The organism is Pantanalinema rosaneae CENA516, from assembly GCF_050753385.1.
GTDB classification, from domain to species: domain Bacteria; phylum Cyanobacteriota; class Cyanobacteriia; order Leptolyngbyales; family Leptolyngbyaceae; genus Pantanalinema; species Pantanalinema rosaneae.
This window is the reverse complement of record NZ_JBLZFZ010000037.1, coordinates 1-57,671: the sequence shown is the minus strand read 5'-3', so window position 1 is coordinate 57,671 and position 57,671 is coordinate 1. Positions and strand designations below refer to the sequence as shown.

Here is a 57,671-nt window from a genome sequence, read left to right as displayed (position 1 = left end):
TGATCTTCGGTCGCTTCAAAGCGAATTTTTTCGCCCGATCGCAGGAACAGTAAGCTGAGATATTTCAAACTTTGTTGATAGGTTTGTTTTAGCGCTAGATAATATAGTCCAATTTGCAGGTTGATTTCGCTGGAATCAGGTAGTTTAACGTCACGGCTGGATTTGTAATCAATTAACTCCAAACCATCCGGTAGAAAATCAATGCGATCGTAGCGTCCGACCAAGGAGAATTCTAAATTTTCTACTTGTAAATAACCTTGAATTTTGCCTTCTACAGCCAGGGGTTGGGTTAAGGCAACCGCATTGGCAATAAAGCGATGGTAGTAATTTTCTAAAATGGCGATTCCTTCCATGACTTGATTGGCACTTAGTCCCGAGGAATGTTGGTTCCAACAATGATGTAACCATGGCAAATCGGGTAACGCATTTTGATAGTGCCAATCTCGATGGAATTGGGCTAATGCCTGATGTAAAGCCGTTCCCAGTGTGGCTGCACCAAAGAAGCTACTTGGGGTTAAGCGATGTTCATAGCGTAGGTAATAGGCATAGGGACAGCGCTTATAGGTCTGTAGTTTTGTTGCTGAAATCTGATAAGCCATGTTACTTCAACCAACTACATGATTTAAACAACGGGCAACCAAAAATTAGTCATTAGCTTGAGCTTTTCCACCTCCTAACCTTGCCAACTTTGAAGCATCTAATCCTCCAGAATTGGGGGCTAGGAGGGCAAAATTTATCCCGTGAACTGACTTAATTTTGACCGATCGGTCGTCTGAATAGGGCATCTAAATAAATCCGAGATGCCTGACGGTGGAAGAGTTTTTCCGGGGCAGATTCCATTTGATTCTGTAATAGGAATAGTGATAACGCTGCCGCAAAAACGCGGTCTTGATCCCAATCGGGACGCAATTCTAAATAGTTTTTGATCGATTCATGTAGCACTTCAGGAATTTCGACTAACAGGCTAACGGTAGAGTTCATACAGTGCTTTGCTCCAAGGTTGGTGAATGGTTCAAACGAATGAATTCGTTACAAGCCGTGAGAGATCTGCTGCTCAGCTATTAAGGTTCCGACCCATTTTCTGGTATTCATACCGCCGTTTCTCAATAGTTGACCAGCCATTAAACAACCCAAAATTGCGCTAACCGACCTGGTGAGTGTCCTTACTCAACCTTCTGGGACTGAGAGCAAGCTGATTCAAAGCATGGACTGGAGGCAGGAAGATTGAAATGCCGTTCTCGCAGTTCATCTGATTTAGTGGGCTTACCTCAGATTCCAGAACGCTGTCCACTCAGGTCAGTACGCTCTTTACTTAAGTCGCTTCATTGTGCGGTGCAATACGGCTAGTTGTCAATGTTGAGAAATATTGCGATCGCGTTTAGATCAAAAAAAGGTTTACGAAAGAATCGGGGTTTGAGGTAATTTTTTGTTGCAGAACTTCACATAAAGGCGGGTGGTTAGACGAGTCAGGCGGAGAATATTGCCACGGACGATCGAGGCGGCAAAGTCCGATGTTATCGTGTCGCCTGTGGAAAACTTTCCATAACCTGTGGAAAACGTGTGGAGAGGTTGTGGAAAACAGTGGACGTGCTTGTGGAAAGGTTGTGGAAAGCGTGGGGAAAAGTTGGCTAAATAATAAGAAATGTAAAATTTTGGTCTTTGTGACTAAACTTGACCTAAGCCAACTCTTCTGCAAAAATTCGGCGGATAATTTCGGTAACAGCCCCTGCCATGGTGGTGTCACGCTCTGCATCGGTGCCATTGGGTGCCCAGAGTGCCATTGTCAGGGTGCGCCATTTAGCCGTGTTTTGACGGCGATCGATCAATTGTGCTAGGGCAACATAGGTCAGGGCACTATTGCCTAAGCCCATTTTGGAGATCAGCACTGGTTCAGTTGCTACGTTCACCAGTCCCAGGGTTTCTAGGGCGACATCCAGGTAGCGGGCAGTGTCCCAGCCCAACGATCGCACCAAACTTTCTAGGCTCCGCCACTGGGCAGCCGGGAGGCGACGATCGGTAGCCAAATGGTGATGCCAGCCCAACATGGACATTAATCGCACCAGGTCGTAGGCAGAAACATAGTTATTGCCAGTCCCTACCTCGGGCGCGGCGGTTAATAACGGTTCCGTCGTGGCTACCGTAGTGTCAAATAATTCGGGATTAGCCAGGAAGGGAGCTTCGCCGTAGTAGCCTTTGAATTCGATTTCAGGGGTATTGGTAATTGCCTTGAGCCAATCTTCGAGTTCCTGCCGTTGGGTAAATCGTTTAAACATGGCAGACAGCGAATTCGAGGAGGCAATCCGGGCATCATAACTAACCACATCCGTGGTCATTTCATGAAATCGATAACGTTTACCCTGGCTATCGGTACCGATCATGCAGTTATCCACATCGCATTGGGGAGATAGTGCATTTACCTGACAGATCACATTCAGAATCGGAATAAATTTAGTGGCACTGAGAAACTGAAGCGGTTTCGTGGCTGATCTTCCTAACCAATGGGTTCTAATCACGGATTCACCAGGGACAAAACTGCCGATACAGAGACAAGCCGATTCAATATTGCGATCGAGAAAATCTAACCCTTGGGGATCAATCGGGGGCAGCACTCCTTTAGCTGGATAAGCTGTAAAGGTAACGGCTTGTTTGGCGTTAATCGGCAGAAAGGAATTGCCATAGGACGATACCGTTTTCCCGTCGGGTCGTTGGCTCAACCGCACAGGATAGTGATTGATTTGGGAAGCAAACGGTGAGTTTTTAATGGTGCGGTCTAGAAACGCCACATGGTCATCGATCGCGGGGGTATCTGTCTGAATCGCCGCTAATTTATTCAACACATGCTGGTAATCTTTGGCAGCCTCAAAAACATAGGGGAGTTGCACCGTATCCAGTAGCTTTTGTGCCAGGGTGGGATCAAGCGTTTGGCGAGTCACATGATCTAAAGAAAAGGCACTACAAAACTCGGCTAATCCCGCTTCAAAATAAGGTCCCCACAACCCATCAATCCACTGTCCTCCCGGATATAACCCTAAATTTGCTAGTTTCCTTTGGATTTCGCTAACGAGTTGTTTATCAGCTTTCAGTTGTCCAAAAGAGCGGGTGAGTGGCGCTTGAATGATCTGTTGTAGGGTGGTCATACCGTTAATCAGTGATGCAGCATAGTAGATGCCCTCAAGCTAATTTTTCTAGCTTTAGACAATATGTTTCTCCCTTTTACTCTATTTCTGAGCTTTGAGAAGATAAGTCATCACTTCCCCCCGACCTTTCACGGCAATCAGTCCCCGTTTTTCTAATAAAAATTGATGTTGGAGGCGATCGTGGGTGGCTTCTGACACTTGAATTTCCCCAATAATCCCATGCGACTCCATCCGACTGGCGAGGTTGACGGCATCCCCCCAAAGGTCATAGCTGAATTTTTTTAGACCAATCACACCGGCAACCACTGTTCCGGTATGAATGCCAATCCGTAGTTGAAAGCGGGTGCCTAGACGAGTCTGAAATCGCGTAATTTCCCGTTGCATATCTAATGCCATTTGCCCGATCGCTTCCACATGATCGGGGCGAGGAGTGGGTAAACCACCGACCACCATATAGGCATCACCAATGGTTTTGATTTTTTCTAAGTTATGGTGTTCGGCTAGTTGATCAAAGGCAGAAAAAATTTCGTTCAGGCAACTGACTAATTCAACCGGGGAAATTTGGGTGGATAGCTCGGTAAAGTTAACAATATCGGCAAATAAAATCGTGACTTCCTCAAACCGATCGGCGATCGCACTTTGATCTCGCTTTAGCTTTTCGGCGATCTCAGCGGGCAAAATATTGAGCAGCAAGCGATCGGCTTTTGCCTGCTCTGTTCGTAAGTTGGCTTCGGCTTGTCGGCGATCGCAAATCTCTTGCCGCACTCGGTGGAACAGATCATGAAACGCCGTGAGCACTTCCCCCAGTTCATCCTGGCGCTGTACAGTCATTGCCGCAAATTTAGGATCAGACAGATCGTTGCTAATGGCTTCCCCGGCTGCCAACAAATCATCCCGTAATTGCAGAATCGGATTAATCACAGTAAAGCCCAGGGTTAGCATTGTTGCTAAGGTGACAAATACCGCAATGATTAGAATCAGGGCAGCAATACGTTGAATAAACCCGTTCAGTTCTTGTTGAACAGAGGTGGCATCATGCCGCACGACTAAAACATACTGCTGATTCAAGACGCTAGGTGACCAAACGACATCGTAGCGATCGCCTTGATACTGCCGTGCCTGCACCATGCCATTCCCACAACAACTTTTGTAAGTCAGTTCAGGTCGTTCACCAAAACTTTCCAGCAGTTTGCCATCGCGGGTATAGAGTGTGCCGCCTAAAATGACTGAACCGGACTTCAAGTTTTGATTAATCGTTCGCAGCAATCCGGCGGGAGTTTGACCGGATTGGGTGGCTCGTACCAAAGTGGGGGAGAACACTTCATAGGAGATGCGTTCTAATCTGCTCAGTTGCTCTTGTTTCTGACGATAGTAAGACGGGACTAAAATCACCAGTTCAATCCCGACAATGCTGGCGAATACCCATGCCGCAATGTAGCGAGACAGCTTCGCTTTAAATAGCTCAAGGGAGGCTTGGAGTTGCTGAACCATCGTCAATGTTGTAATAGGTCATGTGCATGATTGGTTCGGCTACACCCTAAGAACTGAGCTATCAGTAGCTCCAAAACTGAATCTGACTGTTTGTTTATCCGCGATCGTGATTGGTCTAAGGATGAGCAACAGAATGGATTTCATGCCTCGGCAAGGGCAGGTTGAGCCGAACGCCTAGCAACAAGCCAGGGCATGATGGACAGAACCCGCTACCAGGTTAAACTTTGACGAATACTTGATTACTGTCTATTTTGGTTTGATAGGTGGGTAATGGTTGTGATGCCGGACCCGCTAACACTTGCCCATCGGAACTAAATTCAGCGTTGTGGCAGGGGCAGACAAACTTCTTACTACTGCCATTCCAGCTCACCACACAGCCTTTATGGGTGCAAGTGGGATTGACTCCCAAAACAGCCGTTTGCTTAATCGGATCTCGTACCACCAGTACGGGTTTGCCAGCCACTTGGACTGCCAGGACTCCAGCTTCGTCGAGCGTTGCAATGTCACCCACGGGGGCAAAGCCGTCCGCCCCAGGAGTAGCGGCGGGTAAGTTGGAGCTTGGTGATGATTCATTGGTTTGGGAACAGGCAACGATCGCTACTGGCAAATAGCTGGCTAAACCACCAATCCCGACCCATTTCAAAAAATCGCGTCGTTGCATAGAGTTTCCTCTTCAGCCTATAAATTTTCCTTACCCAATTCTGCCAGCCAGGTCAGGATAATGTCATTCACAGCCGTGGGATTTTCATCATGGGGACAATGTCCGGTATGGGGAATGCCAACAAATTTTACGGAATCGGTTTGAGCTAACTCCTGATAAATCTTGGCTCCAGCGATCGGTGTCCAGGGATCTGCCTCGCCCCAAATGACTAAGAGTGGTGCAGTCACTCGCGGCAATAGTTCGGTTGGGGTTGGTCCCGGAGGAGCCGTTAGGACAGAGGCAAATACTTTGGCGGCACCCGCATCGCAGGATGGAGCATAGAGGAGATCCACCAGTTCTTCTGTAACCGCAGTGTGATCGCGGTAAACCTGAAATAATGTGCGGCGAATTCGGGGCTTTTGCCGGATCTGGTTAAACATAAATACCCCTAACGGCGATCGCACCAAATTGGTGAAGGTGCCCATGATCAGGCGTAGGGGTAAATTTAGTTCATCGGGACGGTGATTCAGCCCACCAGCAGAATTGAGCAAAATGCCTCCGGCTGCCATTTCCGGGTGATCCGCCAGTACCATTAAGCACAATAATCCCCCGATCGAGTTGCCGACAAACACCGTGGGGCGCTGAATATGAGCTTGCCAGAAGTCTCGTAGTAACTCTTGCCAAAGTTCAACGGTGTAATCAATGCTGGGCTTATCGGAACTACCAAAGCCAAGTAAATCGATCGCATAAACCTGATACCCCGCCTCTGCCAGGACTGGAATATTTTTGCGCCAATGCCCAATCGAGGCTCCAAAGCCATGTACCAGTAATAACGGTTGTCCGGTTCCCATGACCGTGTACTGGATCCGATAATCGCGCCAAACCCAGGTAAACTTTTCAAGGACAGTTGTGGTCTTCAGTTGTTGTGCAGTCACGGTTCACAATACTCAATGAAGAATCTTAAATGTCCTCATGATAGCGTTATCTTCTAGTTCTCCTCATGTCTGTAAGCGATCGACCTGACTCTTCAACTCAATTTCCCTGGCAAGATCCAGTCGTGATCCAGCATAGCCAACGGTTGTTACACAGCTTTCAGCATTGGACAGGTCGCCCTTTATTAGACATAAGTAGTTCACCCATTGCGATCGCTGAGGCGTTATTCTCCGCTCCGTTTGTTCTGGTTTCGCATGGCACAGAAGCCGATCCCATTTTCAATTATGGTAATCACACTGCTTTACAACTTTGGGAATTGACTTGGGAGCAATTTACCCAAACTCCTTCACGCCGGACGATTGAAGCCGGTAAAGAAGCGGGACGTGCCCAACTATTAGCTGAAGCTAGAGCCAAAGGCTATATCAGTAACTATGAAGGCATTCGGATTTCCAGCACTGGACGGCGCTTTCGTATTAGTAATGTGATTGTTTGGGATGTCTTAGACGAAACCACCGATCGCTGTGGTCAAGCCGCTACCTTCGATCGGTGGAAATTTATTGAGTAAGCCCTCTGCGCTGATGACATTTAGCTCACCAGGCTGACCACACCCGTATTCAGGTCATAGTATCCGCCGACTACCTTTAACTTACCTTTATTGATTAAATCAGCGACTACGGGAGACAGTTTGATCCGTCTAACCTGAAGCTTGATATTCTCCTGAATGGCATTATCAAGGCGATCGCCGGATTTTCCAGCAGAACTCTCAACAGCCGCATTGATCGCATAGATAAAACTATCGATCATGCCAGGGTATTCACCCCCTTTAACGGCAGCATCAACGGCACCACAACGTCGGTGACCTAAAACCATAATTAAAGGCGAGCCCAAAACACCGGCGGCATACTCCAGGCTCGCGATCGCTTCTGTGATCGCAATATTTCCGGCAACTCGCACCACAAATAAATCGCCAATGCCTTGATCAAAGGCAATCTCCGAAACGACCCGTGAATCGGCACAGCCGAGAATAGCCGCAAATGGAGCCTGTCCCGATGCAACCTGTTCCACTCGAACTAAGGTTTGGTGGGGATTGGTGCGTTTATTCGTGGCAAACCGTTGATTGCCAGTCATCAATTCTTGCAAGGCTTGATCCGGGGTAAGGGTACTGTGAGAAGATCCTGGTTCAGCCGCCATTAAATCAGGTGACGATGGACTGGCTTGGGAGTCTGGCGTTCTAGCGAATGCCCCTGTTCCTAGCCAACCCGTGAGTGAACCTGCTCCGATCGCTCCTATTCCCAGTTGTAACAACCGTCTTCTAGAAGGACTTCCAAGCTTTGGCGGCAACTCCATGACACGCTCCCTCGGCTCTAGTTCAGCCTTTGACTACTGCAAAAAGAGCTTACTTCAGTTTTTTTAAGTCTGTTACCGACTTAAGAATACTTAAGTATCTATTGGAAAACCTCTATCCAAGCCATTGATTGACCCTATCCGTTTGCTGACAAAACCTGCTTCCACCAAAACTCGAACTGATTTAATCCCCATCCCTTAGGAACTGGCGAAAACCACCCCTCCAACTAACATCTCCCCATCTCCCTATCTCCCTAAAGCTGCTGTTTCAATTGCTGGACTAACTCTGGACTCAATTTCACCTTGACCTCCAGCCGTTGTAAATCATCCCGTACCGTTAACGTCTGGGTAGCGGTGGCATACTCACTTTGGTTAGCCTGTACCATGACCGTTTGATACACCAAATCTGGGCGTTCAATCCGGATCACCAATTCCTTCTGCGATCGCGGGAAGATATAAAGCTGTTGCCGTACATGATCCAGTTCCAGGCGATCGGGGGTAGTACTTTTCTCTTGCATCGAATCGGGCTTTTTCCAGTACAGGGTAATGCCGCGCAATTCTGGATCGGTGACGACAAAGGTTTCATCAAACCGTTGAGGATCCCAGTTGAGCGTATTGGCGGCGACTGTTCCGGGAAGCACACGTTGTCGCCAGTTAATCCGCTGACCATTTAACCCTGCCCACCACTGGCGAATTGTCGCTAAATTGTCGGTATTATCAGGAGCACTGCTGCCAAATTGCCAAATGGTTGTCATGGCGGACATAAACCCTCCTCTGGTTGTTTACCCCAACTCTAACACTGCCAGATTTGTGTCAAAGGACAGCGATCGCCCGAAGATACTAGAGGGCTGTTGGCATTTCTGGATTGTCGAACTGCATGGAACTACCGTTGATTTATCATCCCGATTACGTGGCTCCCCTGCCGGAGGGCCATCGCTTTCCCATGCCTAAATTTCGTCAACTGTATGAATTGTTGCTCCGCGATCGGGTGGCTGAACCGAGTCAATTTCATGCGCCCGAAGCACCGCCCCAAGACTGGATCGAACTGGTGCATACTCCAGACTATGTGCAGGCCTATTATCAAGGCACATTAGATGCGAAGGCGCAACGACGGATTGGGTTGCCCTGGAGTCCTGCCTTAGTCAACCGCACCTGTGTGGCAGTGGGGGGAACGATTCTGGCGGCAAAACTGGCATTGCAATGTGGACTCGCCTGTAATACAGCCGGAGGTACCCATCATGCCTTTCCCAGTTATGGATCGGGATTTTGTATCTTTAATGATTTGGCGATCGCGGCGCGGTTACTCTGCCACCTGGGAATGGTACAAAAAGTGCTGATCGTTGATTTAGATGTGCATCAGGGCGACGGGACGGCGTTGATCTTCCGAGATGATCCCGCCGTGTTTACCTTTTCCATGCACTGTGAGGTCAACTTTCCGGGCACGAAACAACAGAGCGATTTAGATGTGTCGTTACCCGTAGGGATGGAGGATGACGAATATCTGCAAACCCTGGCAGACTACCTACCGGATTTATTGACTCAGGTGCAGCCAGATTTAGTATTGTATGATGCCGGAGTTGACCCCCATGTGGGCGATCGCTTGGGTAAACTCGCGTTGACCAATACAGGCTTATTTCGGCGCGAGATGCAAGTGTTGACGACCTGTTTAGCTCAAAGCTATCCCGTCGCCTGTGTGATTGGGGGTGGGTATGCCGATGATCTAACGGCATTGGTCTATCGGCATTCGCTATTACATCGGGCGGCGACCGAAGTGTATTACCACTATCGGCTCTAATAAAATAGGGCAGACTAATTAAGCTGCCCTGTCTAACATTCAATTGCTTGGGAATCAGACCAAGTAAGGTGGTTAGATCATGCCACCCGCTGCCTGAAAGCGTGCCCGGGCTCGACGGTAGGCTTGGGTTGCCTGGATCTGCTCCTGCCGATCGCCACTTTGCTGGGCTTTGGTATAGCGGGCTTCTGCCTCTTGATAGCTAACACGTGCTTCTTCGCGATCGATCTTGTCGCCACGTTCTGCCGCATTGACCAGAATGGTGACTTCATTCGTTTCCACTTCTGCAAATCCGCCCATTAAGGCAATCGGTGTCCAGGTTTTGTCGGAGCGGACTCGCATGACTCCAATCTCCAATGCCGTGAGCAACGGAGCGTGACCACTGAGCACACCTAGTTGTCCAGTGGTACTGGGTAGGATGACTTCTTCAGCCTCGGAGTCCCAGACCGTTTTGTCTGGTGCAATCACACGAACGGTTAGAGCCATAAGTCTTATGTAGAAATATTAGGAATGTAGGATCAGAGGCTGGTAAGGAACGCTAGGGACAATCACAGTTATCGGCCTGACCCTAGCGCTAAACTCCTTGCGTCTGATTAGTTGCCAGCCTTCATCTTTTCGCCTTTCGCGATCGCTTCGTCGATGCTGCCAACCATGTAGAAGGCTTGCTCAGGATACTCATCCAGATCACCGGAGAGAATCATTCTGAAGCCCTTAATGGTGTCGGCCAGGGTGACGTATTTGCCAGGAGAACCGGTGAACACTTCTGCCACGAAGAACGGCTGGGATAGGAAGCGCTCAATCTTGCGGGCGCGAGCCACGGTGAGACGATCGTCTTCAGACAGTTCATCCAGACCCAGGATGGCGATGATGTCTTGCAGTTCTTTGTACCGTTGCAGAGTGGATTGGACTTCCCGAGCGGTTTGATAGTGTTCGCTACCCACAACACCGGGTTGCAACATGGTGGAAGTAGAACCGAGGGGATCCACGGCGGGGTAAATCCCTTTAGAGGCTAGACCCCGAGACAACACGGTGGTTCCGTCTAAGTGAGCAAAGGTGGTAGCCGGAGCAGGGTCAGTCAAGTCGTCCGCTGGCACATAGACTGCTTGGATAGAGGTAATGGAACCTTCGGTGGTGGACGTAATCCGTTCTTGCAGGTCGCCCACGTCCGTACCTAGAGTGGGCTGGTATCCTACCGCAGACGGCATCCGTCCCAAGAGTGCGGATACTTCAGAACCCGCTTGCACGAACCGGAAGATGTTATCGATGAACAGTAGTACGTCTTGCTTGTTGACATCCCGGAAGTATTCCGCCATGGTCAGTGCCGACAGTCCCACCCGCATTCTGGCTCCAGGGGGTTCGTTCATCTGACCGTAGACTAGCGCAATCTTGGACTCGCCCAGATTGTCCTTATTAATTACGCCGGATTCCATCATTTCGTTGTAGAGGTCATTGCCCTCACGGGTGCGCTCACCCACACCGCCGAAGACCGATACCCCACCGTGTTTGGTGGCGATGTTGTTGATCAATTCCATCATGATCACGGTCTTGCCCACTCCGGCTCCACCGAATAAACCGATCTTGCCACCCCGACGATAGGGAGTTAGCAGGTCAATCACCTTAATGCCGGTTTCAAATACGGAAGGGGTGGTTTCCAGGTCAGTCAGTTTGGGCGCAGAACGGTGGATCGGAGAAAAGTCGTTGGCGCTGACGGGACCCCGTTCATCTACGGGTTCGCCCAACACATTAAAAATCCGTCCCAGGGTGGCTGCACCAACGGGCACACTAATCGGGGCTCCCGTATCCTTCACTTCCATCCCACGAACCAGACCGTCGGTGGTACTCATCGAAACTGCCCGCACCTGCTCATCGCCAAGCAGTTGTTGAACTTCGCAGGTGACATCCACTTCTTGTCCAGCCGTGTTGGTTCCCTTGATGGTCAAGGCATTGTAGATATCTGGCAACTTCCCGCCAGGGAACTTGATGTCCACAACGGGACCGATAATTTGCGTGATGTAACCAATATTTTCTGTGGTGGTAACCATGCTCGCGCCCTACTCTGTGACTTCAGCTATCCTAAATATTTCGGACTTAGTTGCAGACTGGAAACGTATCGTAACGTTCAAATCGCCATTCATCAGCTTATCACTAGACCCTTTGCAAAAGTTATTTTTTCCTAAAGCGAGGCAAGAAAGTTTCTGCGATCGCCAATTTCCACAACTCCTGACCAATCGTGTTATGCTGATATGTGGCTCGGATCTATGCGATTACAACGCCCAAACCTTGTCAGGACCGGAAGGTAGCAGCAATACGGGATGCTTGTGATAGGCGTAGACTCCGGGTCGCCTTTGTTTTAAAGCCTGGGCAGCCGGGGTAGCCCGATAGGCTGGTTCGTCAACGCCAGATTCGCTACAGGTTTGGCTGTATTTGTTCTCATTCATTCCACCCTTGCGGTAATTTGCCATTTCTCAGTACGGCAATCCTGCGTTTTAGCCAGTAGCAGGATATCGGCTTTATTCCGTATGCTGGAAACATCCAGGGCATAACGAGGATTGACCATTATGGGATTAGGAGATCTGGTACAAAAAGCGGTTTATCTCGGCATTGGTATGGCATCCTACGCTGGAGAAAAAGCTGGGGTGAAGCTGGGTGAATTGCGGGTGCAGGTGCAAAAGCTGGCGGATGAAATGGTGGCGCGGGGCGAAATGACGACTGAGGAAGCGCGGCGCTTTGTGGATGATATGGTGAATAAAGCCCAGCAACCCGTCGTTTCGGAGCCTACCTCTACGGCATCTACCCCAGCGGAGCCACGGCAAATCGAGATTTTAGATGATGACGAATCAACTACGGTGACATCTACTGCCTCAGTGGCAGAACCCCCCAGGGATGATGTGGATGAAATGCGGCGACGGGTGGCGGAATTGCAAGAAGAACTGCGACGGTTGAAACACGATTAGGCGCTTGGCGATCGGCTAAATTAGATTGAATAGGAATGAGGAATAGACCCCTTGCCTAACAAGCGACCTGTATGCGTGAGTCTGCTGATTCCAGATAGTGTCTGCGAGAGGTCTATGTATTCAAGGGTTGCGGGACACCTAAACTTGAGTCCCGATCGATATCCTTCGTAGGCGGGCAGGCGGCGTATGGAAAGCGGATCAAATCCTTTCTTGGAGGGCATCTACCAGATTGCCAGTGAGGTAGAGCAATTATTTACGGAGTTTATGGAAGATCTGGCAGAGGCGGTGGATGCTGTTGTAGAGACATCGGAAGAACTGGCAGACTTGCTCAAAGATGCAATCGTGAATGAGGTCGAACAACAATTTAACGAGTTCTTTGAGCCACTGTTTGAAGAGTTTTTAGGGGTCAGTCCGGTGTTTGACGATCGAGAATCAGACGATAGTTGGGCGATCGATCCGTTGTTTGATCCGTTACCTGAGACTCCGGCGGTGTGTGTCGGTTGCCGCCACTATCATGGGCAGGCCTATAACGGCAATCTCCTGGTCTGTGGAATGCATCCCTACGGCTGGGAAGGAGATAGCTGTCCCGATAAGGAACTGATCTCATTTCGTTAACAGCATCGCGAATTAGGGGTAGCGGTTGGATCAGGTTTAACCAATATCCTGAGAGGGTTTGGCACCGGATTCGGGCAAGGCTTTTTGGCTCACCGGAATCTCGATCCAGAATTCGGCGCCCTGTCCCGGTTCAGAGGTGCATTTCAGCTTACCGTGATGTTTCTCAACCACAATTTGGTAACTGATCGATAGCCCTAGCCCAGTGCCTTTGCCCACGGGTTTCGTGGTGAAAAAGGGATCAAATAGTTTGGATTGATTGGCGACGGGAATGCCAGAACCGTTGTCGCGAATCCGCACCACGATCGCCGTTGGCGATACCAAGGTTGAGCTAGTTCCGTTCGGTTCACCTGTGATCACTTCGGTCTGGATAGTAATCGTAGCTGGGGTGGCGGCAATTTCTTCGGCTGTTCGCTTTTGGTTGTAGCTGTCCAAAGCATCGATCGCGTTACTGAGGATGTTCATAAACACCTGATTCAGTTGTCCGGGATAACACTCGACCAGGGGCAAAGTGCCATATTGCTTGACAATCTCGATCGCGGGATGTCCGGGGTTTGCCTTCAGTCGATTTTGCAAAATCAATAGGGTGCTATCAATCCCATCATGAATATTTACCCGCTTCATTTCGGCTTCGTCTAGGCGGGAGAAGTTGCGGAGCGATAAAACAATTTCCCGAATCCGATCGGCACCAATGCTCATGGAGTGCAGCATTTTTTGCAGATCGGCAACGAGAAAATCGAGATCAATATCGTCCCGGTACTCGGCAATTTCGGGATCGGGATTGGGATATTTTTCGTCATATAGCCGAATTAAATTCAGCAGATCCTGGGTGTAGGTGCTGGCATGGGGTAGGTTGCCATAAATAAAGTTAATTGGATTATTGATTTCATGGGCAACTCCGGCAACGAGTTGTCCTAAACTCGACATTTTTTCGGTTTGGATCAGTTGTGCCTGTGCTTGTTGTAAGGCTTGCAGCGCTTGAGATGACTTTGCCATCTCCTGGCGTAGGCGGCGTTCATTCACCGTCACCTGTCCCAATAGGGCATAGAACGAGATGGTCAGCCGTCCCAGTTCATCTTCTCGGCTCATCAAGGCTTCGCTCTTAGCATTGGTTTCTGCTAGCCGATTACACTCATCCATAATCGGTTGCAGGCGTTGGTTCAGGCGTTTGACAAACAATGCCACAACGATGCCGAGGACGATCGAGACACCTAAGATTGACCCCAGAGCCGCGATCGCGGTAAACCGCACGACTGGTCCTAATACTACTGACTCTGGCACCACTGCCATTAATACCCAATTATTGTTGGGAATGCGTTGATATGCCCAAAATTCAGCTTTGCCATTGGTATCGCGCCAATGGGTGATGCCAGTTTTGCTGCCTGTTTGCAGGTCGTCCTGAATTTTTTGCCAGAGTTCGGAGTAGTTATTCAGTTCTGGAAACAAGTTGAGATCCAGCGCCTTTTGGGGATCGGTGGGATAGGCAACTAATTTACCGCCAGCACTGACGAGAATAAAATGTCCGGCTTCCCGCATCACCTGCACATCGAGCTTATTGCTGAGAAAGCCCAGTTCTAGATCTTGGCTCAGTACGCCTAAGAGTTGCTTGTTTGGGGTGTAGATGGGTAGGGAATAGCTGGTACTGGTAAAGATGCGCGGTGGGCTGACGGTATCTTCTTCGTAGCGAACGGGCTCTAGCCAAATTGGTTTACCCGCTTTAATCGGATCTTTGAAGTAACTTTCGTCAAAGTTTTCCGGTTTAGATTCGCCCCCTTCTGCCACTACTTTGCCATCCTGATCCCGCACGGCATAGGGATAGGCATAGCGCCGCGCCGGAATAATTAAGCGCTGGTTAGGGGGTTGTCCAAATCCTAATCCTGTTCCTAAGGGGGAGGTTGCCAGCGATCGCTGGATCAGATCAACGTAGACCTGTTCCCGCCGTTCGCCAGCGTTATAGAGCGTTTTGACGGCATCAGCCACCAATCGGGTAGAGTATTCAAAGGTACTGAAGTCACCCTGTAAGTTCTCGGCTTTCACTTGCAGGCTAGAGCGTAATTCTGCTTCAGACTGTCTGGCTAGCTCCCAATAGGTTAAATAGGAAGTGCCGATTAAGCCCACCAGGGAACCGCCAACGACTGAGAAGAACAATCGCGGTCCAATGGAGCGAAGGAGCGAAAGTCTTGGCTTGCGGCTCGATGGCCCAGAGTCCGAAGCGGTAGACTGCATGTGTATTCTCCAGGAACGAATGGTCGGGAAGCCCTCTCAGTAAAATACCCGTTTCTGCCCAAAGTAATTCAACTAGCTGCCTTTAACTTACCAGAGCGATCGTAATAGCACGATAAAATGGAATCCATGGTTTCGCTACCCTGGGCGATCGCTCCCACTTTATCCACATAGTCGGGATGAATAAAGGTCTGAAGCGGCTGTTCCACCTGATTAAAATACCGCATCGCTTCTGCGGCTTTGCGATCCCATTCTGGGTAGTAGTTCAGGATATCATCGGGCATAACTTTGGTACGAGTAGTGCCCGGTTCTGGAAAGCAGTAAAACGGTTTATCGAGATTGAAGTAGCCATAATCATCGGTGATTTGATCACCGGGGTAAATATCCCTGGCGGCTAGCTCAAACTTATACGGAGTGGCAATTAAGCTGGGATCAAAACTATGGTTAACGTACCGAGCAATATCCCAACATAAGATGTAGATCCCCTGTTCGTCGCGGAAGCAATATTTAATCAAATGCTCACGCAATAGGGGATCAAGTGACATCACATAGGCTTCGTCAAACTTCTGATCTAAGTCATCCAGAATCCAGGTGATGGTACCTTGAGGAATGAATTTTGTGGCAAACACACCATATCCGATCGCATCATTGATAAATCGGAGTTCAGTGTGTGGGTGCATCATGTTTAGTAGCCTTCCTCTTCGTACTCTGGAGCTTTAGTTTTTTCGGGAATATTCACCCGCCGAGCTTGATAAGTCCTCGGTTCCTGGTCTGCCCAGGCATCTTCCTCTAGCTCATCGTACTCGTCATCGTAGCGATCGTCGTAATCGTCCGTATAGTCATCGGGGCCATACGGTTGATTGCCTGAACCGTAACGGTAGTCATCCCGACCGCTAGTTTCGTCCCAGTTATCTCGATCGCCTTTATCGGTGTCATCGTAATACAGGGGGGCTGCCTGTCGTTGCTGGAGTTGCCGGGGTTCGGGTTCGCCCCAGTTATCCTCATCCCAGGTTTCCTGAACTACGCGTTCGGTTTTGCGGACGGGGGTCGCGACCGGGGTACGCAATCCAGTCGGGAGTTGATTCTCTGGACGTGCCGGAATCACGTAATCATCTTCCTCATCCCGTTCCCAGGGGGCTCTGCCGATGCCCAATCGCTCCAGAACTCCGACACTGAGTTGGACTAAACGTTCTTCCGAGCCTTCAAACACAATCAAGCGATCGGGCCCACTACTGACCACCTGATCGATCGACAGTTCATACGTGCTAACGACCTGATCGGGGATCAAAGGTACGCCTAAAGACGCAACAATCAGCGAAGTCAGCTTGCCGGTATCGACATCAAACTTAAAGCCTCTCACCTTACCGAGGAGATCTCCGGTTTCAGTAATCACCTCACAGTTGATCAGACTCGTATATGTCTCAACATCAATATCCTCAATCACATCCTCATCATCGACGAGAATTACATCCCCAATTTGACGAATACTACTCAGTAGCATAGGTTGGGGAGTGCCATAAAGCAGATTGGGGCGGAGGCTCAGGGCAACAACTTCCTGTTGATCAATATCGACCCATAACTGGCTGACGACACCCAGTTTTTTGCCCGTGTTGCGGGTGACGACTAAAGTGCCTAAAAAGTCAGAGCGTTGGCGGATTTCTTCAGATGCCATTATGTCCCGAATCCTGCTTTATGAATTCTGAATCACTATATCAAATGTCGGCTGTTTGCTGTCGTCGGTTTATCGTTAGCCAGTGGCGATCGCCGATCACCCTGTCTGTTTTGCAACCGATACCTGATGGAACTAATAATCAATGATAGGGATACTTCTACTTCCAGCCTATACACGAATTAAAGTCAGGGGCAATGGGCGAAATACGGATGACCGAACTCTGCCACAACTATTTTTAAAGTGAGGCGCTTTGGGGGGTTAAGTCAATCCCCAAGACCTGCGTATACGCTCCCCGAGCCTGAGTCACCCCGATCGTCCGTTCAGCCGATTCGATCATGGGTCGGCGCAGACTGACCACAAGAAATTGAGCTTGCCGAGATTGCTGTTTGATCATTCTAGCTAATCGCTCCACATTTGCCCCATCCAAAAACATATCCACTTCGTCAAAGGCATAGAACGGCGAGGGGCGGTAGCGCTGCAAGGCAAAGATAAAGCTGAGAGCAGTGAGGGACTTTTCGCCTCCCGACATAGATGCCAAACGTTGCACCGGCTTGCCTTTAGGATGGGCAATCAGATTCAACCCCCCATTAAAGGGATTCTGGGGATCATCCAGTTGCAACCGTCCATCCCCTTCCGACAGGGTAGCGAAAATTGCCTGGAAGTTTTCATCCACGGCATCAAAGGCTTCCTTAAAGGCGCGTTGCCGTAGCGTCGTGAAGTTTTCGATCCGCAGCAATAGCTCTGTCCGTTCTTCCTCCAGAGTCTTTAGCTTGTCACTCAGTTCTTGTAAGCGGGTTTGGGTGCGATCATATTCCTCCAGCGCCAACATATTCACAGGTTCCATTGCCTGTAAACGCTTTTGTAACGATCGTAGCTCGTGTTGCAGGGCGGCTAAATCTTTTGCCTCGGCTTCCGGCGGAATCGTGGGCAGGGGATCCGGCAGTTCGGAGCGTTGGGCTGCTAGTTGTTCCTGCAATTCCACCAGAGTTTGTCGGCGTTCTGCCTGGGTTTCCTGCAACTTTTGCTGTTGCCATTGTTGCTGTTGCTGCTGGGTTTGTTGTTCTCGCAATTGCCGCTCGGTGCGATCGCGTTGTTGTTTTTCCGTCCCTAGCCGTTGTTCAAGTTCTGCGAGTTGAGCCTGAGTGGCTTGAATTTGGTGCTGAAGCGTTGCCTGTTGTTCAGTCAGGGCAGATTGTTGATGTAAGACTGCCGTTTGCTGAGTGCGGTATTCTTGCAAGCGATCGTGAGCCTGCTGGATGCGCTCCTGAATCCGTTGCTGCTGATTGGTTAAATCTTGCAGGCGTTGTTCGGCGGTTCGTAAGGCTAACTCGCGCTGATTTAACTCGGCTTCCTGAGTCCGAAGTTGGGCTTGAATTTGTTGCCATTCACTATGGGTTTGGGATTGCTCCAAATCCTCCAGAGTTTGCCGCAGGTGTTGCAGTTGTGTCGTTTGCGTGGGGATCGTGGCTTCCAACGTCCGGAGGCGATCGTGGGCAGTGCTGAGTTCTTGAGTATGCTGTTGAAGTTGGGTTTGAACTTGAGTCAATTCGGTTTGTAACCGTTGAATATCCTTGTGAAGCTGATCGGCTTGCAGTTGGGCTTCGCGGTGGTGTTGCCGTACTTCCAGCAGTTCTTGGGTGCGCTGTTTGACCAGTTGACTGGCGCGGGCAATGCTGTTTTCACACCGGGTGAGGATGCGATCGATTTCTTGCAGGCGATCGCGCAGGCTCGTGATTTCAGCCGATTCGCTGGCATCAGCAGTACCAAAGTGCAGGGATTGACGTTGGCTGAAACTACCTCCCGTCATCGCACCGCTACTTTCCAGTAACTCACCGTCTAGGGTGACAATCCGGTACTGTCCCAGATGGCGACGGGCAGCATTCAAGTTTTCAAAGACTACCGTGTTGCCGAACACATAGGCGAACACGTCCTGATAGCGAGGTTCATATTCAATTAAATGGATGGCATAATCGACACAACCATTCAGCGACTGAATCCGCGAATCGTTAGGAATGCGACCTGCCTGAATCTTGTTTAAAGGCAGAAAAGTGGCTCGTCCGGCGCGTCGTTGTTTAAGGATTTCGATCGCGGCGGCAGCGATCGCGTCATCTTCCACCACTAAATTCCCTAACCGCGCTCCTGCGGCTGTTTCCAGGGCAAGCTGATAGCGCGGATCGACTCGTCCCAGTTGGGCGACTAAGCCACATACGCCGGATAACCCCATTTGCAAAATGATTTGGGTGGCATGGGTGCCCTGAGCTTCCTGCATTGCCTGGTTTTGGGCTTCCAATTTATCCAGTCGTCGTTGTTTCTCGCGCTGTTCCGCTAACAACCGGGTTTGGGTGTCCTGTTGCATACTGAATTCTTGCTCTGCCGCTGCGACTGCTGCCGCGAGAGATTGCACCTGTTGGGTACTCGCTGCCAGGGTGGCTGTAACGGCTTGATATTGAGTTTGTTTATCGGCTAGCTGCTGTTCGAGCGTGTGTTGGGCTTGCGTTTGCTCCTGAATTTGTCGATCGAGTTGCTCTGTGCGTTCCCGTAATCGAGCTTGCTCTGTCCGTTGTGGTTCTAGAGTCGCTTGCAAACTATCGATGTGATGGCGGAGGGTGGTTTGTTCCTGTACCCAGGCTTCGGCACTGGCGGCGGAGGTATTGGCGGCATCTCGGTTTTGCTCCAGTTCCTGTTGTGCCCGATCACGGGCTTGACGCAGGCTGGCGATTTCCTGAGTTTCGATCGCTTGATGCGCTTGGGCCACGGTGGTCAGGGCTTGCTGCTGTTCCTGAATTTCTTGCTGGGTACGGGTCAGATTGGCAGTGAGTTCCCGGCTGCGCGTTTGTAAATCCTGTTCCTGGCGTTGGAGTTGTCGCAGTTCGGCTTCACGGGTGGCAAGCGTGGCTTGGAACGCTAATAACTCCTCTTCGCCCAAGGCTTTCACATGGGCATTTAGTTGGTCTAGTTCACTGGAAGTTTGCTGAATTTGCGTGGCGATCAGGGTTAATTGCTCGGTTAACTGGGCGATCGCCTGCTCATCTGCCACAATCTGGGCTTGGAGTTGCTCGGCACCTTGGGCAGACTGCCGATAGCGGATCACCTGTTCCCACTGTTCTTTAGTCTGAAGTTCCGCCCGCAATTTTTGATATTTTTCTGCCTTCAGCCGATCCTGTGCCAGTCGATCGCGCTGATCGATCAGTTCTTTTTCGACAATGTGATAGCGATCTTCCCGATCTTTGACTGCATCCAGCTTTTCCTTAGCTTGATCAATCTTGCGATCGAAGGCAGCAACTCCAGCCAATTCGTCAATAATCTCCCGTCGCTCTCGGGGGTTCATGGAAATAATCCGGGTGACATCCCCTTGCAACACGACGTTATAGCCTTCGGGATAAATCCGCAGCCGATTCAATGCCTCATGTAACTCAGTCAGGGTACAGGCTTCGCCATTAATGTAGTAGTTCGAGGTATAGGTGCCCTGCTGTGTCACCCGCAGTTTCCGCGTCACACTCCATTCCTTAGTGGGATGTAAGGTTAGCGTCGCCGCCGATTTTTTGCCTGCTCCTCCCTTTGCTGCCTCATCTGCCCCATTTCCCTCATCTTTCTCATCTGCCCCATCTGCCCCATTTGCCTGACCTTGACTCCCCTGCTCCTCTGCGGCGGCTGCCTCCCATGCCTGAATCTCCGCTGCTTCCAGTTCAAACGTCACGGTGACGCTGGCTTCTACCGTCGATCGATTGCGGGTACTTTGGGTGTGATTCACTAGATCGGGTAAGCGTTCTGCCCGCATCCCTTTGGAACCTGCTAATCCTAGACAAAACAGGAGCGCGTCAATTAAATTTGACTTGCCGGAGCCATTGGGCCCGGAAACGACGGTAAACCCCGTCAATAAAGGGATCGGTGTGGTGCCACCGAAGGATTTGAAGTTAGTCAGTTCCAGACGCTTAATATACACAGGCGTTTAATGGGGGTCTGGGCAGGGCAAAGAACGTGATTCAGTGTAGCCTTTTAAAGCCGTGATGGACGGAAAGTTCGCTATCTTTTCTCTATATAGATAGCACAATTAGAACAAATGTTCTATAAAAACAAAAAGTTTCTTGAGGAACGGCGATCGCCCATAAACATGATGTATGTGATTGGTCTGATTAGCGGGACATCCGTAGACGGTATTGATGCTGCCTTAGTCAAAATTGAGGGGCGGCAAGAGGACTTGCAGGTTCACTTAGTGGCAGGGGCTACCTATCCCTACCCTGCCAGTTTACGAGAGCGGATTCTAGCGGTTTGTGAGGGATCTGCATTGTCGATGGCAGAGTTAGCGACCCTGGACGATGACATTGCCCAACAATTTGCCCAGGCGGCGATCGCTCTCCAAATCGGGCATCCCCCGGCGGATTTAATTGGGTCGCATGGTCAAACGGTGTTTCATCGTCCACCGGATAAAACGGGAGCTACCGGAACCTGGGGCGATCGGGCGGCATTAGGTTACAGTCTGCAATTGGGACGGGGAGATGCGATCGCTTACCTGACTGGAGTCCCTACGGTCAGCAACTTTCGTCAAGCGGACATTGCGGCGGGAGGGGAGGGTGCGCCGTTAGTCCCGGCTGTGGATCTGGCTGTATTGACTCACCCGACGTTGAACCGTTGTGTGCAGAACTTGGGCGGAATTGGGAATGTGGCGTATTTGCCAGCCAGAGGTCGGGGAGATGGGGAGATGGAGAGATGGGGAGATGGGAAAAATGGGCGATCGTCCTTTGTATTGGGTTGGGATACGGGGCCAGGGAATGTGCTAGTTGATCTGGCGGTGCAGCAGTTGTCGGGGGGAGCGCAGACCTACGATCGGGATGGAGCCTGGGCGGCAACGGGAACACCCTGTCAGGAGCTAGTAGCACAGTGGTTGCAGCAGCCGTTTTTCCATCAACCCCCTCCAAAATCTACGGGACGGGAGTTGTTTGGGGTCGCCTATTTACAACAATGTTGGGCAGAGGCGGCAGATCGATCGTTGAGTGCAGCGGATTTTCTGGCGACGTTGACGGAGTTCACGGTTGCCTCGATCGCCCATAGCTACCGCACCTTCTTGCCACAGTTGCCCGATCAGGTGTTGCTGTGTGGGGGTGGCAGCAAAAATCACTATCTGAAACACCGACTCCAGGCTACATTAGGGGAGGTGTCAGTTTTAACGACCGACGATGCTGGTGTCAATGCAGATTTCAAAGAGGCGATCGCCTTTGCTGTGTTAGCATACTGGCGGCAACAGGGCATTCCTGGTAATTTGCCGGAGGTGACGGGTGCCACCACACCTGTGCTTTTAGGGGAAATTCACGGGACTCCCTTCTCCTAAGCGTGATAGCATGAAGTACCGCTCAGACCCAGACGGCAATGAGCTAATGAGATAAGGGTTAATGCTGTGGCTCATACCTTTCTAATGCAGCCAGGACGTTGGACGCTACAAGGTAATTGGTTGGAGCGTAATGGCATGCCAATTGCCGTGAAGGGAAAGACTTTGGTGGCATGGAGCCGGGATGATTGGTTCACAATGGTAACTAAGTTAGTCTTTCCGGGAGCCGATCGGGAGGAGATTTCCTTTCAATATCGGGGGCGATTGGATGCAGGGGAACGTCACTATACGTTTGTGCTGCAACATAGTCTATTAGGGCGTGTGGAGGGTGAGGGTTGGTTAGCGCAGGAAACGATCGTACAGCGCTATTGGGTGTTGGGCGATCGGCAACGGCGAAGTGGGTTTGAAACCCTTTATCGGTTGGAGGATAACAAATACTATCTTTCGAGCGGCATCATGGCGGGACACTACCTGACCAGTACGATGGAAGCCACGGTAGAACGCCAACCGGAACTTTGAACAGTGGGTGCAGTTGTCCAGAAGTGGTTGTTTTAGTCAAGATGGTTCACCTAGGTCAATCCTGGGAAAGCCATAAAATCGCTAAAATAGCTTCAAGCTAATGTATTTGTGCAGATCTGATCGAGTGCTGGGGATCTCACTACTTCAGGTTCGCTGACTGTGAACTTTACAAAACCATCTGTTGTGGGTCAGGATTCTCACTGCTGCTGCTTGTATGACAATAGATAATCCTCTTAACTCTGCCCTCTCCTTGATGTCCTGGCCCACAGATAAACCTGTTGCTCAAATTTGCTTTGGCGAAATTTTGACGGTAGGTGAAACGACGGTTCCAACACACCTCTTGTCACTCCAGCCTCCCCTATGACTTCTCGTATGATGACTGACCCCAACATTGGACGTTTGCTCTCGAATCGGTACCAACTGGTTGAGTTGGTGGGACGAGGAGCAATGGGGAAGGTCTATCGGGCAGAGGATGTCCTGTTGGGTGGGGTGATTGCCGTCAAGTTTCTGGCGCATACCTTGCTGAATCCCAAAATGCGCGATCGCTTCAAAGCAGAAGCGCGTACCTGTGCGCAATTGGGGCAAAAAAGTATTCATATTGTCCGAGTTACCGACTATGGGGTGAACGAAGACGATATCCCGTTTTATGTCATGGAGTTTTTGCAGGGGGAGAGCCTCAGTGAAATGATTGCGGCGCAAACTCTGCCGTTGCCGCGATTTTTGAGTATTGCCCGTCAAGTGTGTTTAGGTCTGCAATGTGCTCACCAGGGTATTTTGATCGATGGGGCGCTATGTCCGATCATTCACCGGGATATTAAACCGAGCAATATTCTGATTAGCCAGGATACGAGTTTGGGGGAACTGGCAAAAATCCTGGATTTTGGCATTGCCAAACTGATTCAGGAGGATGGTGGGCAGACCAATTCCTTTATGGGAACGCTGGCATACTCTTCGCCAGAGCAGATGGAAGGACGGGATCTCGATGCCCGATCGGACATCTACAGTCTTGGGGTGATGATGTTTGAAATGCTGACGGGGAAGATGCCCCTTCAGGCAGAAACTCACTCGTTTGGCGGTTGGTATAAAGCCCATCACTTCCAGCCTCCCCGAACGTTTGAGGCGGTGAATCCGGGGTTGAAACTACCGAAGGCTCTGGAAAACTTGGTAATGAGTTGTTTGGCGAAGTCACCCGCCGATCGACCGCAGTCGGTAGCGGAGGTATTGCGAGCTTTAGAGCCGCTAGAACAGCGCTATAGTGCCAGTTGGCAGATTAGCAGCCGCATCAGTGAGGTGTTGTCTAAGAAACCGCCAGCTACCCCTGGAAAAGCCGAAACCTCGTTGCCGGTCACGGATGGAATTGGGCAACTGGCAACCTGGCCGAAGGATAAAATGGTGGCACAAATTGTGTTTCCGCAGATCTTTAAAGCCAATCAGCAGTCGGTACCAACGGTGTGGGTGATGTTACCGGGGCAAACGATCCGCAGTTTTCAGGTGAACAAGCTTTACAACAAAATCTACCGTACTTTCCTCTATGCTCCTTCGCCCCATCCCGTCGCCCTGTGGATTACGGCACTTTACAATCGGCTGCATGGAGAAGAACAAAATCCTCGGTGGTTAAAACTCTTTTTGGATCTAAAGACTCCGTTTGGGCAGGAGATGACTCGACTACTGGGTGAAAAGGGCGAATACCAGATCTTGTTTTTTGCCCTGGAAAATCCCCAGCCCTGTGCCCACGTTATGACAGTCACGATTCCTGCGCCTCAATGTTCGCTCCTCAAGAATTGGGCAATTACCAGTCGCACAACTCCCTCGGTGGGCTCTGTCACGGCTAGTAAGAATCTGTTGCTAGCTGAGTTTGAGAAGCTCAAGCCCAGAATTATTGATGAATTAAGGAATGACTCCACAGGTTCCTTTTTCTAACTGTCAGAGTTGAATGGCACTGACTTAAGGACACGCTTCACTCTGATCGCCCCCTTTTCTGATAGGCCCGTAGGATTTTAAGCCCCCAATTTTGGGGGACTTTGAGGTTCGGCTCCCCCAGAATTGGGGGTTGGGGGCGGTTCGGATTGTTATTTCAGTGACATTCCTGTCAGAGTTTGGCGGTGGACACAGAGCCTTGGACGATCGCAGCTTGTAACGCGACCACTACTTGTTGCATCACGCCTTGCCAATCGCCGGGGTGGGACTGACGGAATAATCGCATCGTGGGATACCAGGGGCTATCCTCACGATCGAGCAGCCAGCGCCAATCGGGAAGATGTGCCAGTAAGAGCCAGGTGGGTTTTGCCAATGCCCCTGCCAGGTGAGCCACGGCTGTATCGACGGTGATCACCAGATCCAGTTGGGCGATCGCGGCGGCGGTATCTGCCATGTCCTGTAAGTGGGGACTCAAATCCTGAATCTGGGATTGCCAACCCAATTCCGCCAGATCCAGTTGGGGAATGCCTTTTTGAAGGCTATAGAAGGTAACATCTGGGAGTGCCAGTAAGGGCTGAAATGCCTGGAGCGGACAGGAGCGATTATGGTTGTTTTTATACAGGTTGCCTCCAGACCAGACAATGCCAACCTTGAGGCGAGTTGCCTGCGGGACGGGTAGGGGAAAGTTAGCCGATTGAGGGGCTTTCAGGTAGGGGAAGTGACTGGGAATGGTCTCTAGAGTGGTGCCTAAAATGCGGGGCAGGCTCATTAAGGGCGCATAGGTGTGAAAATCCGGTAAAGGTAAGCCTAAGGGCACAATTTGCTCGATTCCTGGAACGGTAGACAGCAACCGCGTTAATGGTGGGTGGCAGGTAAGAACTAACCGTCCTCCCCGTTCCTGGGCGATCGCGGCATACCGAATTAATTGAATCGTATCGCCTAAGCCCTGTTCGGCATGGAGTAATAAAGTGCGTCCTTGTAGAGGCGAACCATCCCAAACGGGTTGCTTAAAGGGGCAGGGCGGAAATTCTGCTGTCTGAAACCGCCATTCATATTCTACAAACCCCTGGTGGTAGTTACCTTGCATTAACAGCAGCAGGGCATAGTTATGGTGGGCGATCGCATGATTGGGCTCCAGGGTCAGAGCGTGTTTGAAGCAGTCGATCGCCTCCGACAATTTACCCAGTTCCATCCAGACTTTGCCTAAACTGACTAAGCCATCAATATAGTTAGGTTGACTGGCAAGAGCTTGTTGATGGAAGTGTACTGCTGCCTTGAGCTTATGCTGTTTTTGTAAGGCGACTCCCAACCCATTTAACAGATGGGGATTATGGGGATCGATCGTCAGTCCTTGTTGGTAAAACAGGATGGCTTGATCCTCTTTGCCCTGATCCTGAAGGATCGCTCCCAGATTGGCATAGGCTTGTAAGGCTTTCGGCTGGAAGTTAATGATCTGGTTATAGCCGTTAATGGCTTCCTCAATCATGGCGCGACCCTGCTTCCACAACGCCAGATATAGGTTTTCGCGAGCCTGCACATAGTCTGGACGTAACACCAGAGCTTGCCGGTACAGCGCGATGCCATCCTCCAAATTCCCCCGTTGACAAGCAATTACTCCTAACAAACAGAGGGCTTCGGGATGTTGTGGTTGCTGTTGCAACACTTGACGGTAGAGTTGCTCTGCCTGGGGCAATTGTCCGGCCTGGTGATGGGCGATCGCAGTCTGTATGAGGGCTTGCAGATGATTGGGTGCAGACGAACCTTCCAAGTGACCGACCTCTGAAGAACGTACATGTCCAGTCTACCCGTTGCTTTTGGGAACGGATGCCTACTCAAGCCCTAGTTGATTCGTGATCAAATAATCCAACACGGGGAAGGGTGTAATGTCTTGAGTGACAATGCGATCGCGATCGGCAGTATTGGCTTCAGCTAGAGCCGCTTCTGCTGCCTGAATCAGTTGACTGGGCGCTTGCCCCACTTTCGGTAAGGCGTTGGCGATACCTAAACTCAGGGTGATATTAGGTAACTCCGGGTGAGCGGATTGAGCTTGCTGGAGGTGGTGCTGAATTTGTTGAGCCACCTTGACGGCTCCGGCTAAGGGGGTGTTTGGCAGTAATACGGCAAAGATATTTGGGGCGTAGCGGGCAACCAGATCGGTAGGGCGTTTGACGGTTGCCTTCAGAGTATCGGCAATCAAGTAGAGGCTGTGCTCGTCCAGAGGTGGTTGACTGGCAGCCTGGTTGTTGCCATTGGGTTGATACAGGATCAGGGATAGTGGTCGTTGCGATCGCGTCAATCGTCGCCATTCTTGCAGTAAACAGTCATCAAATTGGGGGCGATGGGCGACTTGCGTTAATCGATCGAGGGAGGTTAATTGCTGTAATTCTTCCGCCAGTTCCAGGAGGGTAGTTTCAGCCGAAAGGCGAGATTGGGCTTCTTGTTGCAGCCGTTGCTGGGTCGAGCGGAGGCTAAGTTCCGTTTGTTGGCGATCGTGTTCTAAGCGGTGCAATTGTTCGGTTTGTTGCGTCACTTGTTGCCGTAGGCGCACCAATTCCAGATGGGTGGCAATCCGTTGTGCTAATTCATCCGGGTGGGGCGGTAAACTCAGATAGTCGGCGGCTCCGGCTTGAAACAGGGTGCTGATCTCGGTAGCGGCGATCGCGCCAGTAAAAATCACCGGAATGGCTTGGGTTCTAGGCTCTTGCTTCAGTTCTTGACAGAGTGCATAGCTGGGGTAGGACGAGAGTTCTAAACTCAGCAAGATGAGATCCGGTAAGGCAACCTGAACGGCAGTCATCGCAATCTGCCCATCTGTGACTCGCCGAACGGTATACCCCAGATTGGTTAAGAGGTTTAATACAGTTTGACCGAGTTCAGGATGGTCATCAATCAGCAGGATGCTACCCAGAACCGCAGTTGGAGGATGACCAGTCATGCTAAGTCAACTACGTTAAAAATTAATAATTGTGTATCTGCGTAGCTATACCTGAGGTAGTGTATCCAGCAGATGAACTAACCCTAGCAGATTCTCGGAAGCCTACAACAGTTCGCTGCGATCAATTCTGCCTCATCGATCAAACAGTCTGAAGGATGCAGTATTTTCCCGATAACTGAATAATCGGTTGAATAGTGATGAATGGAGTGGTAACAAAGGAGTGATAGGGTGCTCTCTAGTAATGAGGGGATCAGTAACCATGGGTAGGGTTCCGGAGGTATTCTGGCTGCGCTTGTATTTGCTCTAGAGCGATCGTGTGTTTCCTGTTTGTAACAAAGTGAACTATTGCACAGTGTAATAGTTGAATCTAAGGTGCTATTTTGCTACCACATCATTCATGACAGATTCAGTCCTCCAGAAGGCGATCGCGCTCATTCTGCTGATTTTTGCCGGATATCTGCTCAAGCCCAAATTTAAAGATCCAGCTTCCGTCGGGGCAATTAGAAATTTCATTCTGAATGCTGCCTTACCGGCAACTATTTTTCTATCTACGATTGAAATTGATACCAAACTAGATTTAGTCGTATTGCCTTCGTTTGCGTTGGCAATCAATCTTGCCTTAATGGTGATGGGCTGTTTGGTGGCATGGCTGCTGATGCGGAATGCCGAGAAGGCTAAGACCCGCGCCATGATTTTGCTGTTTCCGTCCCTGGCTCCGGGCTTAACCGTTTATCCATTTATTGAACAATTTTTGGGACGGCAGGGATTAGCCTGGGCAGCTTTGGCAGATATGGGGAATAAGCTGTTTGTCTTAATTGGTCTGTATGCCCTAGCGATTTATTGGTATCAGCAAAGTGCGGCGGAAAATCCCCAAGCTTCCGTTAAATTTCAGTGGAAAAGTATTGGAACTTTTCTGTTTACTGAACCAGTCAATATTGCGATCGTGTTGGGTTTTTTAATTGCCTTCTGGAATGCCAGTGGCTTGTTACCCTTGGCTCTCAGTGACGCGATTCGGAAACTGGCTGCCTGTGCCACCCCATTGATTCTCTTTTATGTAGGGATTTCATTTAATCCGAAAGCGTTTCAATTCGGTACCTTGGCCATGGTGTTACTGGCAAGAACAGGGGTCGGATTTTTGATTAGTGCTGCTGCGATCGCCCTGCTGAAACCGACTTCGGTGGAAGCGCTCACCCTATTTGTTGCCCTCCCGCAAGCCTCCTGTAGCCTGTGGCCCTTGCTGCATGCCACCAAGATTAATACGCAGCGCTCGTTGGCAGTAACTCAGCCGGTTTCAGATGCTCGCCCGATTTTTTTTGATACAGAATTTGCAACTTCGTTACTGGCAATGTCCTTTCCGTTTTCGATTCTGGTGTTGCTGATTGTCTTTTCCAGTGGTCAATTTTTTCAGTCCCCGGTGCATCTAGGGTTGTCGGGGGGCATTTGCTTAGGTGGATTTGCGCTGCTACTAGGGTTGCACTATTTACCGATACAATTCCGCAGTCCGATCGATCTCCATATTCAGGTTAAGACTCCCTTTGTACGGAAGCCGAAAAAATTAAAATTGCTAGATGCTAGTTCAACGTTATCTACCCATAATCAGTTGCTATTGGTGCAAGTAGAGTCAGCCGGTTGGATTACTCCAGAACAGGAGACAATTCTCAAACAGATCAATCAATTAGTGCAGCAGAAATTTAGTACCGAAATTCATGATCAGGCGATTTCACTGCAATTCAAGTATCTAATTAAAGAACAGATTTTGATGGTGATTGGTCAACATGAAAATCATCCCATTCCCGACCTGGCTAAGAAGCTAAAGGCAGTCAGTGAAGCGATTAAGGGGGCAGACCTGCGATCGCTGGAGCAAGTTCGCTTTTATTTCCGCATCTTTGCCGAGAAAAAGCCCTATAGCTCCTATTCTTTGATGTTGAAATCGACGAAACCTGCTCCCTATATTGCCCAGTAATGACAGCAATGGCATTAGAGGCAGGCATGGTAATGAGTACCCGACTCGATAGGATTTCTGCTCCTGTGGGAATGCTGAATGAAGGAAATGGTTGAAGGGTTTGGGCTATCGAACTATTTACCAAGGACGTTAATCAATGGCTTTTGCACCGCATTCGCATCGCTTACAACAGGTGACTAAAGGGGCTCAGGCAGTTTGGCAACAACCCCGCAGTAAGCTGATGTCATTGCTGTTGATTGGCGGCTCGATCTTGACTGTGGGGGCAGTGGCGTTTACGAGCTATTGGATTGTTCGCAGCTTAATTCTTGATACCTTAAAGCACAATGCTTCGCTGAAGGTGCAAACGGCAGGCAGTGAAATTGATAGCTGGTTAGTGGGGCGGCTGGGTGAGGTGCAAACCCTGGCCAATAGCTATGATGTGCGATCGATGAATTGGAATGTTGCCGCACCCTATTTGCAATTGGAACAGGATCGCTTATCGGATTTCTGGATGTTGATTCTGGTCAATCCCGATGGCAGCTATTACACAACGCGAACTAATTTTGCCAAGGGACTCAATCTCAGCGATCGGCAGTATTTCAAGATCGCTATGCAGGGTCAGGCGAATGTTTCAGACATGATTATTTCCCGCACGACTGGGAAGCGCCAAATCAACATTGTCTCGCCCATCTGGTCATTTCCACCGGCTAACTATCCGCAGTTACCGGACGATCGCGTCGAGAAACGGCAGGAAAGTTTAGCGTTTTATAATTTGCCTGATGATCCACGCCAACCGCCAACGGTGAAAGGGGTTCTTGCCGGAAATATCCCTGTTTCCCATGTAACTCGGATTGTGGAGCGGACTCAACTCGGCAAGGGAAGTTATGCCTTTGCCCTGGATGCGAAGGGGGTGCCGATTGCCCATCCCAATCCCAAATTTTTAACAGGGCTAAACAGCTTTCTTAATTCTCCCAATCCGGATCTGGCGGTGATTGCTCGATCGATGGTGCAGCAACAAGAAGGCGTGTATTTAATGCAGTTAGATGGGGAATGGGTCTATGTTGCCTATGCCCCGTTAGAACAGGCAAAGTGGTCGCTGGCGTTAGTGATTCCACGGGCTAACCTGGAACAGCAATTAGGGGCGTTAAACCTATTAGCGTCGGTGGTTGGCATGTTACTGATGCTGGCAACCTTAATTGCGTTGTGGCAAGTGCGGTTGTTTGAACAGGTGCGAGATCGGGCGGCGCAAGAAGCGTTATTAAATCGGTTGACTGGGCGGATTCGGGCATCCCTGGATTTGCGAACGACCTTACAGACGACGGTGGATGAACTGGCAAATTTGCTGCAACTCGATCGGGTGACATTTGCCTGGTTTGAACCAACGACCCAACAGATGATTACGGAATGTGAGCATCGCCGCGCCGATTTACCTGCCCGCGAAACCCTCTACGACATGGCAACCTTTGGTGACATCGTGCAGCAGTTTTGTCGGCGGGAGCGGGTACAGATTAATCACATTCCGACGGCAGCCAACCTAACTGCGGCAGCAAAACAGCTTTATCAAGGTTTAGGAATTAATAGCTATTTAGCGTTACCGATTGAATTGCAAGCCAGCGATCGTCTGGGGTATCTCATTTGTTGTCGTAGTACCCCGTGGATCTGGAATGAGCGTGAGGTGGAACTCCTCCATGCAGTGGCGGATCAATTGGCGATCGCGATTAATCAGTCGCGGCTATATGCCCAAACTCAGGAACAGGTGGAAATCGTTAGCCATCAGGCGAACCAACTGGCGGAAACGGGTAAACAACTGCAAGATGCTCTGGCATACCTGTCTGCAATTATTGATAATTTAGTCGATGGCTTGTTAGTGACCAATTCAGCGGGCAAGATTACTCGCTTCAATCCGGCGCTCTCGGAATTATTTGACCTGGGTGAGATTGATTTAACCGATCGCAACTGTCGGGAGATTTTTGGTGAGGAGCTGACTCGCCTGATTACCCAAGCTCAGCAGGCAACCGAAGCGATTTTTACAGCGGAAATTCCCTTAGCGGAGGGGCGGATTGGGAAAGCGGTCGCGACGGCCATTCTCAAGTCGCCTCACCCTGAGACTCCGGTGGCTGAGGCGGAAGCATTTCTGGGGACGGTGGTGCTAATTCGGGATATTACCTCAGAGAAAGAAGTTGATCGCATGAAAACTGACTTTATTTCTACGGTATCCCACGAGTTGCGAACGCCGCTAACCTCTGTGTTGGGATTTGCCAAAATCATCAAGAAAAAATTAGACGAAGTGGTCTTTCCCACGATTACGTCTGAGGATAAAAAAGTTCGGCGGACTGTGCGGCAGGTAGAGGAGAACATCGACATCATTGTGTCGGAAGGGTTGCGATTAACCAATCTGATTAATGATGTATTGGATATTGCCAAAATGGAAGCTGGCAAAGTGGAGTGGCGGGAAGAGTCCCTACATGTTGAAGCCGTGATCGAACGGGCGATCGCGGCGACCAGTGCTTTATTCCAGGCAAAGAATTTAACGTTGGTAACAGAGATTGAGCCGAACTTACCGACCCTGTTAGGAGACTGCGATCGACTGATCCAGGTGGTGATTAATCTGCTCTCAAATGCCGTGAAATTTACGGATGAGGGAACCGTGACTTGTCGAGCGGTACGGCAACAAACCACGATTCAAGTCAGTGTGATCGATACCGGCGGGGGCATTGCCCCTGAAGATCAGGAAAAGGTGTTTGAGAAGTTTAAGCAGGTTGGTAATACCTTGACGGATAAACCGCAAGGCACTGGTTTGGGATTACCAATTTGTAAACAAATTGTGGAACACCACGGCGGCAGCATTTGGGTCGAGAGTGAGTTAGGTCAGGGCAGTACCTTCTCGTTTACCCTGCCGATTCCATCTACCATTGAGCAAATTCGTCAGATTGATTTAAGTACCCTGGTGCAACAACTTCAGGGACAAAAGGGCACTATAGAACCGATCGAACCGGGTCAGAAATGTATTTTGGTGGTGGATGACGAACCGACCATTCGGGAGCTGTTACGGCAACATTTGGAGGCAGAGGGCTATCAAGTCCAGGAGGCGGCAAATGGTCGGACTGCTTTGACCCAAATTAAGCAAGCGGCTCCTGATCTGGTGATTCTGGATGTGATGATGCCAGATATGAATGGGTTTGATGTCGCCGCCGTCTTAAAAAATGATCCCCAAACGATGGGCATCCCGATCGTGATTCTGTCGATTCTGGGCGACCATGAACGGGCACATCGGCTGGGCGATCGGTGTTTAACGAAACCGATTAACGTCGAATTGTTATTACAGGAAGTCGAAGTCTTATTGTCTCAGGGGGTATCGCATCGGCGAGTGCTGGTGGTTGATGAAAACGAACTGGGGGTAAAAACTCTGGTAGAAGTGTTGCAAGCCAAGGGGTTTATGGTGGTTGAGGCAGCTAATGATACCGAACTGGTGGAAAAAGCCCTGTCTACCCAACCGGATATGGTGATTGCCAATCTCAAGTTCTGGCAGCATTCCACGGCGTTTAAAAGCCTCAAGTTTGAAAAGGGACTAGAGCATATTTTTATTCTTTTACTGGCAGATACCCATGTCCACGATGCAGATCAGTCTGAAACGGCTGCTGGCTAAAAAAGAAATTGCTGCCATACTGCAACAACTGATTACAGGGTTGGCAGGACAAGGACAAAGTGCCCTCCCCTTTGCGATCTCGGATGCTGAGGGGACGGTGCTAATGGGCATTACCGGAGACTATTCCCATCACTATGGGATTACGGTAGAGGGACAATGCTTTGGTTGGGTCATGGGTAGCCAGGAGATGAGTGCGATCGCTTCACTCCTGAGCTATTTAGCGGCTAAGGAACTGGAAAAAAAGCAACTGGCTCAGGAAACGCTCGATCGTTACAAAGAGGTGACGCTGCTCTATAACCTTTCAGAAAAAATGACCGCGAATCTGCAATTACAAGCAGTTGCCCAATTAGTTTTGGCGGAAGCCAGCAAACTGATTGTCGGCAATAGTGGGGCGGTAATTTTCTTTGATCCAGAGACAAGTGAGGCAATGCAACTGGCTCGGTTTGGGACGACATTTTGTTTACAACCGGAACAGGGGATTATTGGCACGATTTTTGCCACTGGTAATGGTGAGATCGTCAATCAGGTTGCCGAAGATCCCCGCCGGATTGCGGCGGAACAAGCCTTTTATTCTCTAGTTTGTGCGCCCCTGAAAAGCCATAATCGGACGATCGGGGTGATCATCATTGCCAGTAGCGATCTGCCGATTAATTACACGGCGGCAGATTTGAAGCGATTAAATGCGGTGGCATCGCAAGCGGCAGCGGCGATCGAAAATGCACTATTACACGAAAATAAACTGCGAGAAGAGCGAATTAAAAGTAATTTAGAACGCTACGTTCCGGCTCGGCTGGTGCAGGCGATTTTGCAATCGAATGGCGAAATTTCGTTGGCCCCGGTACGGAAGGAAATTAGTGTGCTGTTTTCAGATATTCGCAATTTCACCAGTCAGTGTGAAGAGTTAGAGCCAGAAATGGTGGTGGGCTATCTGAATGAATACTTTACCCACATGGTGGATGTGATCTTTCATCACCAGGGCACCGTGAATAAGTTTGTCGGCGATATGATTGTGGCGCTGTTTGGCGCACCCTCGCTGGTAGCAGATAACCAGGCTTGCGCGATCGAATCCGCGATCGCCATGCAACGCCGGATTCAGACGATCCCGATTCCCTGGATTCGCGAGAACTTTCGTACCGGGATTGGCATTAGCTCCGGTAAAGTAATTGTGGGGAACATTGGTTCTCCTCAGCACATGGACTACACGGCGATCGGCGATGAAGTGAATACAGCGTCGCGGCTGCAATCGCTTGCCCAGGGGGGACAAATCCTAGTCACCCGCAGTGTTTATGAGGCGACCTGCGATCGGTTTCAGTTCAAAAATTCTGGTTCGATCAATGTCAAAGGCAAGAAAAACGCGATCGAAGTGTTTGAAGTGATTTACTAATGCTTTCTTCTACCACCCTGGCTCCGTATGTCTAAAAAAATTTTGATTGTCGATGACGAACCCCATATTCGCCTATTACTGGAGCAGACCTTAGAGGAGCTAGAAGACCAGGATGTGGAACTGCTGACGGCAACGAATGGCAAAGAAGCGTTGGAGATGATTCAAAGCGAACTGCCGCAGTTGGTGTTTTTAGATGTGATGATGCCACAGATGAATGGCTTTGATGTCTGCCATACCGTGAAACATGAGTTAGCGATCGCGGATATTTACATCATTATGCTAACCGCGAAGGGGCAGGAATTTGATAAACAAAAGGGGATCGAAGTCGGGGCTGATCTGTATATGACCAAGCCCTTTGACCCCGATGAGGTGATGGAAAAGTCCATGGAAGTTTTAGGATTGTAGCGATCGACCCAGTTAAGCCGAGCAAAATTTCTCCACACACCGCACAAACATCTCGACTCCCATTCCCAGAGCGGTTTCATCAAAATTAAACCGGGGATGGTGGTGCGGATAGGCGAGATCCTTTTCGGCATTGGCAGATCCCAGGAAAAAGTAACAACCAGGAACGGCTTGCAAAAAGAAGGACATGTCTTCGCCGCCCATGGTTTGGCATTCTGGCACGACCCCTAAGGGGGACTCGACCACCGTTTCAGCGACCGATCGCACTAATGCCGCCATGTCGGGATGATTAATCACGGCTGGATACAGTTGCCAATAATCAAAATCATACTGAGCCCCATGACTCTGGCAGATGCCCCCAATTAATTGATCCATCCGTTGCCCAAAATAACTGTCATAGGCGGGATTGAAGTACCGAACGGTTCCCCGCAATTCGGCAGTATCCGCAATCACATTATGGGCGGTTCCTGCATGAAATTCGCCGACTGTCACCACTGCCGCATCGATCGGATTGATGTTACGAGCGACGATCGTTTGCAGGGCATTGATGATTTGGGCACCTACTACGATCGAATCGATCGTTTGCTGGGGAATCGCGCCATGTCCGCCTTTACCCCGAATCGTACAGCGAAACATTTCAGTCGCCGCCATCAACGCGCCATTGCGAACCCCAACGGTTCCTAAGGGCAAGTTATTCCACAAATGCAACCCAATAATGGCATCTACCGTCGGATTGTGCAGTACCCCCGCCGCAATCATTGGTTTCGCGCCTCCGGGGCCTTCCTCGGCAGGTTGAAAGATGATTTTTACAGTACCCGTAAATTGATCCCGGTGTTGCGAAAGGTAGTAGGCAGTCCCCAGGGCGATCGCTGTATGACCGTCATGACCGCAGGCGTGCATAATCCCATCATGCTGCGATCGATATGACACCTGATTTTCTTCCTGAATCGGCAGGGCATCCATATCTGCCCGAATCCCCAGTACCCGACCCGGACGATCGCTAGAAATTGTTGCTACGATACCTGTTTGGGCGATGCACGTTTGATGCTCAATCCCCCAGGCTTGCAGTTTTTGGGCAACAAACTCTGCGGTCAGGTATTCCCGGAACCCTAGCTCGGGTTTGCGATGCAAGGAACGTCGCCATTCCACTAATTGCGGTTGGAGAGCGCGGATTTCGGCACGTAGCCGAGAATGGTCTACGGGCAACGGGAATAAGGAAGTAGAAACCATAGTGTTCACTGCATTTTTTGACACAATCCAGGGCATTCTGACATTGATACCCAACGATCCTAAAACGACCAATCACCCGCCACAGGGCAGTTGTGAATTCTCTGGCGGTATCACCGCTCACAATCTGCTCTCATCCCAGGCATAATTTCAGGACTGCTATAGACCTTTGATCATAACGTTTCTGTCGATCGAGCGTTTCCTTTGGCTGATTTTGGTATTGATAACGTGCCCATGACTGATTTTGCCCCTTTACTCACCGGATGTGAACTGCGTCCGGCTCGTCCGAGCGATCGCCGTCTGATTCGGCATTTACTCAATCAGTTTCGGCAAGAAATCATTCCGCCCCCAACCCGCTGGCAGATGATGCAGCAAGGAATGATCTTGGGGCTATTAGTAGCAGTGACGGGTTATCTAATGACCACGATCGATTGGACAGAACTGGTTAGCTTCTTAATGGCAGCCACGATCGTCGTCGGATTTGTAATTCTGTTGGTGCTTGTCCTGTCCTGGAATGAAGGCTGGAGCAACTTTTGGGTAATTGAACATGACGGTAGCCCGATCGCCTGTGCCAAATTGCGGCAACAGCCCCATTACTCCGTGTTGTATGACGTATATGTGCTGGCGAAGTGGCGCAAACAAGGGGTGGGATCGTTTTTAGTCTCCCAATTGGGGCAACGCGCTACCAAGCCTCTGTACCTGGCCTGTATGCCACCCTTAGTAAAATTCTATAGTCGCTTGGGGTTCGCTCCCGTACCACTGAAATCGTTACCGCCACTCCTGCTCTATGACCTGGGGATTCCGGGACGGTTTGCGATCGTGCCAATGAGATTAATGTAGGTCGTTGTTTTCGGCAAATAAAGGAGCTAATAAGGCTTCCAGCCAACCCACCACCTGTTGCCGCAAGCGATAGGACAGCGCCACTTGGGGATTGCTCATCGGCAGGTGAGCCAAGGCGCGATGGTAATCTGCAACTGCCCAGTTCCAGTCTCCTGCTAAATGATGAGTGCGACCCCGTTCCGCATAGATATGTCCTTGCAGTGCGATCGTCGGCTCGGCAGTATTGGTGTTGTCAAGTAGCTCAATCAGTTGCAGAGATAAATCAAAGCATTCGATCGCCTGCTCGTACAACTCCAAATCGCGGAAGGTAATGCCTTGATTAATCCGCGAGCGAATATCCGTGGGATTCAAATCGATCGCCATTTCGTAGTCTAATAAGGCGGCTTCTAATTGTCCGAGCGCAGCATAGCAATTGGCGCGGTTATTATAAACTTTAGCCAGCCGAGGATTGAGCCGGAGCGCCCGATTATAGTCAGCCAGGGCGCGGACAGGATCACCACTTTGGAAGTGGATCAGTCCCCGATTGTTGTAATCACTGGCATTACCAGAGTCAGCATTAATTAATACATTAAATAAGGCGATCGCTTTTGCATATTGTTTCTGTTGAGCTAAATCGATCGCCGTTTGCCGGAGTAGGGTCAAGCGATCCTGTGAACTCAGGTGAGTCTCTTCCTCGGCGGGCAGGGATGTCATCGCTCCTGACCGAGCAACCCCAAGCCGCCGCGATCGCTTACCAGATGCGCCAGCATGGGCAGATAACGAAATCAGTGCCCGATAAGACCGTTTGGCGTTGTGATCATAACCTGGAGAGGTACGAGGATTCATGCCGATCTCACAATGAGGTTGGTTAACTTTACGAATTCCCAGTTTGGGAAGGGGCAATTTATGTGTCACTTACTCAGGTGCCTAAGTTCGTGAGACCACTAAAGTTGCAGAAACAGCAGATTCCACTGATATGGACTAGCCTACCTGTCAACTACTCTTCAACTACACATCCAATCGGTTGATTTCGGGAAATTTACTCAGGGAATTAGGTATACAGACAGAGAGTGGGGGAGTTGGTTCCCGATCGTGAGGAGTGGGGAGATGAGGAGATGAGGAGATGAGGAGATGAGGAGATGGGGGAGTGGGGAGTTTAATGGGTATTGTTCATTGCCTCTGGGAAGTTGGTAGAATTTCAAAGGCTTGGGTCTATTACGTTGGTTGCTGAAAACATTCCTGGGGAAGATCCGTTTATGACTACTGCCATGTCGATTGCTAATGCCCCTGATCTGTCGGCGGACGACTATCTGGTGTTGGGGTTAGCGACTTGCTTTATTAAGGAGGATGGAGAGGTTCATGCGGTGCAAATCGCGGAACCCATTCCGTCTTCGGCGTTAGAAACGATTATTAAGGGGATTCCTACGTCCTACGAACAGGCGATTGCGACGACGATCGGGGCAGTCTTGGAGGGGGAAACCCCTCGCTTACCGGCTGAATTTCCGGCGACCACTCAGTTTTGTGATGATTTTGCCTTCCGGGCGATCGCGGCAACCCGCACCTATAAATCCCATCCGGTGGCTCAGGCTCATATTCCGGCAGGGACAGCTAAGTCTGATTTTAATTTCTCAACGGAGCGTAAACGTGTATTGAATTCCCAGCGCATTATTCGTACAGAGGATAATGTGAAGCAGCACGAATATACCCACAAGGTTTTGTAATCCTTTAGATTCCTGACTCATGCTCAAACTTTACGGTGGTGCCCGCAGTCGGGCTTCAATCATCCAGTGGTTTCTAGAAGAATTAGGGGTTCCCTATGAGTTTGTGCTGCTGGATATGCAGGCAGGTGAGCATCAGCAAGCCGATTATTTAGCGATTAATCCCGTTGGTAAAGTCCCGGCGATCGTCGATGGTGCTTTTAAGCTCTGGGAGTCGGGGGCAATTTTGTTGTACCTGGAAGAGAAGTATGCCCCAGCGCCACTCTCCCCAGAACAGCGAGCCGAACAGAATCAGTGGATCTTATTTGCCAATGCTACCTTAGGCCCAGGGGTGTTTGTGGAGGCAAACCGGGAGCGGGAAATGCCTCGATTGATGTCGGCATTAAATGGCGTATTAGAGCAACGATCGTTTTTAGTTGGCGATCGCTTTAGTGCGGCAGATGCGGCGGTAGGATCGCTGCTGGCTTACATTCCTTTAATGTTAAAGCTGGATTTGAGTACCTATCCGGCGGTTGTAGACTATACCAAACGCATGACGGAACGCCCCGCTTTCCAAAAAACGATCGGTAGCCGTCAGTAATCGCTGCGGAAGGAAAATTAAATCACTGCAATACTTTTTGAAGTTTGGTAGGGATGGGTTTTGCCGATAACTTATTGTAGGGGCGGATTGGTCTGCTAAACCCGCCCGGACAGTCGGTTACCGATCGCTCATCCTGCTATTACTATGGCTGGGGTGGCAATTGGGGTTTAGCAGGTATCACCGCTGATGGTTGAGTACGACGCAATACCCCAGAGGTAGCGGCTGTGATCGGTTGACTCACAGTATTGGTTGTCGGTGTAGTTGAGGTTGTTGTATTCCCTGGTTGGGGATCCTCAGGAATGACTAATGAGGTCGGTGCTGGAAAGGATACCCAATCCTGGCTGGCGGTTTGAGCTGGAGTGGTTGGTGGCGTTACTGAGGTCTGGGACGATCGTTCACTGACTAAAGGAGCGATCAACGAACTCAGTGGCGGAGTCATGGGTGGTGAGAAGGCTAAGGGGGCTAAAACTCCCACTGGTTTGATCATCTGGGAGGAGTTTTGGGTAGCGTTAAAGGAAACCAGGCGATTCCCTAAAGACATTAAGTTAGCAACTGGATCGGTTGTTTCAACGACACCATTCAGTCCAATGCTCATGGTGACTAAGTTAGGAGTGGCGATCGCTGGACTACCAATGGGTTGCAATGAGGTGACAGTAAGTTGATTGCCAGGGATGGTCGTTTGGTTGGTGGTGGCGACAGGTTGAATTACCGGAGTGTTTTGCAGGGCGATCGATCGATCAATTTGGGGAACCGGATCGATCGCGACCCAACCATCGGGTGTGGACTGAATCACTTCAAAATGCAGGTGGGGTCCCGTGGAATAGCCAGTGCTACCGACTAAACCAATCACTGTTCCCTGTTCTACCCACTGACCCTCTTTCACCAGAATTTGGGACATGTGGGCATAGAGGGTTTCCAACGTGTCATTGTTATGCCGGATCACCACGGTAGACCCATAGCCACTCAGTTCTCCGGCTAAATCGACCCGTCCCCGGGCGGCTGCCAGAATTGGGGTTCCGGTTGGGGCTCCATAATCGACACCTTTATGTAAGCGGGAGTCGCCACTGATGGGATGAATCCGCCACCCAAAGGGGGAGGTAATAGGAGCGGGACTGGCGAGGGGATAAATTAATCCGGTGCTACTCACTCCTCCCGGTGGCGGCAGAATCATTTGTCCTGGCGGTTGGTTGGTGGTTGGCTGGTAGGTTACGGGAGGACTAATGTTACTGGCTCCGGTACTCACATCTCCCTTGACTCCTAGATCGATCGAGTTCCAGTTACTGAATGCAGGGGGAGTGGGCTGAGGCTGATCGCGACGACCCTGGGGTGGTTGAGCAATGGGAGGCGTGGAGCGGGGACGGGGGGGAGTGACGACTGCGGGAGTTCTGGGTTCTAACCGTACCTCAACCTGTTCACTGCTGGGGAAGGGGGAAACCGTGACAGGGGTAGGGGTTACAACTTCAGGGGTTACCTCTACGGGCTCGGGAATTACAGTGGAGGGTTGCTGCCCGACTTGAGTAGCGCGATCGCGGGCAACAATGTCTGCAAGTTGTTGTTCTAAACGCTGTCGTTCTTTGGCGATCGCGGCTTCCTGGTGATTGGTGGTACTAACCTGAACCGTGACAGGCTCCAGGTTGGCTTGAGTGGTGTTAGCCGGTTGGACTGGGGGAGGCGAAAAGCTTTCGGGAGGCGCGATCGTGGCAGCGCTGGGGGCGGCTGGAGCTTGGGGAATGACATTCACCTCGGCTGGGCTTTGCTGGATTGCCTGGGGCATATCGATCGGAGAGACTGGCGGTTCTGCTTGCACGAAAGCGCCTCCATTGGTCGTAGTGTAGGGTGCAGTCAGGAAACGTCTACCCCATACAACAGCGTCATCTGCCTTTCCGGAGAGTTCATTAGAAAAATATGTTCAGATACAATAAAGCTTAATCCTACTGAAATTGATGCTTTGCGATATGCCTGACGTGAGGTGTAGAGGCTTGGCAGGTCAGCGCAGGCGAGACTGATTCATGAATTTGATTTACTTCTTACTGCGATCGTCGGGGCGACTGATGACGATCGCAATTTTGACGGGTTTCTTCAGTGGTGCGAGTAGTGCCGGATTAATTGCGTTGATCAGTTGGTCAATGGCAGGCAATCCGCTAGCGGCAGGCAAGACGATCGCGCTGGGTTTTCTTGGTCTTGTTGGAGTTGTGCTACTAACTGATATGACGGCGCGGATGGCGTTAATTCGCTTATCGCAGGAGGCGGTCTTTCGGTTACAACTGCGGCTAAGTCGGCAAATTTTAGCCTCGGAGTTAAGTCATCTCGAACAGTTAGGGGCTTCACGCTTACTGGCAACCTTAACGGAAGATGTTCTGGCAATTTCCAATGCGGTCTTTATTCTGCCTTTCCTATTCATTAATCTAGCGATCGTCGCAGGCTGTTTAACCTACATTACCTGGCTATCCTGGCAAGTATTGCTGATTATTTTAGGGTTATTTGCTCTGGCAATGGGGAGTTGTCAGGTGCTTCTGAAACGCGGTAGACAGATGTTAGCCCTTGCCCGTGAAGAACGCGATCGCTTATTCCAACACTTCCAAACGATTACAGATGGCATTAAGGAACTGAAATTACATTACTGGCGACGGCAAGACTTTTTACACCATGATTTACAGGCAACCGCCGATCAGTTTCGTCGCTACAACACGACGGGATTATCCCTATATGCTGTAAATGAAAGTGTGGGGAAATTCCTGTTTTTCTTTGCGATCGGGCTAGTTTTATTTTTTATTCCCCACATTATTGCGATCGATAGTCGCACGTTAGCCGGGTATGTGCTGACCTTTACCTATTTGATTGGCCCAATGGACAATATTGTCAGCAAATTGCCGATTTTAAGCAAAGCCAATATTGCCCTGCAAAAAATTGACTCTTTGGGATTAGCGCTGAATCATCGCTCAGAGGTGGCGATCGTACCTCCAACGATCGACTCAGTCTGGACATCATTAAATTTAAAGGGAGTTACGCACACTTATATCGGAGGAGAGGATGAAACCCGGTTTACCTTAGGTCCGATCGATTTGACCCTGAAGCCCGGTGAACTGATTTTTATTGTGGGGGGAAATGGCAGTGGGAAATCGACCTTGGCTAAATTGCTCACAGGGCTATATATTCCAGAAATTGGGGAAATTTATTTCAATCAGGAACCGATCACAGCAGAGAACCGGGAATGGTATCGGCAACATTTTTCTGTGGTGTTTGCTGACTTCCATTTATTTGATCAACTTTTAGGCTTTAACAATTCAGTGTTGGATAGTCAGGCACAAACCTATCTGCGCTGGTTGCAACTCGATCGCAAAGTAACGATTCAATCCGGTAAACTTTCGACGACAGCCCTATCCCAGGGACAACGCAAACGTCTGGCATTGCTCACCAGCTATTTGGACGATCGTCCCATTTATTTATTTGATGAATGGGCAGCGGATCAGGATCCTGTGTTTAAACAGTTGTTTTATACCCATCTATTACCGCAATTGCGCGATCGGGGTAAAACGGTTTTAGTGATTACTCATGACGATCATTATTTCCATCTGGCCGATCGCATGATCAAACTAAACTATGGTCAAATTGAGTTCGATCAAACCCAATCCAGCCAATGATTAAGGTGACTGAAATCGCTCAGGTCACAATCAATTTCAGCCACTCTCAATTGGATGAATCTGGAAGCTTAGGGTTGCTTCTGTGATGTTGTTACCTCTGGTCCGGCAGTGACAACAACGACGCGATCGGGATGTAGCAGTTCTTGAATCGCGGCATTCACCTGCTCTGGAGTTACCGCATTGATTTTGGCGGTAAACTCTTGCAGTTCCTGAAGTGACAAGCCGTAAACCTGATTCATCAGAATCGTGGCTGCCAATGTACTGGGATCTGCCAGGCCCACAGGATAGCTACTGGTCAACGATCGCTGGGCTTGAGCGACCTCAGCGGCTGTAACTCCCTGCTGTCGCACCTGTTGCAGTAACGTTAAGGTGCTATTAACAGCCTGAGCGGTATCTTCGGGCGATGTCTGCATGTGAATCAAAAATGGTCCTGAGTAAATCCCGGCTTGAAAATAGCTGTAGATACCATAGGTTAATCCCAAGCGATCGCGGATTTCAGTGCCCAGACGGCTGGATAGCGTATCACCTCCCAAAATTTGGTTTAGCACCATCGCACTGTAGTAACGCGGATCCTTGCGATCGATCGCGTTGTAGCCGATCAAGGTAATGGATTGCGTTTTACCGGGCAGGGTTGAATTAATACGGGTGACGGCTTTGGGCAAGGTGACAGATGGCACAGTGATCTGAGTGACGTTGCCGTGATCCTGCCACTGCCCCAGCGTTTGATTGAGCAAATTCCGCACCTGGCTGGGTTCAAAGTTTCCGACTAAGGTGAGTACCGTGGCATCAGGACGGTAGTGGGTTTGATAAAAGCGCTGCATCTCCTCCCGAGTAATGCGCTGCAAACTATCTTTGGTTGGGAAACTATGGAATGGATGATCCTTGGGATAAATTGTTTGCTGGAATACCCGTCGTGCCAGCCGACTGGGGTTATCGAGTTCCAAATCTAAGTTCGTTAAGGCCCGTTGCCGACTCAGTTCCACTTCATTGGTAGGGAAATTTGCATTCTCCAATACGTCGGCTAAGACCTGCACCAGGACGGGTAAGTCGCTGGCTAGGGCATCCCCACTGATCATCACCCCCTCACGGTTCACGCCAAACTCTAAACTGGCTCCCCGGTTTTCCAGGGTCTTAGCGAGTGTCAGCGCATCCTGGGTTTTGCTTCCATTCATCAGGTTGACAGCGACCAGATTTGCCAGTCCGGCGGTTTGCGGTTGGTCATAGGAACTACCTGCCTGCACATAGCCGCTGAGGGTAATGGTGGGAGTGCTGCGATCGCGGAATAGTAAGATTTGCAAGCCATTTGCCAGGGTGAGTTTCTCGGGCAGAGGATGGGCAATATTCTGTTGCTTCTTGGAGGTAAGGGGCGGCAGATATTTGGCAATTTCCGCCGGATCAACGGGTGACCCAGGATTAAAGTTTTCCGAGGTTTGGGCAAAGTTATCCGCGCTAGCGACCGGTTTGCCATCTGTGAGTGTGGGTTCAAATAAACCGACGGTGCGGCGTGTAGGAGCCAGATACGTTTGAGCCACCCGTTGGACATCGGTAGCACTGACAGTGGCGATCGCTCGGAGCAGGCGATCGGTGAATTGGTAATCGCCCGTTGTAATGTAGTCATCGCCCAGCTGCATTGCCTGACTGGTAATATCCCGGTTCCGTAAAATGATGGCTGCCCGTAATTGTGCCTTAGCCCGATCTAATTCCTCCTGATTCACTCCCTGTTGCCGCAGATTTGCCACCATTTGCTGTAAAGCTTGATCAATCTCGGTCAACGTTTTTCCAGGGGCTGCTGTAGCGGAAAACTCATACCAGCCTGCCCCAATCAGGTGGGCGGCACCGCCTTCCGCATCACTGGCAAGCCCAGATTCCACCAGGGTTTGATACAGCCGCGAACTGCGTCCACCCGTTAGGACGTAATCCATCACCTGTAGGGCTGCTAGATCGGGATGGTTGATGTCTGGTAAGGGATAGATTGCATTCAGCAAGGCCGCACTCCCCGCTTCTCGCAGCACGATCGGCTGTTGAGGAGGATTGGTTGCCGTTGGTAGGGGGGCAACGATCGGTTCCGGCGGCAGGGGGGTTTTGGGTTTTGCCACCTGACCAAAGGTAGCTTTAACGGTCTTTAACACCTCCTCAGTCCGAAAATTGCCAACCAGAATCAGGGTGGCGTTGTCGGGACGGTAGAACGTGCGGTAATACTCCCGTACCTGCTCCACGGTAAAGCGTTCCACATCGGCTTTCGTGCCACCCACAGGTAAACCATAGGGGTGATTAGGAAACACTGCCTGCATCACTGCCCGTCCCAAGCGATAATTGGGGCTATTTTCGTAGCCTTGCAGTTCCGAAATGACGACCCGCTTCTCACTAGCCAGTTCCTTGTCGGCAATGATGGCATTTGCCATGCGATCGGCTTCCAGTATGAGCAATGGTTCCAACTTGTCCCGCTCGGCTGTGCCGAAGTAAGCCGTCATATCGTAGCTGGTAAAGGCATTGGAGTCGCTGCCCAGGGCACTAAAGAAGCGACCAAATTGGATCGGGCGTTCCGTGGTGCCTTTAAACATCAGGTGTTCTAGCTGGTGGGCAATCCCATTAATTCCTGGCGTTTCATTGCGAGAGCCGACTCGATACCAGACCTGTACCGTCACTACGGGGGCGGTGTTGACCTCTTTAGTGAGTACGGTGAGCCCATTCTCTAATACTGTTTTGCGAACTTCCTGAGTCAGGGAGAGATCAGGATTAGTAGCGGTTGGGGTCGGGAGCGATCGCGACTGGTCGGCGATCTCAATGGGTAGCGGCGAAGTCGGCTCTGAGGAAGTAGGTGCGGCAGCACTGGGCAATCCAGATAACAGCACCAGGGTCAGGCACAGCGCAAATAGGAGGCTAAATAGGCGGTGGCGGCGGACTAGCTTAAACAACGGCATAACTATGGGCATTCAGGGAGATGAACAGGGAGGCAGGAGGATACAAAACCTCACAGAATTTCCTGTAGGAATAAAAATAGTTTGACTTATGGAGTTTCAGGAGTCTGTGATCTTAAGTCAATCCTAGTGTTATTTATGATCAAAGTCTTGAAGTAGGCAGTAGGGGCGACTGTAACTGAGGGGGAGTTCCAGTGCGTGTTGCTCTAGTAGTTCGGCATTGCCCAAAATCCTGTAGGTGTCGCCATCACAGATGATCTGTCCCTGGCTAAACAGGAGGGTGCGATCGCATAAATCTAAGGCCAGATCGAGATCATGGGTGGCAATTAATTGAGTTTGTGGCAGGGAATCGAGCAGGCGGATCAGTTGTCGTCGGGAGTGGGGATCGAGTTGGGCAGACGGTTCATCCAACAGCAAAATTTCGGGATTCATTGCCAGCACTCCGGCGATCGCGACTCGCTTCTTCTGTCCTCCCGATAAGTGATGGGGTGGACGCTGGGCTAAGTCCTGTATCTGAGTCAGTGCCATTGCTGTGTTGACACGCTGTTCCACTTCTTCAGGGGAAAGTCCGATGTTTTGGGGGGCGAATGCCACATCTTGCCAAACCGTGGTGGAAAACAGTTGATCATCGGGATTTTGGAAGACTAAGCCAATATCGGTGTGAAATGTGCCTGGGCGAACTGCCTTTCCCAGCAAGTGAATGGTGCCGTGCGTAGGGGCGAGAATGCCACACAGCAGCAGGAAGAATGTGGTTTTGCCACAGCCGTTTGCGCCCACAATGCCGATGCGCTCACCGGGTTGTACGGTTAAATTCACCTGATGAATGGCATGGGCATAGTCGGGGTAGGAAAAATTCAGGTGTTCAATGGCGATCGCGGGTGGATTATTCTCTATGACGGGGGAAAGAGAGGATCGTGTGCTCAGGGTTGGTTCCGTTTGCGTCATCGTCTAACCTACTTTGAATCCAGTTGCCAGGATGAATCCTGCCGCCACCAGCCAACTCAGGATCAGCGCGATCACACTGGCTCGCTGCTGTGGATGGGCTTCCTGCTGTGGCAGTCGAGTCTGGAGTCCGTACCCACGGAGCCGCATTGCCTTATACACTCGCTCTGACTGCTCATAACTGCGGATCAACAGGGTACCGGTCAGGTGAGCAATTTGGGTCAGGTGTCGTCCACTACTGATGAACCCGCCACGAGTGAAATCGCTGCCCCGTAGCCGCATGGCTGTTCGCATGGTGGTGAAGCTGTCCCCAATGTCCGCCAGGTAGCGATAGGTGAGCAGGGTCATGTCCGTGAGGATGGGGGAGATACCCAACGATCGCAGAGCATTAAGTAAGGTCAGTAAGGGAGTTGAGCCAATCAGGATCAGGGCGATCGTCACGATGCAGAGAAATCGCACTGCAATCAGCAATACGGCTGCACAACCCTCCTGATACAGCGTCAACCAACCCCACTGCCAGAGGACGGTCTGCCCCGCAGAAAACGGTAATAACGCTACAATCCCCAACAAAAATAAGCCTGGATACCGTAACCGATTCAGCCAAAAGCAGAACGGTAATTGGGAGAGCCCGTATAAGGTCAGTGTGACCAGCACCATGGGGATCAGCAGCCAGAGAGATTGTACAAAGGCAAAGGCAAAGATCAAGCCCAACAGGCCTAATACTTTGCAGCGGGGTTCCCAGCCATGAATCCAGGAGGCGCGATCGCGATATAGGTCAAACTCTAACCTCATAACCCAATCTTTGACCCCGAATTTTGCAATAGCTCTGGTTTCACCTTTGCCAAAAACGCCACCACGATCGCCGTAAACATTCCTTCTAACAAAATCAGAGGGATATGGGCAACTGCCAGGGTTAGGAGCGCTGCCTGTTCGGTATTGGCATCTAAATCAGCCGGGAGATGCAGCACCACCAGGGTATAGAACATCAGAGTCGAGAGCGCCACTGCCGCTGCTCCGGCAAGAAACCCAAACAGGGTGATCGTGATGTTGGCATGGAAGCGGGAAGAAACGCGATCGCCGAACTGAAAAATCAGTGCCGCCACCAGTGCGGGCAAGCCCATGATCATTGCATTGATGCCCAACGTACTTAAGCCACCATGCCCAAACATGATTGCTTGCAGAAACAACCCAACTAAAATCGCCGGAAATGCGTAATAACCCAATACCACTCCTAATAAGCCATTCAGCACGAAATGCACACTAGCCGGCGGAATCGGGATGTGGATTAATGATGCAGTAAAAAAAGCTGCCGTCAGCAATGCCGCCTTCGGAATGCCCTGGGCTGGGTCGGGACTGCGATTGATTTGCTGTAAGCAGAACCAGGTGGTGAATCCCGTTACGCCATAGCCACCAATACACAGTTGAGCGGGTAGAATCCCGTCGGGGATGTGCATCTACCGCTTCCTCCCTAGAAAAAACAGGGCAGTGCCCATTGCCCCCCAAATAATAGAAGCTGCCATGACTCCTTTTTGCAGCGGAGTATAGCCTGATGCCCCATTGGTGTTGGTGGCAGTCTGGGTGGTACTCGAAATTCCCGCCTCCCCAATCGGGACATTCAAAACATTTCCATGTCCGGCAAGCCGAGCCTTAACCTGCCAGGTGCCGGGTTGGCTGGGGTCGGGGGTAAAGGTGAAGTTGCCGTTGTTGTCGGTAGTGCCTTTTAACCAGGGCGCATCGCTATTTGGAGCGTAGACGGTCACCTGAGCATTGGCAAACGGCGTACCCGTGTCGTATTTTGCCTGGACGGAAATCGCCTGCGTGGTCTGGTACTGCATATCCACACCATGGGCGATCGCGGCTCCCATTTGCCCCACCATACTGATTAACACCAGGGGGAATAACCAGGGGGAACTCATTTGATTGACCCAATTCTTGCCAGTCAACGTTTTCCTCATGGTTGCTACCTCAGCGTTGGGCTAAGGTCGTTTCTTGACAATGTCCTTCCCCAACATGCCCCAGACTCGGCAAAATTCCCTGAAACTTCTGAAAATCTTCCGTTGAAAGACCTTGTTTCAAGGCAGCGGTATTCACATCGACTTTGCCACCTGTTGCCAATTTTGCCAGTGGGTCAAATCCTAATGCCTGCTGGTTCAGGTCATCCGTCATCGGACTTCCGGCATCCCCAAATAAATGATCAAAGTGGAAGGTGGCTTCTAAATCAGCGGTGTTGCCCGCCGTCAACGTGCCTTTGCGATCGTCCCCCACAAACTCCCCACACTGAAATCCCAATTCCTGATCAACCCGAATGGTAAAGGGTAGGGTCGTTCCTGCTTTGGTTGCCGTTCCCACCAGTTTTAGCGCATAGCCATTTGCCTCTCCTTCGGTCGCTTTCGGCATTTTCCAGGAGAGAGCATTATACCGTCCAGCCGGAGCCTTGGTCTCACCGACCAGAATCGGTTCTGCCGTTTCATCTCCGGCGGCCAGATCGACCGTCTGTGGTTGCCCCAAACTGACCTGTTGTGTGGCTTTCAAATCGCCTCCTGTTTGGGCATCGTAGGGAGGATCGGTCTGGTAAGCGGTGACATCGGCCATCGTCACATAAACGTGGTCAAAGGAGATTTGCCAGCCATCTTTTGAGGTGAATCCCTGCCGGACGAAATCTTCACCATTTGCCCGAATCTGGAGAGTGCCTTCACTGGCTGCTGGGTTAGTAGTGGTGGTTTGGGATGGGGCAGAGGAAGTATTGGTTTGGGATGGGGGAGAGGAAGTATTGGTACAGGACTGAAGCGCGATCGCTAACACTGAGCCAACGAGCCAACAAAACTTTTTCATCGCAAACCAATTCCTTACAGCAGCAACACTTGTTTGGGTGAGTCATAGACAAGTATGGCGATATTTCCAGGAATTTCAATGCTCTTAGGGGGGATAAAAGGCGTCGCTCTTCTGCAAATTTACCCCTAGACTTAGAGCAATAGTAAGCTTATAATCAAAGACTGTGAGTTTTTGACCAGGACTATGCACGCCCAAGAAATTATCCGCTCTATTGAACAAGAGCAGATGAAAACAAATCTGCCGATTATCTATGTTGGTGACACGGTGAAAGTCGGGGTCATCATTCAAGAAGGCAACAAAGAACGCACCCAGCCCTATGAGGGAGTGGTGATTGCTAAGCGTGGTGCTGGCATTAGCCAAAACATCACAGTCAGAAAGATTTTCCAGAATGTTGGTGTGGAACGGGTTTTCCTGATTCACTCGCCCCGGATTGAGAGCATCAAAGTCCTGCGTCGCGGTAAAGCTCGGCGGGCGAAGCTCTACTATCTTCGTAATCGTGTTGGTAAGGCTACTCGCCTGAAACAACGGTTCGATCGGGCTTTGTAGTTGGCGATTAGCTATTAGCTTTTGGTCTTTGGAAATTTTTTCCTAATCGCTAACAGCTAACAGCTAACAGCCAATACCTGATAGAATAAACTCAGGTTCAAACCACGTTTGCGCTCTTAGTTCAGTTGGTAGAACGCAGGTCTCCAAAACCTGATGTCGAGGGTTCGAGTCCTTCAGGGCGCGTTAATTGCTTTACTGCCAGGAATAGGTAGACCGGTAGACTAAGCTACGCCGATCGCCTCTCTGACTTTAGCCGCCGTAGCTGGAGCCAGAAGAATGCCGTTGCGATAATGTCCTGTCGCTAAGAGGATATTGTGATAGCCAGGGAGTAGTTCAATCACTGGGGCAGGGCGACCTTCAGGGCGGGGACGTAAGCCAAACCAGGTGCGTTGCACTGTCGCGGTACTGAAAGCCGGACACAGGGCGATCGCAGTTTGCCGAACGGTTTCCAGCCTGGTTGGATCGGGTTGTAGGGCGGCTGAATTGCTATGAGTAGGAAACTCGACGGTTGCTCCGAGCCAGTATGCACCGTTGCCTAGCGGAACAATATGGGTATCATTGCCATTAATCGCGGGCTGTAAATCAGGATGTCCCATAGGTTGGTCTAACCGTACCTGCATGGCCTGCCCTAACACGGGGCGAATCTCCACAGGTTGATGCAACTGTTCGGTGAATGGAGTTGAGCCTAGTCCCGCCGCAATGACACACCAATCAGCCGCGATCGCACCCTTTGAGGTCTGAACCTGATCGCAACGCTGGAGAGAGCTATCAGAGGTAGGTTGGCGATCAATTCCAGTCACGGTGGTATGAAAGTGGAACGTGACCCCATTTTGGGTAGCCGCCGCCACTAACGCCTTCGTCAGGACAGTCGGATCAAGCTGTCGATCGTCCGGTGAATAGATCCCGGCAATCACGCCTTCCAGATTTAACTGGGGATAATCGGCTTGCAACTGGGCACGATCGAGTATTTGTAATCTCCAGCCTTGTTGCTGCCGGATCTCCTGAAGCGATCGCCAGGACGCTAAATCTTCCCCCTCAAAACACAGCCGTAGAATGCCCTGTTGGTTAAACGGAATTTTGTGACCAGTGGCTTGCTCTAACTGGGGAATCCAGGTGTTGTAGCGTTGGATGCTGCTGAGGCGCATTTGCAGCTTTCGACCCTTGGCTTTCTGGCTGATTGCCCCCATTAACACCCCGAGTGCCGCGCCAGTAGCCGCCTGAGCCGGAGTCTCGCGATCGCACACTGTCACCGTTAGTCCGGGAACCTGGCTGAGTTCGTAGGCGATCGCCGCTCCAATTACGCCACAGCCAATAATGACAACCTTCGTCATGGCTAATCATGAATGTAAAAAAGAGGAGTCACCAATTAGCCGTGATCAGTGATTAGGCATCGACTGAAAACTGCCAACTGATGACTACACAACGATCGTAGCGACATTGAGGGTAACCCTCAATTTACGCCGCTAAACAATTAAGCTTTGGGTAGAATTGCCGTAAATGCATCAAAGTCGCGCAGGGTTTCGGCATAGTTACGAATCGCTTTCTTGTAATCCCCGGCTTGAGCGGCGGTATCGATCGCGATCAGATCATCAAACAGGGTTTTGGCGAGCAACCGGGCACTGGGTTGGGCATCGGGCAACAGGTTGCGAATCAAACCACTGATGTCTGACCGCAGTTCACCCAACGGCCCGTGAATAAAATTACGCGTAAATGTCCAGTCCTGTTGTTGGATTAAGGTTGCCAGTTCAGGAAGACGATCGCGAGTGGCTTGTAAGGTCGAGGCGTACTCCTGAATTCGCTCCAGTTGGGCTGGAGTATAGGTTTGGGGCTTCTTCACTTTGGCAGCCGCAACACTGCCAACATTCAGCATGAATGCCGTGACTAACGCCAGAAGGATGACGAGAACAGACCGGAACTTCATCATGGCTATGTAGATTTCTGATTAAAGAATTCAACTACGCTACAACACAGCAGTCTATCGTATCAGCCGCGTTCTGGCGAAATTCTGCCCCCACAAGTACACCAACCTTAAAGCACCTGGCGGCGCAAAAAGGGAATTAGAGCTTCGCTAACCTTTTCATGCCAGTCTTCCTGCGGATAGTGACCCACCTCTTCCAAAATTACCAGTTCTCCATCGGGCAACGATCGCACAAACTCTTCCGCCATCGCCACGGGCAACCAGGGATCGCGATCGCCCCAGGCTACTAACACCGGTTTTGTCCAGGCTTGAAACCCGGTAGCAATTTCCGCTGTTACTTGAGGCAATTGCAAATTTTGAATTGTGGTCAACAAGGCTCGTCCCGCATCAGAGCTACGCAAAAACGGACGACGATAAATGTCCAGATCGGCATCCTCCACCCGATAGCCACCTCCCCCTTCCAGAGTCCGGTCTACTAATAGGGGATCTTGGGTCATCATGTCACCGACAAACGGGATACCCAGTTGTTTGATTTTCCAGGGTAATTTGGCAGTTGGAGCAATCGGGGCATTCAGAATCATCAGGCGATCGATCTGCTCAGGATGCCGTAGCGCATATTGCAAGCCAACCGATCCCAGAAATCCCTGGACGACTAAGGAAAAGTGGGACAGTTCCAAGGCGGTAAAAAACTCTTCTAATGCAGTGATAAATCGCTCTGGCGTGTAAGCAAAATCCCGCCGATCGGGTTGTGCCGAAAAGCCACACCCAATCCAATCCGGCGCGATCGCCCCAAATCCCTGTGCCGCTAAGGTAGGGAGAATATGCCGCCAACCATAGCTCTGAGACACCAAGCCATGCAACAGAACAACCGGAGTGCGATCGCTGTCCCCGATCGGGGTTGCCTCCCGATAAAACCAGGACAAATCATCCATCTTTAGCCAACTTTCTCCCGGCTTTTCCCCCAGAATTCGTTCAGCCATGCTCCACTGTCATCCACACTACACACTTTGTTGTTTGAGCTTACCGCGAATACCTCCCCATTGCTCCCCATCTCCCCATCTCCCTATCTCCCCACCTCCCCATCTCCTCATCTCCCCATCTCCCACTTCCCCTACCAAACCTTAACTAGGCATTAATTTTTGTTAAAAGTAACGTTTAGTAGTTTTTGATACAGAATTTTCCTGATATATTCAGGTTGTAAAGGTAAAAGCGACCAAGGAAGAAAACCATTATGTCTACTCAAGATCAAGCTCGGGCGTTGATGATTCGTCACCAACAAATGCACAGAAATCGTGAACAATGCGTATTGAGCCGCGCTGCTGCTGAAGTAGGCATGCCCGCTGAAGCGGCTGAACTCTGGAGCCATGTTCACAACCGTTCCCATGCCGCCTCACCCGCTTATAACCCCAGCAATGTCGGCATGAGCTAAGTTGCATTGTCACTAAACGTTGGTTTTTAGCATTGCAGTTACGGTTTAGGTTCAGTAAACGTTGAAACTAAATAAATATGGGTCACCTTTCCAGCCGGAGGGGTGACCTTAGGTTTAAAGGTAGGTTGCAAACCCATAAAAAAAGTCACTCTTCTTGAGGAAGTGTGACCTTTTGTTGCGGAGGATGCGAATGAATCGCTGAGAGACAACCGATCAGGCAGATAACTTATTGAACATCGGGTGATTTGCCTGACGTAAGGCTTGAATGGTATTGACGGTAATCTCGATCGCCCGATCGATCTCCGATTCAGTGTTATGGCGACCAATACCAAACCGGATCGAGGCGTAAGCCAGATCGTCAGAACGTCCCAGGGCTTTTAGCACATAGGAGGGAGCCGCTTTTGCCGAATTGCACGCCGACCCAGAGGACACGGCAATCACCGGCTGCAAGCCTAAGGTCAATGCCTGCCCATCGACCCCTGCCACACTAATATTCAGATTGCCCGGTAGCCGATGAATGGGATGTCCATTCAGGTATACCCCCCCTAAGGCGGCTAACGTCTGCCATAGCCGATCGCGCAACCGCGCTACCCGGGCTGTTTCCGGAGCCATTTCTTGGATGCCCAGTTCTACCGCCTTGGCAAATCCGACAATTTGGGGAGTGTAAAGTGTGCCCGATCTCATCCCACGTTCGTGTCCACCCCCATGCAGTTGGGGTGCCAGTTGGACTCTGGGATTGCGCCGACGCACATACAGTGCCCCAATCCCCTTGGGACCATAGATTTTGTGGGCGGTGAGCGACATCAGATCAATCTGCATGGCATCCACATCCAGGGGCACTTTGCCGATCGCCTGAGCTGCATCGGTGTGGAATAGTACCTGACGCGCCCGACACATTGCGCCAATCTCGGCGATCGGTTGAAGCACACCAATTTCGTTATTGGCGGTCATAACTGAAACCAGGATAGTATCGGGGCGGAAGGATTGTTCTAAGAGTGCCAGGTCAACTAACCCATCCTCTCCAACCGGTAAGAAGGTAATTTCAAATCCTAACGATTGTAAGTAAGTACAGGTGTCCAGAACGGCTTTATGTTCTGTGGCGACTGTGATGAGATGACGACCCCGGTTATGGTATGCCTCAGCGACCCCTTTAATGGCTAGGTTATTCGCCTCAGTGGCTCCACTGGTAAAAATAATTTCTTCGGGTGTTGCCTGAATGGCAGATGCCAGAACTTCTCTTGCTTGATGCACCGCCGCTTGAGCTTCCCACCCATACTGGTGGCTAGTGCTGGCAGGATTCCCGAAATGTTGAGTGAAGAACGGCAGCATCGCTGCAAGCACTCGTTCATCAACAGGCGTAGTGGCGTGGCAGTCTAGGTAAATTGGCTGATGAGACATTCCCTTCCCACTTGTGCTTCAGCAACGACTAAGTTTTCCTCAGTATGCCTAAATCCTTTCTAAAAACCTCTATCCGTTGACCCAATTAACCATAACTTCAAACATTTAATTACCACGATCGGACAATCAATATTTGTCTCATTTACTTGGAGAAATGACGACACCTGCCCTGGTTCAGCCTGTTTTCTAGGATTGGATCAGACCTCATGGCAGCGGTGTTTGAGTTACCGGGATGCTGAAACTCTCTATTAAAACTTAATGAACTTGCTCGATCGCGTCAGGAATTCCACCTGCCCGATCGGTATTGCTCCCAGTTCAGTCAGCTTTGATGTGGTTAGCGTGTCGCTTGCATGGTGTTATCGGGCGCAGGAGAATCGGTTCCGGGGGAATCCGTCGAGGCTGGCGGTGACTGGGGCGCAGGCGTTTGGGTGTCCCCAGTGTTGGGGGGTGAGGAGGATTGCGTCTGGGCTGGAGCAGCGGTTGAAGTAGGGCGGTTAAAGTGCTGATAAGCGGCTCGTGATACCTGACGAATTATTTCGGCGGCTTGATAGTTATTGTCAGGACGCTTCACCACCACTCCGATCGCATAGCGTTTGCCATTGGGCAAGTCAATCAGTCCCACATCACCCAGAACAGATTTAATATCTCCCGTTTTATGGGAGATGGTCGCACCTTCTCCTAACCCCTGGGGCAGCAGACTGTTGTTGACGGTTTGCCGCATAATCTCCAACATGCGATCGCGCGATCGCAGGGAAATCAGTTCACCTTGGCTGACCCGAACCATCACCGCCGCCAGATCCTTAGGACTTGTGGTATTTGTACCCTCCAGATCGGGCAGCAGATTTTTGATCTCAGTTGCCATTAACCCCCAGGAGCGGAAGCGATCGTTCAATACCTCTTGCCCCCCTAAGCGGGCGATCAGCAGATTGGTGGCTGTATTATCGCTAATAATAATCATCTGGCGAGCCACTTCCAGCGCGGTATACTGAGTGCCCAATGGGTGGTACTGCATATCCCCTGATCCCTGCCCAATCAGTTCCTTCCGCAAGGTCAGCTTCTCATCCAGGCGAATTTTTCCAGCATCCACATCCTGAAAGAAGGCAACTAAGACCGGCACTTTGATCGTGCTGGCGGCGGCAAAGGTAGTGCTACCACTGATATCTAGATAACTGTTGTCATCCAAATCTTGCAGATAGGCTCCCAGGTTGAATTGAGGGTTTTGTTGAATCACGGGTTGCACGGCTGTCTTTAACGCCGCAATTTCCTGCCCAATTTTTAATTCCGGGCTAGGTGCGATCGACATTGCCTGAGTCGAAGGCTGGTTAGTAGATGAATTTCCCGTCAGGAAGGAATGAGTTGCCGGATCCCATGCTGACAGAACAGTTCCAGCTAATACGCCTACGCCAATGCTTAAAATCAGCATTCGGGTAGCATACAGGACAAGCGCTGCACTACGCGATCGGGGACGGGGAGCCGGACGGGGCGATCGGGGCTGGGGTTCAGGTAACTCTCGCTGCCCCAAACGTCCGTCTCGTCGATGGCGGCGCGATCGCGATAATTTGTTCGCTGACTCAGGCGGTTGGGCGGAACTGCCCGGGGGTGTGCGTCGGCGATCGTCCTGTGGTTCAGAGGCTTGACCAGAACGGAGTGGCAGGACGGTGTTGGTGGTTGAACGAGTCAGACGCAACTCCGGACGATGGCGATTTTCTCGGGTGGTGGGGGTAGTGTCTCTTCCCCGGCGTTGCCAGTGGGACTGTTCCCGTACTTGCCGCCGACCTTCCTGGGGTTTTTCCAAAGTTTTCGGAGTGCCGGTGGAGGTCGTACCTCGATTGTTGCCTCTAGTGAAGCTCAGTTTCGGCAACAGGCGATCGCGTTTGGCTACCCCGCGATCGCCACTCGGGTTAAATGAGTCTTTTGGGGCTGTCGATCGGCGATCCGCACTGGAACCTGCCAGGTCTTTGGGGAATATGGAACGTCGATCGCTACTGGAATTTGCTGGATTTTTTGGGGATATTGATCCTGTCCGGTGACCCACCCGCAGTGCCGTAGCCGCCGCTCCCTCTTTTGCCGCCGGTCGAGTACGTTGTCCCCATAGCCGATGCCACCATCGAGCCTGTCCCTTTGTCCGGTCTTGCCGAGCCACCTGATTGCCGTCTCCTCTACCATCCCGCAGCGGATTCTTAGGGGTAGGAGACTCGGGAGATGGATTCCGGTCAGGAGTGGCTGGCGATCGAGATGATCCGGGGCTGGTTGATGGGGTTGCCGCTCCTCCAGCAGCAGATTCTCGTAACCGTAAGGCTTTACGCCGTCCCTTAAATAGCGAGGAACCATGATTGCGGCGTTGACGCGATGTATCACCCGACTCCGGCATGATGACACTCCCACAAAGATTCAACGGAAACGTTAGCAGAATTGCAGCCAACTGTCGAGCTATATTGCCCGATCGTTGGCATGAAATAGTTTAGATGCTGCTCACACCAGACGTTATTGGCGATCGAAGTTTTGCTTCACTGCCCATTGCACCTGACTCAAAATCCCTCGTAGCATTGCCACTTCTTCGTGGCTTGGCAGCGATCGCTGAAACAACCGCCGAAATTTCTCCATACGACTGGCAGCAGTATGGGGATAGAGATAGCCAATGTCCAGCAAAACCGTTTCCAGGTGTTGATAAAAGTCCTCTAGAGCATCCAGGGTAGCGGGTATGTGGGTGGCAGGTAGGGGTGGTAGGGAAGGTGAGGAAGGTGAGGAGGATGAGGGAGGTGAAGAGGATGAGGAAGAATATTGCCTTGCTTCCCCATTTCCCCCATCTCCCCCATCTCTGTCTCTTATACACATCT

At 50.6% G+C, this 57,671-nt stretch carries 47 protein-coding genes, 1 tRNA gene, 1 other RNA gene and 1 pseudogene (1 of these 50 running past the window's edge); 19 read left to right on the top strand and 31 right to left on the bottom strand.

Annotation, left to right across the window (positions count from 1 at the left end; genetic code table 11):
* The 6 genes from ACN4EK_RS20275 to ACN4EK_RS20250 all read right to left on the bottom strand — a co-directional run.
* Positions 1-599 carry the 5' portion of a RecB family exonuclease gene (locus ACN4EK_RS20275; protein ID WP_431660010.1) on the bottom strand. The gene continues 199 nt to the left of window position 1, outside the view, so only the first 599 of its 798 coding nucleotides appear in the window; the start codon lies at positions 597-599; the stop codon falls past the left edge of the window.
* A gap of 151 nt (positions 600-750) precedes the next feature.
* Entirely contained in the window at positions 751-981 is a 231-nt protein-coding gene (locus ACN4EK_RS20270) for a DUF2811 domain-containing protein (RefSeq protein WP_431660009.1), read from the bottom strand.
* A 695-nt stretch (positions 982-1,676) separates the two neighbouring features.
* Positions 1,677-3,137, bottom strand: coding sequence for a hypothetical protein (locus ACN4EK_RS20265; RefSeq protein WP_431660008.1), 1,461 nt, complete (start codon positions 3,135-3,137; stop codon positions 1,677-1,679).
* Between the two features lie 81 nt (positions 3,138-3,218).
* Entirely contained in the window at positions 3,219-4,628 is a 1,410-nt protein-coding gene (locus ACN4EK_RS20260) for an adenylate/guanylate cyclase domain-containing protein (RefSeq protein ID WP_431660007.1), read from the bottom strand.
* Between the two features lie 217 nt (positions 4,629-4,845).
* Positions 4,846-5,289: a QcrA and Rieske domain-containing protein gene (locus ACN4EK_RS20255; RefSeq protein WP_431660006.1), complete on the bottom strand. Its 444-nt coding sequence runs from the start codon at positions 5,287-5,289 to the stop codon at positions 4,846-4,848.
* 17 nt (positions 5,290-5,306) lie between these two features.
* A complete protein-coding gene (locus ACN4EK_RS20250) occupies positions 5,307-6,203 on the bottom strand; it encodes an alpha/beta fold hydrolase (RefSeq protein ID WP_431660005.1) in 897 nt (298 codons plus the stop codon).
* Between the two features lie 65 nt (positions 6,204-6,268).
* Here ACN4EK_RS20250 and ACN4EK_RS20245 point away from each other — a divergent pair, with 65 nt between their 5' ends.
* Positions 6,269-6,766 (top strand): MEKHLA domain-containing protein, encoded by a 498-nt coding sequence (locus ACN4EK_RS20245; RefSeq protein WP_431660004.1) that lies wholly within the window; start codon positions 6,269-6,271, stop codon positions 6,764-6,766.
* Positions 6,767-6,786: 20 nt separating this feature from the next.
* Here the strand turns inward: ACN4EK_RS20245 and ACN4EK_RS20240 are convergent, their stop codons facing one another.
* Together ACN4EK_RS20240 and ACN4EK_RS20235 are read right to left on the bottom strand one after the other, a co-directional pair.
* The gene (locus tag ACN4EK_RS20240) at positions 6,787-7,548 is read right to left on the bottom strand and encodes a carbonic anhydrase (RefSeq protein WP_431660003.1); all 762 of its coding nucleotides are present in this window, start codon (positions 7,546-7,548) and stop codon (positions 6,787-6,789) included.
* Between the two features lie 251 nt (positions 7,549-7,799).
* Entirely contained in the window at positions 7,800-8,309 is a 510-nt protein-coding gene (locus tag ACN4EK_RS20235; RefSeq protein WP_431660002.1) for a hypothetical protein, read from the bottom strand.
* 113 nt (positions 8,310-8,422) lie between these two features.
* Here ACN4EK_RS20235 and ACN4EK_RS20230 point away from each other — a divergent pair, with 113 nt between their 5' ends.
* Positions 8,423-9,340, top strand: coding sequence for a histone deacetylase family protein (locus ACN4EK_RS20230; RefSeq protein ID WP_431660001.1), 918 nt, complete (start codon positions 8,423-8,425; stop codon positions 9,338-9,340).
* A 72-nt stretch (positions 9,341-9,412) separates the two neighbouring features.
* On the opposite strand, the gene atpC is transcribed toward ACN4EK_RS20230, so the two are convergent.
* On the bottom strand, positions 9,413-9,823 hold the full coding sequence (atpC, locus tag ACN4EK_RS20225) for an ATP synthase F1 subunit epsilon (RefSeq protein WP_431660000.1): 411 nt from the start codon (positions 9,821-9,823) through the stop codon (positions 9,413-9,415).
* Positions 9,824-9,930: 107 nt separating this feature from the next.
* Positions 9,931-11,379, bottom strand: a complete 1,449-nt coding sequence (gene atpD, locus ACN4EK_RS20220; protein ID WP_431659999.1) for a F0F1 ATP synthase subunit beta — start codon at positions 11,377-11,379, stop codon at positions 9,931-9,933.
* A gap of 205 nt (positions 11,380-11,584) precedes the next feature.
* On the opposite strand from atpD, the gene ffs reads away from it, so the two are divergent.
* The 3 genes from ffs to ACN4EK_RS20205 all read left to right on the top strand — a co-directional run bounded on the left by ffs (position 11,585) and on the right by ACN4EK_RS20205 (position 12,906).
* Positions 11,585-11,681: signal recognition particle sRNA small type (gene ffs / locus ACN4EK_RS20215), an RNA gene on the top strand.
* Positions 11,682-11,895: 214 nt separating this feature from the next.
* Entirely contained in the window at positions 11,896-12,291 is a 396-nt protein-coding gene (locus ACN4EK_RS20210; protein WP_431659998.1) for a phasin family protein, read from the top strand.
* A 186-nt stretch (positions 12,292-12,477) separates the two neighbouring features.
* Positions 12,478-12,906: a hypothetical protein gene (locus tag ACN4EK_RS20205; protein ID WP_431659997.1), complete on the top strand. Its 429-nt coding sequence runs from the start codon at positions 12,478-12,480 to the stop codon at positions 12,904-12,906.
* A 36-nt stretch (positions 12,907-12,942) separates the two neighbouring features.
* On the opposite strand, the gene ACN4EK_RS20200 is transcribed toward ACN4EK_RS20205, so the two are convergent.
* The 4 genes from ACN4EK_RS20200 to smc all read right to left on the bottom strand — a co-directional run bounded on the left by ACN4EK_RS20200 (position 12,943) and on the right by smc (position 20,741).
* The gene (locus ACN4EK_RS20200) at positions 12,943-15,129 is read right to left on the bottom strand and encodes an ATP-binding protein (protein WP_431659996.1); all 2,187 of its coding nucleotides are present in this window, start codon (positions 15,127-15,129) and stop codon (positions 12,943-12,945) included.
* 68 nt (positions 15,130-15,197) lie between these two features.
* On the bottom strand, positions 15,198-15,809 hold the full coding sequence (locus ACN4EK_RS20195; RefSeq protein WP_431659995.1) for an SET domain-containing protein: 612 nt from the start codon (positions 15,807-15,809) through the stop codon (positions 15,198-15,200).
* A gap of 2 nt (positions 15,810-15,811) precedes the next feature.
* On the bottom strand, positions 15,812-16,798 hold the full coding sequence (locus ACN4EK_RS20190; protein WP_431659994.1) for a PRC-barrel domain-containing protein: 987 nt from the start codon (positions 16,796-16,798) through the stop codon (positions 15,812-15,814).
* A 235-nt stretch (positions 16,799-17,033) separates the two neighbouring features.
* A complete protein-coding gene (smc, locus tag ACN4EK_RS20185; RefSeq protein ID WP_431659993.1) occupies positions 17,034-20,741 on the bottom strand; it encodes a chromosome segregation protein SMC in 3,708 nt (1,235 codons plus the stop codon).
* Between the two features lie 117 nt (positions 20,742-20,858).
* On the opposite strand from smc, the gene ACN4EK_RS20180 reads away from it, so the two are divergent.
* The 3 genes from ACN4EK_RS20180 to ACN4EK_RS20170 all read left to right on the top strand — a co-directional run bounded on the left by ACN4EK_RS20180 (position 20,859) and on the right by ACN4EK_RS20170 (position 24,560).
* Positions 20,859-22,124, top strand: a complete 1,266-nt coding sequence (locus ACN4EK_RS20180; protein ID WP_431659992.1) for an anhydro-N-acetylmuramic acid kinase — start codon at positions 20,859-20,861, stop codon at positions 22,122-22,124.
* 66 nt (positions 22,125-22,190) lie between these two features.
* Entirely contained in the window at positions 22,191-22,640 is a 450-nt protein-coding gene (locus tag ACN4EK_RS20175; RefSeq protein ID WP_431659991.1) for a hypothetical protein, read from the top strand.
* A gap of 360 nt (positions 22,641-23,000) precedes the next feature.
* Positions 23,001-24,560, top strand: coding sequence for a serine/threonine-protein kinase (locus ACN4EK_RS20170; protein ID WP_431659990.1), 1,560 nt, complete (start codon positions 23,001-23,003; stop codon positions 24,558-24,560).
* 169 nt (positions 24,561-24,729) lie between these two features.
* On the opposite strand, the gene ACN4EK_RS20165 is transcribed toward ACN4EK_RS20170, so the two are convergent.
* Both ACN4EK_RS20165 and ACN4EK_RS20160 read right to left on the bottom strand, forming a co-directional pair.
* Positions 24,730-26,325 (bottom strand): tetratricopeptide repeat protein, encoded by a 1,596-nt coding sequence (locus ACN4EK_RS20165; protein WP_431659989.1) that lies wholly within the window; start codon positions 26,323-26,325, stop codon positions 24,730-24,732.
* Positions 26,326-26,385: 60 nt separating this feature from the next.
* The gene (locus tag ACN4EK_RS20160) at positions 26,386-27,492 is read right to left on the bottom strand and encodes a GGDEF domain-containing response regulator (RefSeq protein WP_431659988.1); all 1,107 of its coding nucleotides are present in this window, start codon (positions 27,490-27,492) and stop codon (positions 26,386-26,388) included.
* Positions 27,493-27,889: 397 nt separating this feature from the next.
* Between ACN4EK_RS20160 and ACN4EK_RS20155 the strand changes: the two genes are divergently transcribed.
* From ACN4EK_RS20155 to ACN4EK_RS20140, 4 genes are all read left to right on the top strand, one after another.
* Positions 27,890-29,455, top strand: a complete 1,566-nt coding sequence (locus ACN4EK_RS20155; protein ID WP_431659987.1) for an AEC family transporter — start codon at positions 27,890-27,892, stop codon at positions 29,453-29,455.
* A gap of 136 nt (positions 29,456-29,591) precedes the next feature.
* Positions 29,592-33,080 (top strand): ATP-binding protein, encoded by a 3,489-nt coding sequence (locus ACN4EK_RS20150; RefSeq protein WP_431659986.1) that lies wholly within the window; start codon positions 29,592-29,594, stop codon positions 33,078-33,080.
* The gene (locus tag ACN4EK_RS20145; RefSeq protein ID WP_431659985.1) at positions 33,040-34,464 is read left to right on the top strand and encodes an adenylate/guanylate cyclase domain-containing protein; all 1,425 of its coding nucleotides are present in this window, start codon (positions 33,040-33,042) and stop codon (positions 34,462-34,464) included. The genes ACN4EK_RS20150 and ACN4EK_RS20145 overlap by 41 nt, the downstream gene beginning before the upstream one ends.
* Before the next feature lie 27 nt (positions 34,465-34,491).
* Positions 34,492-34,869, top strand: a complete 378-nt coding sequence (locus ACN4EK_RS20140; protein WP_431659984.1) for a response regulator transcription factor — start codon at positions 34,492-34,494, stop codon at positions 34,867-34,869.
* A gap of 12 nt (positions 34,870-34,881) precedes the next feature.
* Here ACN4EK_RS20140 and ACN4EK_RS20135 read toward each other — a convergent pair whose 3' ends face one another.
* Positions 34,882-36,096, bottom strand: a complete 1,215-nt coding sequence (locus ACN4EK_RS20135; RefSeq protein WP_431659983.1) for a M20 metallopeptidase family protein — start codon at positions 36,094-36,096, stop codon at positions 34,882-34,884.
* Positions 36,097-36,327: 231 nt separating this feature from the next.
* Between ACN4EK_RS20135 and ACN4EK_RS20130 the strand changes: the two genes are divergently transcribed.
* Positions 36,328-36,933 carry a GNAT family N-acetyltransferase gene (locus ACN4EK_RS20130; protein WP_431659982.1) on the top strand — a complete coding sequence of 202 codons (606 nt, stop codon included), beginning with the start codon at positions 36,328-36,330 and terminating at the stop codon, positions 36,931-36,933.
* Here the strand turns inward: ACN4EK_RS20130 and ACN4EK_RS20125 are convergent.
* Complete coding sequence (locus ACN4EK_RS20125) at positions 36,925-37,758, bottom strand: tetratricopeptide repeat protein (protein ID WP_431659981.1); 834 nt, start codon at positions 37,756-37,758, stop codon at positions 36,925-36,927. The genes ACN4EK_RS20130 and ACN4EK_RS20125 overlap by 9 nt on opposite strands.
* Before the next feature lie 410 nt (positions 37,759-38,168).
* On the opposite strand from ACN4EK_RS20125, the gene ACN4EK_RS20120 reads away from it, so the two are divergent.
* Both ACN4EK_RS20120 and ACN4EK_RS20115 read left to right on the top strand, forming a co-directional pair.
* Positions 38,169-38,633, top strand: coding sequence for a hypothetical protein (locus ACN4EK_RS20120; protein WP_431659980.1), 465 nt, complete (start codon positions 38,169-38,171; stop codon positions 38,631-38,633).
* A gap of 19 nt (positions 38,634-38,652) precedes the next feature.
* Entirely contained in the window at positions 38,653-39,210 is a 558-nt protein-coding gene (locus ACN4EK_RS20115) for a glutathione S-transferase family protein (protein WP_431659979.1), read from the top strand.
* A 142-nt stretch (positions 39,211-39,352) separates the two neighbouring features.
* Here ACN4EK_RS20115 and ACN4EK_RS20110 read toward each other — a convergent pair whose 3' ends face one another.
* On the bottom strand, positions 39,353-41,017 hold the full coding sequence (locus ACN4EK_RS20110; RefSeq protein WP_431659978.1) for a M23 family metallopeptidase: 1,665 nt from the start codon (positions 41,015-41,017) through the stop codon (positions 39,353-39,355).
* Positions 41,018-41,219: 202 nt separating this feature from the next.
* Here ACN4EK_RS20110 and ACN4EK_RS20105 point away from each other — a divergent pair, with 202 nt between their 5' ends.
* Positions 41,220-42,851 carry a cyclic peptide export ABC transporter gene (locus ACN4EK_RS20105; RefSeq protein WP_431659977.1) on the top strand — a complete coding sequence of 544 codons (1,632 nt, stop codon included), beginning with the start codon at positions 41,220-41,222 and terminating at the stop codon, positions 42,849-42,851.
* A gap of 68 nt (positions 42,852-42,919) precedes the next feature.
* Here the strand turns inward: ACN4EK_RS20105 and ACN4EK_RS20100 are convergent, their stop codons facing one another.
* From ACN4EK_RS20100 to ACN4EK_RS20075, 6 genes are all read right to left on the bottom strand, one after another.
* Positions 42,920-45,772, bottom strand: a complete 2,853-nt coding sequence (locus ACN4EK_RS20100; RefSeq protein ID WP_431659976.1) for a M16 family metallopeptidase — start codon at positions 45,770-45,772, stop codon at positions 42,920-42,922.
* A gap of 129 nt (positions 45,773-45,901) precedes the next feature.
* Complete coding sequence (locus ACN4EK_RS20095; RefSeq protein WP_431659975.1) at positions 45,902-46,714, bottom strand: energy-coupling factor ABC transporter ATP-binding protein; 813 nt, start codon at positions 46,712-46,714, stop codon at positions 45,902-45,904.
* Between the two features lie 3 nt (positions 46,715-46,717).
* Positions 46,718-47,503 carry a cobalt ECF transporter T component CbiQ gene (gene cbiQ, locus ACN4EK_RS20090; protein ID WP_431659974.1) on the bottom strand — a complete coding sequence of 262 codons (786 nt, stop codon included), beginning with the start codon at positions 47,501-47,503 and terminating at the stop codon, positions 46,718-46,720.
* Positions 47,500-48,165, bottom strand: a complete 666-nt coding sequence (gene cbiM, locus ACN4EK_RS20085) for a cobalt transporter CbiM (protein ID WP_431659973.1) — start codon at positions 48,163-48,165, stop codon at positions 47,500-47,502. The genes cbiQ and cbiM overlap by 4 nt, the downstream gene beginning before the upstream one ends.
* Entirely contained in the window at positions 48,166-48,666 is a 501-nt protein-coding gene (locus ACN4EK_RS20080; protein ID WP_431659972.1) for a carboxypeptidase regulatory-like domain-containing protein, read from the bottom strand.
* A 10-nt stretch (positions 48,667-48,676) separates the two neighbouring features.
* Positions 48,677-49,543, bottom strand: coding sequence for a DUF4382 domain-containing protein (locus tag ACN4EK_RS20075; protein WP_431659971.1), 867 nt, complete (start codon positions 49,541-49,543; stop codon positions 48,677-48,679).
* Between the two features lie 183 nt (positions 49,544-49,726).
* On the opposite strand from ACN4EK_RS20075, the gene rplS reads away from it, so the two are divergent.
* Together rplS and ACN4EK_RS20065 are read left to right on the top strand one after the other, a co-directional pair.
* Positions 49,727-50,089 (top strand): 50S ribosomal protein L19, encoded by a 363-nt coding sequence (rplS, locus tag ACN4EK_RS20070; RefSeq protein WP_431659970.1) that lies wholly within the window; start codon positions 49,727-49,729, stop codon positions 50,087-50,089.
* 110 nt (positions 50,090-50,199) lie between these two features.
* A tRNA-Trp gene (locus ACN4EK_RS20065) sits at positions 50,200-50,272 on the top strand.
* A gap of 38 nt (positions 50,273-50,310) precedes the next feature.
* Here the strand turns inward: ACN4EK_RS20065 and ACN4EK_RS20060 are convergent.
* From ACN4EK_RS20060 to ACN4EK_RS20050, 3 genes are all read right to left on the bottom strand, one after another.
* Positions 50,311-51,420: an NAD(P)/FAD-dependent oxidoreductase gene (locus ACN4EK_RS20060; RefSeq protein WP_431659969.1), complete on the bottom strand. Its 1,110-nt coding sequence runs from the start codon at positions 51,418-51,420 to the stop codon at positions 50,311-50,313.
* A gap of 140 nt (positions 51,421-51,560) precedes the next feature.
* On the bottom strand, positions 51,561-52,013 hold the full coding sequence (gene psbQ / locus ACN4EK_RS20055; protein WP_431659968.1) for a photosystem II protein PsbQ: 453 nt from the start codon (positions 52,011-52,013) through the stop codon (positions 51,561-51,563).
* A 104-nt stretch (positions 52,014-52,117) separates the two neighbouring features.
* Positions 52,118-52,987 carry an alpha/beta fold hydrolase gene (locus tag ACN4EK_RS20050; protein ID WP_431659967.1) on the bottom strand — a complete coding sequence of 290 codons (870 nt, stop codon included), beginning with the start codon at positions 52,985-52,987 and terminating at the stop codon, positions 52,118-52,120.
* A 251-nt stretch (positions 52,988-53,238) separates the two neighbouring features.
* On the opposite strand from ACN4EK_RS20050, the gene gifA reads away from it, so the two are divergent.
* A complete protein-coding gene (gene gifA / locus ACN4EK_RS20045; RefSeq protein ID WP_431659966.1) occupies positions 53,239-53,436 on the top strand; it encodes a glutamine synthetase inactivation factor IF7A in 198 nt (65 codons plus the stop codon).
* A 213-nt stretch (positions 53,437-53,649) separates the two neighbouring features.
* On the opposite strand, the gene ACN4EK_RS20040 is transcribed toward gifA, so the two are convergent.
* From ACN4EK_RS20040 to ACN4EK_RS20030, 3 genes and pseudogenes are all read right to left on the bottom strand, one after another.
* Entirely contained in the window at positions 53,650-54,834 is a 1,185-nt protein-coding gene (locus ACN4EK_RS20040; protein ID WP_431659965.1) for an IscS subfamily cysteine desulfurase, read from the bottom strand.
* A gap of 334 nt (positions 54,835-55,168) precedes the next feature.
* The gene (locus tag ACN4EK_RS20035) at positions 55,169-57,205 is read right to left on the bottom strand and encodes a serine hydrolase (RefSeq protein WP_431659964.1); all 2,037 of its coding nucleotides are present in this window, start codon (positions 57,203-57,205) and stop codon (positions 55,169-55,171) included.
* A gap of 113 nt (positions 57,206-57,318) precedes the next feature.
* A pseudogene (locus tag ACN4EK_RS20030) lies at positions 57,319-57,671 on the bottom strand (RNA methyltransferase); the annotation flags it as partial.

Excerpts from the sequence above, each read along its gene's own strand:
- ACN4EK_RS20270 (WP_431660009.1), bottom strand. The coding sequence starts at position 981 with ATGAACTCTACCGTTAGCCTGTTAGTCGAAATTCCTGAAGTGCTACAT.
- ACN4EK_RS20265 (WP_431660008.1), bottom strand. The coding sequence starts at position 3,137 with ATGACCACCCTACAACAGATCATTCAAGCGCCACTCACCCGCTCTTTT.
- ACN4EK_RS20260 (WP_431660007.1), bottom strand. The coding sequence starts at position 4,628 with ATGGTTCAGCAACTCCAAGCCTCCCTTGAGCTATTTAAAGCGAAGCTG.
- ACN4EK_RS20255 (WP_431660006.1), bottom strand. The coding sequence starts at position 5,289 with ATGCAACGACGCGATTTTTTGAAATGGGTCGGGATTGGTGGTTTAGCC.
- ACN4EK_RS20245 (WP_431660004.1), top strand. The coding sequence starts at position 6,269 with ATGTCTGTAAGCGATCGACCTGACTCTTCAACTCAATTTCCCTGGCAA.
- ACN4EK_RS20240 (WP_431660003.1), bottom strand. The coding sequence starts at position 7,548 with ATGGAGTTGCCGCCAAAGCTTGGAAGTCCTTCTAGAAGACGGTTGTTA.
- ACN4EK_RS20235 (WP_431660002.1), bottom strand. The coding sequence starts at position 8,309 with ATGTCCGCCATGACAACCATTTGGCAATTTGGCAGCAGTGCTCCTGAT.
- ACN4EK_RS20230 (WP_431660001.1), top strand. The coding sequence starts at position 8,423 with ATGGAACTACCGTTGATTTATCATCCCGATTACGTGGCTCCCCTGCCG.
- atpC (WP_431660000.1), bottom strand. The coding sequence starts at position 9,823 with ATGGCTCTAACCGTTCGTGTGATTGCACCAGACAAAACGGTCTGGGAC.
- atpD (WP_431659999.1), bottom strand. The coding sequence starts at position 11,379 with ATGGTTACCACCACAGAAAATATTGGTTACATCACGCAAATTATCGGT.
- ACN4EK_RS20210 (WP_431659998.1), top strand. The coding sequence starts at position 11,896 with ATGGGATTAGGAGATCTGGTACAAAAAGCGGTTTATCTCGGCATTGGT.
- ACN4EK_RS20205 (WP_431659997.1), top strand. The coding sequence starts at position 12,478 with ATGGAAAGCGGATCAAATCCTTTCTTGGAGGGCATCTACCAGATTGCC.
- ACN4EK_RS20200 (WP_431659996.1), bottom strand. The coding sequence starts at position 15,129 with ATGCAGTCTACCGCTTCGGACTCTGGGCCATCGAGCCGCAAGCCAAGA.
- ACN4EK_RS20195 (WP_431659995.1), bottom strand. The coding sequence starts at position 15,809 with ATGATGCACCCACACACTGAACTCCGATTTATCAATGATGCGATCGGA.
- ACN4EK_RS20190 (WP_431659994.1), bottom strand. The coding sequence starts at position 16,798 with ATGGCATCTGAAGAAATCCGCCAACGCTCTGACTTTTTAGGCACTTTA.
- ACN4EK_RS20180 (WP_431659992.1), top strand. The coding sequence starts at position 20,859 with ATGTTCTATAAAAACAAAAAGTTTCTTGAGGAACGGCGATCGCCCATA.
- ACN4EK_RS20170 (WP_431659990.1), top strand. The coding sequence starts at position 23,001 with ATGACTTCTCGTATGATGACTGACCCCAACATTGGACGTTTGCTCTCG.
- ACN4EK_RS20160 (WP_431659988.1), bottom strand. The coding sequence starts at position 27,492 with ATGACTGGTCATCCTCCAACTGCGGTTCTGGGTAGCATCCTGCTGATT.
- ACN4EK_RS20155 (WP_431659987.1), top strand. The coding sequence starts at position 27,890 with ATGACAGATTCAGTCCTCCAGAAGGCGATCGCGCTCATTCTGCTGATT.
- ACN4EK_RS20150 (WP_431659986.1), top strand. The coding sequence starts at position 29,592 with ATGGCTTTTGCACCGCATTCGCATCGCTTACAACAGGTGACTAAAGGG.
- ACN4EK_RS20145 (WP_431659985.1), top strand. The coding sequence starts at position 33,040 with ATGTCCACGATGCAGATCAGTCTGAAACGGCTGCTGGCTAAAAAAGAA.
- ACN4EK_RS20140 (WP_431659984.1), top strand. The coding sequence starts at position 34,492 with ATGTCTAAAAAAATTTTGATTGTCGATGACGAACCCCATATTCGCCTA.
- ACN4EK_RS20135 (WP_431659983.1), bottom strand. The coding sequence starts at position 36,096 with ATGGTTTCTACTTCCTTATTCCCGTTGCCCGTAGACCATTCTCGGCTA.
- ACN4EK_RS20130 (WP_431659982.1), top strand. The coding sequence starts at position 36,328 with ATGACTGATTTTGCCCCTTTACTCACCGGATGTGAACTGCGTCCGGCT.
- ACN4EK_RS20125 (WP_431659981.1), bottom strand. The coding sequence starts at position 37,758 with ATGAATCCTCGTACCTCTCCAGGTTATGATCACAACGCCAAACGGTCT.
- ACN4EK_RS20120 (WP_431659980.1), top strand. The coding sequence starts at position 38,169 with ATGACTACTGCCATGTCGATTGCTAATGCCCCTGATCTGTCGGCGGAC.
- ACN4EK_RS20115 (WP_431659979.1), top strand. The coding sequence starts at position 38,653 with ATGCTCAAACTTTACGGTGGTGCCCGCAGTCGGGCTTCAATCATCCAG.
- ACN4EK_RS20105 (WP_431659977.1), top strand. The coding sequence starts at position 41,220 with ATGAATTTGATTTACTTCTTACTGCGATCGTCGGGGCGACTGATGACG.
- ACN4EK_RS20100 (WP_431659976.1), bottom strand. The coding sequence starts at position 45,772 with ATGCCGTTGTTTAAGCTAGTCCGCCGCCACCGCCTATTTAGCCTCCTA.
- ACN4EK_RS20095 (WP_431659975.1), bottom strand. The coding sequence starts at position 46,714 with ATGACGCAAACGGAACCAACCCTGAGCACACGATCCTCTCTTTCCCCC.
- cbiQ (WP_431659974.1), bottom strand. The coding sequence starts at position 47,503 with ATGAGGTTAGAGTTTGACCTATATCGCGATCGCGCCTCCTGGATTCAT.
- cbiM (WP_431659973.1), bottom strand. The coding sequence starts at position 48,165 with ATGCACATCCCCGACGGGATTCTACCCGCTCAACTGTGTATTGGTGGC.
- ACN4EK_RS20080 (WP_431659972.1), bottom strand. The coding sequence starts at position 48,666 with ATGAGGAAAACGTTGACTGGCAAGAATTGGGTCAATCAAATGAGTTCC.
- ACN4EK_RS20075 (WP_431659971.1), bottom strand. The coding sequence starts at position 49,543 with ATGAAAAAGTTTTGTTGGCTCGTTGGCTCAGTGTTAGCGATCGCGCTT.
- rplS (WP_431659970.1), top strand. The coding sequence starts at position 49,727 with ATGCACGCCCAAGAAATTATCCGCTCTATTGAACAAGAGCAGATGAAA.
- ACN4EK_RS20060 (WP_431659969.1), bottom strand. The coding sequence starts at position 51,420 with ATGACGAAGGTTGTCATTATTGGCTGTGGCGTAATTGGAGCGGCGATC.
- psbQ (WP_431659968.1), bottom strand. The coding sequence starts at position 52,013 with ATGATGAAGTTCCGGTCTGTTCTCGTCATCCTTCTGGCGTTAGTCACG.
- ACN4EK_RS20050 (WP_431659967.1), bottom strand. The coding sequence starts at position 52,987 with ATGGCTGAACGAATTCTGGGGGAAAAGCCGGGAGAAAGTTGGCTAAAG.
- gifA (WP_431659966.1), top strand. The coding sequence starts at position 53,239 with ATGTCTACTCAAGATCAAGCTCGGGCGTTGATGATTCGTCACCAACAA.
- ACN4EK_RS20040 (WP_431659965.1), bottom strand. The coding sequence starts at position 54,834 with ATGTCTCATCAGCCAATTTACCTAGACTGCCACGCCACTACGCCTGTT.
- ACN4EK_RS20035 (WP_431659964.1), bottom strand. The coding sequence starts at position 57,205 with ATGCCGGAGTCGGGTGATACATCGCGTCAACGCCGCAATCATGGTTCC.